This window comes from Paenibacillus sp. PvR133 (genome assembly GCF_017833155.1).
In the GTDB taxonomy this organism is placed as follows: Bacteria; Bacillota; Bacilli; order Paenibacillales; family Paenibacillaceae; genus Paenibacillus; species Paenibacillus polymyxa_B.
Map to the genome: position 1 here is coordinate 287,969 of NZ_JAFIBS010000001.1, position 57,671 is coordinate 345,639.

The following is a 57,671-nucleotide window of genomic DNA, read 5'->3' on the forward strand; positions in this document are numbered from 1 at the left end:
AGCCCTTGGCTGCCCGGCTCAATAGAGTTCACATCTGCCAACAGTGCATCAAAAGAATGCTCTGGTGCAAAGGTATCCTTAAACCAAGTCAAGCTGTATCCGGCCGCGAGCGTAACCCCCATAATATAATAAGCATCCTGCTCACTATGATTAAAAAAATGCGCCCGCCCCTGCACATCAATATCCTTGCGTTCCTCATAAGAAAGTACAACCCCTGAGGTGCCGATGCTGCACAGGGTGCGGCCTTCGCTCAAAATGCCGGCGCCAATCGCGCCACATGCGTTGTCCGCACCACCTGCAAAGACCTTCGTTTCAGGCGAAAGCCCGCTCTGCTCCGCAATCTCCGGCAGTAGCGTACCCGTCTGATCAAAGGATTCCACTAGCGGCGGGAACAGCGACAACGGTAGGTCAAACGCGGCAGCGATCTCTTCGCTCCACTGCTTGTTCGCAATATCCAGCAGCAGCGTGCCCGCCGCATCCGAATACTCCGTCGTCAGCTCTCCTGTCAGACAGTAGCGCACATAATCCTTGGGCAGCATAAAATGTGCCGCACGGGCCAGCACGTCTGGCTCATGCTCCTGCACCCACAGCAGCTTGGGCAGCGTGAAGCCTTCCAGCGCGCGATTACGTGCGATGTTCAGCAGCTCCGATCCGAGCTTTTCTTCAATACGACGGCATTGTGCTGTTGTACGCGTGTCATTCCACAGAATAGCCGGACGAAGCACTTGGCCTTCCTTGTCAGTCAGCACAAGCCCGTGCATCTGTCCCGAAAAGCTAATACCGTCCACGGCATCTGTGCCGCCGATTCCAGCCTTCTCCACAAGCTGTTTCAGTGATGCTAACGTGCCACTGACCCAGTCCTCAGGGTGCTGTTCGCTATACCCTGCCTTCGGCTGATGGAGCGGATAAGACTGAGAGGTTTCATAAGACACCTGTCCCTTGCGGTTAACCAGCACCGTTTTGACCGCGCTGGTACCCAAATCTACGCCGATGACATAGCGTTCCTGCTCCTGATTTAGCTTCTCCTGCATTGGAGTTCCTCCTTCCCTGTTATCGTACTGCCCTTATAAGTTCTGGCATTAGTCAGCTAAAATGTATTGATTTAATGTTGCTTTCAGATATTCCTGACGACCGGATACGTTTTTGCGTGGTGTTTCGTTCGCCAAAGCATATTCAGCAAGAGAAGCAAGCGTTGCTTTTCCGGATACGATGTCTGCTCCAATACCTTCTTTAAAGCTGCTGTAGCGCTTCTCAATAAAGTCTTCAAACACACGATCTTCGATCAGTTTGGCGGCTACCTTCAGTCCCTTCGCATACGTATCCATACCTGCGATGTGCGCAAGGAACAAGTCTTCTGGCTCAAATGATGCTCTGCGCACCTTGGCATCAAAGTTGATACCGCCACGGCCCAAGCCTTCATTTTGCAGCACTTCATACATGGTCAGTGTGGCATCATACAGATCAACTGGGAATTCGTCCGTATCCCAGCCCAGCAGCAAATCTCCCTGATTTGCATCCAGTGATCCCAGCATGCCGTTAATCCGTGCTACACGTACTTCATGATCAAAAGTATGCCCCGCCAAAGTTGCATGATTAGCTTCCAGATTAAGCTTGAAATGCTGATCCAGATCATATTTTTGCAGGAAGGCAATCGTCGTCGCCGCATCAAAATCATACTGATGCTTCGTTGGCTCCTTCGGTTTTGGCTCAATCAGGAACTGAGCGTCAAAGCCGATTTCACGCGCATAGTCTACGGCCATATGGAACATACGTCCCAAATTATCCTGCTCCAGCTTCAAATCCGTGTTCAGCAGTGTTTCGTAGCCTTCACGGCCTCCCCAGAAAACATAGTTATCTGCGCCCAGACGTTTGCCCACTTCCAACCCTTTTTTAATCTGAGCAGCTGCGTGTGCGTATACATCTGCATTGCAAGTCGACGCAGCTCCATGCAAATAACGTGGATGGCTAAACATGTTCGCCGTATTCCACAGCAGTTTTTTCCCCGTAGCTTTCATATGTTCCTCAATCAGATCCACGATGGTATCCAAATTGCTGTAAAATTCCTTCAATGACGCGCCTTCTGGTGCAATATCCACATCGTGGAAAGCAAAATAAGGTAAATTCAGCTTATCCAGTAGCTCAAAGGCAGCTTCTACACGTGCCTTCGCCAAATCCAGCCCGGTAAACTTGGACCATGGACGTTCCGCTGTTTCTACACCAAAAGGATCAGAGCCGCCTGCAACCAGTGTATGCCAATAGGCCATGCTAAAACGCAAATGCTCCTCCATCGTTTTTCCCGCTACAATTTCCTGTGGATTATAAAATTTGAACGCAAAAGGATTGTCGGATTGCTTGCCCTCAAAGTTAATTTTAGATACCTGTTCGAAATAAGCCATTATAAGTTCCTCCTTTATAGTAAACGTTTACAAAAACGATTCTAGCACAGCTAAAAGACTTTGTCTATTGCTTAAACTAAGTTTGTTTTTATGATATAATATCAGGAATTACACCAACAGGAAGTGAATTAACATGAATGTCACTGGCGATCAGGCGCTTGTCAAAAAGCTGAATAAATCCATTGTGCTGGAGCGTATTCGCCTTCATGCTCCGCTATCCCGCGCACAGTTATCCAGTCAAACTGGATTAAACAAGGCCACCGTTTCCAATCTGGTGGCAGAGCTCATCACCGATGGACTTGTGTATGAGACGGGATTAGGGGAATCCAGCGGCGGGCGTAAGCCTTTTATGCTACTGTTCAACAGCCGTGCAGGCTTTGTACTCGGTATTGAGGTGAGTGTACAGTACATCAAGGGCGCTCTGACCGATCTGGCAGGTACCATTGAAACCGAGCTTACCTTTTCCCTAACCCAGCATGATCCTGCCTTTGTTATGGAACAGATTCGAAAGCTCGTTCAGGAGCTCATGCAGGTCACTCCTCCCTCCCCTCATGGTATCGTCGGCATTGGGCTGGGGGTACCGGGTATGGTGGATGAAACCGGAACCGTTTTGTTCGCACCCAATCTGGGCTGGGAAGAGGTTCCGCTGCGGCGGCAGCTTGAGGCCGAGCTAGGTCTGCCCGTCGTAGTGGATAACGAAGCCAACGTCGGCGCACAGGGCGAGTTGTACTATGGTATGGACGGTGATCACCGACAGCTGGTGCGGGATCTGGTCTACATCAGTGCAGGGTCCGGGATCGGGGCCGGGATTATCATTGACGGCAAGCCGTATCAAGGAGCTTGGGGGTACGCCGGGGAGACGGGTCATATGACCATTGATTGGAACGGACGGCTCTGCTCTTGCGGTAGTCGCGGCTGCTGGGAGCTGTATGCTTCGGAGAAGGCGTACGCAGCATCCACATTGAAACTGCCTGCACATAATACAGCGGAATTACTGCCGTTTGCTCAGCAAGGTGAAGCGAGTACATTAAGCGTCCTTAGTGATATTGGGCGATATTTGGGTGTGGGTATTACCAACATTGTGAACAGCCTCAACCCCGGAATGCTTATCATCGGCGGTCCACTGGCGGAAGCCAGACCTTGGTTGGAGCAAAGTATGCGTGAAGTGATTGACGAACGTGCCCTGCCCTATCACCGTCGGCAACTACAGATTCGTTTCTCCACGCTTGGCAGCCGTTCGACGATGCTAGGTGCCGCCTATGCAGCAACAGCTCCTTTTCTCGGGCGTGTACGCGTATCTTTATAAGAAAAAAAGCGTACGGGAACACTCAAGTTCCTGTACGCCCACTTTTCTCGAGATTTTGCAAAATCCTCTTCTTACAACCCGTTATTGGAGATAACATCCTTATACCAGTAGAAGCTCTTTTTTCGTTTTCTTTCTAGTGTCCCGTTACCGTCATTGTCTTTGTCCACATATATAAATCCGTATCTTTTTTCCATTTCAGATGAGGAATAACTGACCAAGTCGATCGCTCCCCAGCTGGTGTAACCCATGAGTTCAACCCCGTCTAGAATCGCTTCATGCATTTGTTCAAAATGTGCACGGAAGTAATCAATACGGTAATCATCCTGAATACTACCATCTTCCTCTACCTTGTCGTATGCCCCCAAACCATTTTCTACAATGAACAATGGTACTTCATAGCGGCTGTACAGCTCATTCAGAGAGAGTCTCAAGCCGACTGGGTCCACCTGCCAGCCCCAATCACTCGTTTCCAGATAAGGATTTTTAACGCCGCCAATCGTATTCCCACTGACTTTTTCCATGCCTTCACTATCCGCACTAGCAACCAACGACATATAGTAACTAAAGGAAATGAAATCCACCGGATGCGTCTTCAAAATTTCATCGTCACCCTCGAGCTTTTCAAACACGATTTCCTTTTCACGGAAGAAGCGTTTCATATAATGGGGATACGCTCCGCGAACCTGTACATCCGTGAAAAAATAGTTGAACTGATTATCTTTAAATGCTGCCAGAATATCCTGCGGATTACAGGTGTGCGGATACGTCGTTAGCCGGGTTAACATACAGCCGATTTTAGAATCCGGAATGATTTCGTGGCAGTATTTTACGGCCAGAGCACTAGCTATAAATTGATGATGCAGACCCTGATAAACCGCTAGCTCTACATTTTCAAAGCGCTCTGGTAAAATACCACCGCTCGTAAACGGATGGCGCACGATACTATCTATTTCATTAAAAGTGATCCAGTGCTTTACTTTATTTTGGTATCTTTTAAATACAGTCTTACAAAAATGGATAAAGAAATCTACAACTTTCCGTTGGGTCCAGCCTCCGTAATGGTTTACAAGATACATTGGCATTTCGTAATGGGACAGGGTGACAAGTGGCTCTATCCCGTTTTTATGCATTTCATCAAACAGCCGATCATAAAATTGCAGTCCAGCCTCGTTGGGCTTGTCCTCATCTCCGTTGGGGAAAATACGCGTCCAAGCAATAGAAACTCGCAACGTTTTAAATCCCATTTCACCAAACAATGCTAAATCTTCGGGATAGCGGTGATAAAAATCAATTCCCTGACGTTTGGGATAATCATGATCTGACGTGTCCTGCATCGCCTTTTGGATATGTTCCTCAGTCATTGAATTGTGTTTTTTATAATCAGCTTTGCTCACATTCTTTTTGTAAATAGCCATATCTGCTGTAGATATCCCTTTACCATCGACATTCCAGGCGCCCTCCACCTGATTTGCGGCTATCGCTCCTCCCCATAAAAAGCCTTTCGGAAATGTTCTTTTTATTTCTGTCATCTCTAGCTCCTCCTCTTTAATTTCTACTTATGACTCGTTTTAAGTGAATGATCAGATACATAAGTTCTTCATCCGGGATCAAAAGTTCGAATTTGGCTTCAATATATTGTTGAATCGATAACGCACACTTCTCTTCTTCAGGGTACTTGTTCACAATTTGGCTCATTAATTCTGGATCTTGAGAATCCAACATTTTATGCTCAAGTAATCTCTGAACAAAAAATTGAAGGTGCGTTAGAAAACGCGAATAGTTGATGCTGTGGGTATCCAGTTCGATTTGGTAATGCAGTTTAATGATGTTCAAAATGTCTTTGACCGTATTGGTCATCAATAAAACCTGGTTCATATTGTTATCGGTTTGTTGAGCATTAACCAAATGAAAGGCGATATTCGCCGCTTCCTCTTCAGGCAGTTCTAGACCGATACGCTTTTCAATCAAGGAGAGCGCATACAAGCCAATACCGAACTCTTCCGGATAAAACTTTTTGACCTCCCACAGCATCCGATTCTGAATCTTCATATTTTCTTTAAATCGTTTGGTTGCCATATACAGATGGTCTGTCAGGGATACATATAAATGCTCGTTCAAGTGACTGGATAGTTTATTTTTGGCATAAGATATGATTTCGTCTGCCAGAATCAAATACTCTTTGGGTGTTTCCTTCATTAGCGCCGTCAGATCAGAAGACATGCTTTCATTTTCAAGAACATATATCTTTTCAATCTCGTTCTCATCGACGAAGTCACCAGGTTTGCTTTTAAAGCCGATCCCTTTACCCATCACGATAATTTCTTTGTGATCCTCACGTTTGGCAAGAACAATACTCGTATTGAGAACTTTAATTACTTTCATATCCAGCGACATCTCACTTTCCAGGCTTGATTCCCCCAACAAACACACTGTTAAAGTACAGTAATTAGAGGCTTCTCCGGCCCTGTCTTTTCTGAACTTTCATGACCCATGATTTCCAGATAGTCCGCCGTGTTGGTCACAATAATCGGAGTTATCGTATCATACCCCGCCCTTTGTATAGCTTCAAGTTCAAATTCAATTAGAAGTTGTCCATGCTTAATTTCGTCCCCTTCCTGTACATGCACAGTAAAATGCTGGCCTTTCAGCTTAACGGTATCCAAACCGATGTGAATGAGCAGTTCTACGCCTTCAACTGATTTTAAGGCTATGGAATGCTTGGTGCGGAATACATTTGCTACGATGCCGTCAAAAGGTGCGACCACTTTTCCGCTACTTGGTTGAATAGCCATCCCTTTACCCATTGCTTCCTGAGAGAATGCTTCATCTTTGACCAGCAGTAAGGGAATTACGGTGCCCTCCATAGGTGCGAAAATAACGGTTTTAGATTTGAAGCTTTTACTTATACTTTGTGCTTTAGCAGGCTCGGGACGAGCTTCTTTTTTAGCCGGTTCGGTAACCGTATCTTGAAAGCCGATCATATAAACTGCAATAAAAGTCACAATGATCGAAATAGCCATCGTAATAAGCGCATATACCAGGTTAGAGTGATTTTCACTGATAAACATCGGCAGTGATGCAAAACCTGGACCCACAGCTGCATAAGCTTTTAAATTCATAAGACCTGCAAACAATCCGGCAACCCCGGCTCCAATCATACAGGCGAACAGTGTTTTTTTCAGGCGTAAATGTACGCCATACAAAGCGGGTTCCGTAATGCCGAATACCCCTGAAATACCTGCGGACAAAGCAATTTGTTTGAACTTGGGATCTTTCGTTTTCAGCGAGACGGCAAATGCACCCGCGCCTTGGGCCATATTGGAAGCCAACATGGCAACCAGTACCAATGTTTCATATCCTGGTGAAGCCAGCGCAGCAAAAATAATAGGATAGAATACTTTGTGCATGCCGAACATGACGATTAGCGGCATCACGATAGACATCAATACGACTGTAAGCCAGCCGATTCGTTCCTGAATCCAGAATACACCGTTGGACATACCTAAGCCCAAATACGTACCTAGAGGTCCTAAGGCAATGAGAGAAACAGGTGCGACAATCAGAATGACGATTAATGGTTTTAGAAATATTTTCACAGGTCCGGGAGAGATTTTATCAGCAAATTTCTCAATGTATGACATGAGCCATATGGTCAAAATAATAGGAATAACGGAGGTAGCGTATTGTACCGATGCTACGGGCAGGCCCGCAAATGTGACAGCTTTCTCACCTCCTAGCAAACTGATTAAGTTCGGATGAAGTAGCACACCCCCTAGGAGTACGGATACGAATGGATTAGTCTTGAATTTCTGCGCGCTGGAGAAAGCCAGCAGCATAGGCAGAAAATAAAATGCCGCATCCGAGATTACACTTAGGATCATATACGTTTGGCTTTCCTTGCTCATGATTCCGGTTACTGTGCATAGCAAGAGCAGTGCTTTTAGCATCCCTGAAGCGGCAATGGCCGGAATAATGGGCTGGAAAATACCTGCAATCATGCTCGCAAAACTATTGAACAATCCCTTAAAGCTTCGATCCATCTTCACTTTTTCGGCTTCATCGGAAGACGATTGATTCGGGTCCAGCAATTTGACTAGCTCATTGTAGACATAGCCTACATCATTTCCTATAATGATCTGATATTGTCCACCGCTATTCACGGCTCCCATAACTCCGTCCAAAGCTTTAATTTCATCTGTTTGTGCCAATTCCGGCTTACGAAGCGTCATCCGTAATCGAGTAGAGCAATGAATAACACTGTTAATATTATCGTTCCCACCCACTTTGTTAAAAATGGCTTGTGCGATATCTTTGTAATTCATGAGTTACACCTACCTTCTTAAAATAAGGAACAAAAAAAGACCTAAAAAGGGTAGGGAAAAATATCCTACCCAATCTAGGTCTTGCCTGCCGAACAGTAACACGCCTTTATTGGATATTGTGCTATTTAGTTAATTAGAAGTCATAATTGATGGTGCATTGATGAATTGTTACATAGAAGCAACCCGGGTTTTAAGCGCTTACAATTAAAATATAGCACCGATTATCTACAGATGCAATACTTTTCGACAAAATTCTCTCTTTGTAAAAAGAAGTAAAAAGACCTCCATCGCAGCATGTAACTGCAATGGGGGCCTTATTTAAACCATATAACGATCATAGACCGTCATCTGCTGTTAGATTGGATTAAGCGTTCAACACTTTTTCAAACTTGGTTTTGTTCATACCGGAAATACGTTCTTCCCCGATCAAAGTCAATGGAACGGCACGAATGCCCATATCCCAAACCTCTTGAGCAAAAGCTTCATTGGTTTCAATGTTGCGTTCTTCGTACTCCACGCCTTTTTCACTCAAATAGCTTTTTACTTGACGGCAATGCGGGCAGTTTGTAGATGTGTATACAATTGCTTTTTCCATGAATATCACCTCATCATTTATTTTGTTACATCATATTTATTCAACCTTGCGAAGATCATTACAGGGCCAGTGCGCTGTGCTCCAAGCTTTCGATGTATTTCTCGCTGTCCATAGCAGCCATGCAGCCACTACCTGCTGCGGTAATTGCTTGTCTGTAGCGTGTATCCTGTACGTCGCCACAAGCGAATACGCCTGGCACGTTTGTTTCGGAAGTCCCCGGATTTACGACGATATAACCGTTGGCATCCGTTGTAATTTGCCCCTCGAGGAAGCCTGTATTCGGATGGTGACCAATCGCCACGAATACGCCGCTAACTGTAATGATCTCCTCTTCGCCTGTTGCATTATTCAGCACTTTCAAGCCAGTGACTCCGTTCTCGTCAGCGATCACTTCTACAGGAGTACGATTGAGCGCCCATTCAATTTTGTTGTTCGCACGAGCACGATCCTGCATAATTTTGGAGGCGCGCATTTCTTCACGACGATGCACCAACGTTACTTTGGAGGCAAAACGAGTCAGGAAATTGGCTTCCTCCAGTGCAGAGTCTCCACCGCCGATGACAACAATTTCTTTGCCACGGAAAAAGAAGCCGTCGCATGTTGCGCAAGTGCTTACGCCACGTCCGATATTATCCTGTTCACCGGGAATACCCAAATATTTGGCAGTCGCCCCTGTGGAAATAATCAGTGTATCGGTAACCAGTTCACCCAAACCTTCTACATCCAATGTAAATGGACGAGCAGTTGTGTCTACCTTGTTTACCCAACCTGTGCGGAATTCAGCGCCAAAACGCTCTGCTTGCTTACGCATATTATCCATCAAATCGGGCCCCATGATTCCTTCAGGAAAACCTGGGAAATTTTCGACTTCCGTAGTCGTGGTTAATTGTCCGCCTGGCTGTGGTCCTTCGATCACCAGTGGGCTCATGTTAGCGCGTGCCAGATAAATTGCAGCGGTCAAACCGGCAGGGCCGGTACCTATAATAATGGACTTGTACATATCTTGGTTCCTCCTAAAATATCATAAGTATTATATAACGAGTTTTCGGCACCGGGCGCTGGGCAGCTGCATATACTCTAAAAGTAATTCCACCAGAAGCTTATCCCAAAATGTGGACACCCGGATATTGCAAAAACGAATCACTTGTTTTGTAGGTTCTTATGACTTAGACTGATTCTAAATCCTAATTTCATTATGCGGAAATAGCTGTAAACAGTCAAATGAAGTTTTCATGAAGCGAAGCTTAAAGATAAATCAGGTATGGAGGGATTATCCCGATTATGAATGACGTTTTTGTAGGTAGCTTTATTTCTGCCCTGTCCACTGGACTCGGCGCCGTGCCCATACTATTTATGCATAAAATCACGCATCGGCTTCGCGATGTTTTGTTGGCTTATGCCGCAGGAATTATGACCTCTGCATCCGTGTATAACCTCATTCCCGAAGCGATCCAGCATTCCAATTGGTTCGTGCTGACTGCGGGAATCCTGCTCGGCTGTCTCGTATTACTGGTGATGGAAATGTACATTCCCCATGCGGATTTGGAGGACCCGGACTCCAAGACCTTTCATCTGGAGTCCAAATCTTTTCTCATTATCGCAGCTATTACATTGCACAATTTGCCAGAAGGGCTTTCCGTGGGAGTCAGCTATGCAAGTGAGACTCACAATCTCGGCAATCTGATCGCCTTCTCTATCGGCCTGCAAAATGCCCCGGAAGGCTTTATCGTAGCACTATTCCTTGTGAATCAAAACATCGGCCGTTTCAAGGCATTGGGCATTGCTACCCTCACTGGAGCCGTGGAAATCATAACGAGTTTGATCGGGTTTTATTTGAGTAGCTGGGTGAACGGACTGGTACCTTACGGGCTTGCTTTTGCCGCCGGAGCCATGATGTTTATCGTCTACAAGGAACTGATTCCCGAGAGTCACGGGGATGGCAACCAGCGGATCGCCACATTCTCTTTTATTCTCGGCTTGATTACAATGATTGGGCTAACCGAATGGCTATAGCCGAGCAACACAAAAAAGCTGCCTTCTGCCTGTAATCCAGACAGATAAGCAGCCTTTTTGGCATGTTCACATGAAGGTACCTCATTTTTTTTGGTTCATGGAGCGCAGTGCTTCACGGTACTGCTCATCCTCACTTTTGTGAGTCTCCTTCTCTCCATTAGATATTTGAGAACGTTCATCCTTTTCTTCGTCTTTTCCAGCAAAACCACGTAAAGCCGCACGATAATCCTGATCCCCGTAAGCACCTTTGATGTTCTCGCGATCCTTTTCCACCTTCTTATCCGTCTGGATATCCGGCATATTGCGATGCTCCTCGGCATGGTGTTCTTCGACGTCGAGATTTTTATGCTGCATCTCTCGCGTATGATCTGTCAATTCACGCACCTCGGGTTCCGCCTGCACAGGATAAGGACGTTTGCTTCTTTGCCGTGTATCCTCTTCGGTGGGGTGAGTCTTGGGAGAGGACTTGCGCGTCATCTTCGTATTAAATACCAGCAAAAAAATAAAGGCAACCGCAGCTACTACGATAAAAGCAATGGTCATCGGCGGCCTCCTATTCTCTTTCAGCGCTACGGTACCGTCCCGCTATCTCAGCGACCCGTTTGCCCAAAGAGCGACCTAGTGCAAGATCATCACCCGTTGGAAGATTAGGCGGTCCATTGGGGTCTGTCTCCACCGGACATGTTATCCCTACGCCGTAATAGGAGCCGTATAACGCATTTTCCGTAATATTAGCTGGCAGTCCTACAACAATCATGCCTTGATGAAGCATCGGAGTAATCAAATTCAGAAGTGTGGATTCTAATCCACCATGAACAGTAGCGGTTGTGCAAAACACAGCGCCGATTTTATCCACCAGCTTGCCCTGTGCCCACAGATACCCCAGCTTATCAATCCAGCTTTTCAGACCGCTACTAATGGTACCAAAATGGCCCGGGCAACCCCATATGATCGCGTCCACATTCACTAGCTCGTTCACGTCGGCCTCGTTCACATGCTTTAGCAACACTTCCGTGTGCTCAAGGCGCGCGCCTTCTGCGATGGAGCGAGCGAGACGTTCGGTATGCTCATTTTCACTGTCATATACAATCATGATTCTGGTCGTCATTATGCGCATCATCCTTTGTCAGCAAAATTATCCTTTTCGCATGCGCTCTTAACCTTGCCCAAAATCCATCTGAATATTATGAATCGTTTGACGCATACTTTGAAAATCCAAGAACTAGGGAGGCATGTTACACATGAATTCACGCGCCATATTAGTCAACCTGCTAGTTATTATCATTATTCTGGCAGGAGGTGGAGCCGCCGCCTATTACTATAATCAATCCGCCAACTACATAAAAACCGATAATGCCCAAGTGAGCGGACAAGCGGTTACCGTTGCCTCTCCAAGCGCGGGCAAGCTCACAGGCTGGAATGCTGAAGTTGGTAAAACCTACACCGCTGGAAGCACGCTTGGGAATATAGAAGGAGGCGGAAGCCGAATTACCGTTACGATTCCAACCGATGGTACCATCGTGCAGCAATCTGCGGTCAATAACTCGATTGTTGGGGCAGGCACGCCCTTAGCGAAGGCTTTTGATCTAAACAATTTATGGATTACCGCCAATATAGACGAAACGGCTGTACAGGATCTTCAAGTAGGACAGACCGTAGATGTATATATTGATGCTTACCCGGATACGTCCCTGAGCGGTAAACTCGAAAAGATCGGTCTGGCGACCGCATCAACTTTTTCACTACTGCCCACTTCCAATACCACTGCCAACTATACCAAGGTAACACAGGTCGTGCCTGTCAATATTTCCATTCAAGGTTACAAGGGGCTGGGTATTATCCCGGGAATGAGTGCGACCATCAGAGTTCACAAGTAGGAGGCTGTCATGGATCAAAAAATGTCCGTCGGACGTATTCTGTCCGTGCTGCTGCTAGGCGCCTTCATTTCTATTTTGAATCAAACGCTGCTTAACGTGGCCATTCCACACTTGATGAATGATTTCAATGTATCTGCAACGACCGTTCAATGGCTATCCACCGGATATATGCTAACCAACGGGATTTTGATTCCAATCACCGCTTTTCTGATTGAGTCATTCGGAACACGTGCGCTGTTCATATCCGCGATGGGGTTATTTACTGCCGGGTCTGTCGTCTGTGCTGCCAGTACCGGCTTTGCGCCTATGCTGGTTGGACGCGTTATCCAGGCCAGCGGAGCGGGCATCATCATGCCTGTGGTCATGAACGTGTTCCTGACTGTGTTTCCTCCGGAAAAACGGGGCGCTGCCATGGGTACCATGGGGATCGCCATGATGTTTGCCCCGGCGATTGGACCGACTTTATCCGGCTGGATTGTGGAGCATTACAGCTGGCGGCTGCTATTTTTGCTGGTTATTCCGCTGGCGATCATTGATATTCTGTTCGCCATACGCTGGCTCAAAAATGTATCCAAGCTAACAAAACCGAACTTTGACCTGTTGGGAACCATCTTTTCCACCCTTGGTTTTGGCTTTCTGCTGTATGGCTTTAGTTCAGCTGGAGACAAAGGCTGGAGTAGCAATACGGTAATACTTACACTCGCTGCCGGGATTGTGTTTATTGTAATGTTTATCGTACGTGAGCTGAACATGATACAACCGATGCTGGAGTTCCGTGTGTTTAAATATGATATTTTCACTGTATCGACCTTAGTCGGGGCTACCGTCAACATGACAATGTTCGGCGGGATGCTGCTGCTGCCGATCTATTTGCAAAATATACGCGGCTTTACACCGCTGCAATCCGGTCTGCTGCTGTTGCCGGGTGCACTGCTGATGGGTGTGATGTCACCGATATCAGGGGCAGTATTTGACCGTATCGGCGCGAGGCCGTTGGCGATCATTGGACTGATCATTACGGCAGTCACGACATGGGAATTCAGTCTGCTGACCGATGCCACCACCTACGGACATATTATGATCATCTATACGATTCGCAGCTTCGGAATGTCATTGCTGATGATGTCCGTCCAGACGGAAGGGCTAAACCAGCTACCTGCCCATCTCGGTAGCCACGGTACAGCCATGTCCAACACAGTACGGCAAATCGCTGGGTCTATCGGTACCGCTTGGCTCATTACTGTAATGAGCAGCCGGACCACGATTCATGTAGCGGATTATGCGAATGTCGCTACCACCGCCAATGTTCCTTTAACCGAAGGAGTAGCACAGTTGGGACAAACCCTCGCGCAAACAGCGGGCGTTTCAACAGAAAGTGGTTCAGCGTTGGCGCTACAACAGGTGTACCGCAGTGCTGTTACGGAATCGACGATCCATGGCATTAATGATGCCTTCATCATTGCTACAGGGATTGCGCTTGCAGGGCTATTGTTTTCCTTGTTCTTGCGACGGTCTACACCGCGACGAAGATAGACGTACAGCGTTAGCGAACTAGAGGTATGAGATGAACTTGCCTTTCAGACAGATAGGCTAGTACTGCAAAAGAAGGAGCATTCACCCCCTTGGATTTTAAGAGGTATGAATGCTCCTTCCTGTTTGTTATCTTGTAATTATTAGTCCTATGACCGCAATAAGCGCAGGCCATTCAAAATGACAAGTAATGTGCTGCCTTCATGCCCAATAACCCCAAATGGCAGGGCTATATCTTGCACAAAGTTGCTGATCACAAGCAGCAAAATGACACTTACCGCGAAGATCATATTTTGTTTGACCACCCGCTGCGCCTTGCGCGCCAGTGCTATCGTCGGAGCAATCTCCTCGATTCCATCGTTCATCAGTACCACGTCAGCGACCTCTAGCGCTGCTCCGCTGCCATGCATCCCCATGCCTAGTCCTACGGTTGCCGCAGTCAACGCTGGAGCGTCATTCACACCGTCGCCGACCATGACGACATGCCCGTACTGCTCCCGCAGCATGCGAATATGGCTGACTTTGTCCTCCGGCATTAAGCCAGCATATACGGCGTCGACTCCGGCCTGCCCCGCGATCACAGCAGCCGTTTCTGGACGGTCTCCGGTCAGCATGACGACCCAGATCCCCTGCGCTTGCAGGCGTTTCACGGACTCTTGGGCCTGCGGACGCAGCTCGTCGCGTAGTGCCAGCATCCCGGCAATCCGATCATCCGCGAGGATAATGGATACGGTTTTGCCCTCAGCTTCCAGCCGGGCCCGACTCTCCATCCACTGTGGCTCTGCCAGAGGACTAGGTCCATCCAGTACATTTGTACGACCGATTTTCCACTTCACCCCGCCTATGATGCCTTCCATCCCCCATCCGGTGAGTGCCTGCACTTGCTCGGTTGGGAGCAGCTCTCTCTGTCCCAATTCAGCTTCGGCTTTGGCTACAATCGCTCGCGCCAGCGGATGCAAAGAATAACTTTCGATTGTAGCGACAATGTGCAATAGCTCATCGGCATCGTATTCTGCGGCGGTAATCCAATCCGTGACGACAGGTGACCCCATCGTTAACGTGCCTGTTTTGTCAAAAGCAACAACAGAAGTCAATGCCATATTCTCCACATGTGCGCCACCTTTGAACAGGATGCCCCGCCGGGCACGGTTGGAAATGGCCGATAGCATCACTGGCATAATGGATGACACGAGCGCACAGGGTGAGGCCACGACGAGGAACACCATAGCCTTGTAGAACGCTGCTGCCCACGTCCAGCCTAATGCTATGGGTGCACCGGCAATGACGATCAGCGTGACAGCAACAACAATTCGAGCGTACACCGATTCGAACGTTTTAATAAACCGCTGGGAATCAGGAACTTCGGTCTGAGCCTCTTCCACCATACGAATGATTTTTGAAAATAAAGTGTCCTCCGAGGACTGACTAACCTCTACATATAGCACGCCTTCTCCATTAATGGTGCCGGCATATACTTCGTCACCTTCCACCTTATTTACCGGAACAGATTCACCGGTAATAGATGCCTGATTCACTGCCGAAACGCCCTTGGAGATTCGCCCGTCCGCCGGAATCAGTTCGCCCGGCTTCACCAGCAGCAGGTCGCCTGGCAACAGCTGCTCAATGCCGACCGTTTCCGTCCCCTCGCGAGACAAGCGCAAAGCCGTTTCCGGCTTCAACGCCATGAGCTCAGAAATATCCTTACTACTACGCTCGGTGGTATAGCTCTCCAGCGCACCACTGAGTGCAAAAATAAAGATCAGCATGGCTCCTTCATTCCAATAGCCAATGGCCGCAGCTCCTAGGGAGGCAGCGATCATGAGCAGATTAACATCCAGATCATGTTCTCGGATCAGTGTTTCGATCCCTTCTCTGGCTTTGGACCAGCCCCCAAGGGCGTAAGACACCACATACAGAATGACCGATAGCCATTGCCACCAATGTGAAATCCCCCATGCCATTAGCATCAGCAATCCACTACCTAGAGCAGCTTGCATCTCCTTGTTTTTCAGCATGCTTTTAAGCTGAAATTGCGGCTTGCGATTCGGACCGGGTCGTCCGCTGCCACTGTTTTTTGAAAGGGTTCGGTTAGAGGAAGACAATGTATCTTGTAATCGTTGAGCAGCTTGCATCATGTCACGTTCCTTTCATATTTTGTTCCTTGTACTAGCATCTCATTGAGAATGATATCCATTGTTAAGTGCCTTAAAATAGCACATGCTGCTTCGGGAAGCCCGAAGCAGCATGTTTGGCAATGAGAATGATAATCATTTTTGCATATATACAATTATTTTGGTTTAGTGAAACTTTTGTTTTATTATATACCTTTTCTTTTCCACTTGTAAATCAGTAATGGCCTAAATAAAAAAGATACCCGCGCAAACACCGCAGGTATCCTCCATATTTAAAGTATCCTATTCAGGATTTGCAAAATTCGATTCCAGTCGCTCCAAAGTGCAATATATAGACGAACTAGACCATTTCGATCTATATATTGTTCATTGAAAGTCGCTTATTGGATTTTTGCAAAATCCTCTATTACATGAATTCGGGTTATCTTCAGGCTAAAGGAAACTTCCACGCATGGTTGTGTGCAGTTCCTGAAGTGTGCTGACGATCTGCGGGCTGTTGCAGTTCCAAACGTGCAGCCGCAAGGCGTGCAGCGGGAACTGCTGTGTCCGGGCAAATGACCCCCGTCAGCTCATTCTCCCAGATCGAAATCCCATCCAGAGACTGGTGAATTTCATCTATTGCTACCCATAAAGGAAGCTCGGGCTTTACACGCCGAACAGCCTCCATTATGCATTTTATCGTATCACTAGTATTCTCATGACCATTGACATCGGATGGAATCAACTGATCCGCAGCCCTAATGCCATCGGATGAAGTTGGTATGACTTCTAAAATGACCGTATCGGCAAAACGTGCCAGATCTGCAGCTTGAGCCACCTGCTTGACCTGTCGCGCGCTCACTTCGGCCATGTGATTGGAATTGGCTGACTCCCCCGACCGTGCGGCTGGCCTGTTCCCTGTTTGGCTTACGTTAGGCACCAAAGAAGGATCAACTGTCAAAAGTACGCCTACCCGATATGGAATGCACCGAAGACGTTCGCATAAGGTCTGCTCCGCAACGCCGTCAATCCAGTCTCGGGTTGCCCGGAATTCGTCCACGTCAGCCGGATTGCGCACCATAATCTCCAGCTTGGGTTCTCCCCCCTGCCGCACGCTCCGTAACGCCGCACGCAGTAATGCCTCCAGCTGCATATCTTGCAGGCTTCCAAGACCCACTGCATTGTTCTGCTCAATTAGGGCTATAGTGAGTGGTGATCCGTTCAAAGACTCGAATAAGCCTTCATATTCTGTTTCCAGCAAACTGATAATTCGGCGGGACAAATGCTCACACAATCCAGGCAGGCCAGATACCTGGTTAAAGGTTTTGTACGTGTCAGATGCACGAGAACCGGGAATAAGGATGGGATCGGGCTCCCCGTCAGGGGCATGAATCATCTGTCCAGACTCAGCTACGTCCAGATAGGCATAGCATAATTCCCCCACGCGGCCAGATGCCTGTGACAAGGGACCATGCAGAAGACTATAACCGTCAAAACTGCCTATTTCTGATGCTGTCTCTGTACTGATGCGACTCAAACTTGCAGGAGCATCGGCATAAATCCGTATGGAGGTGCGCCTGTATTCATCGCTCCATTTTAGGAGTGTGCCCATTGCTTGCCCAATATCGTTGTCGTTATTCAGCATCGTTTTCCCAAGTAATTCCGGATTCGCAGCCACCAAAGCCTCCGCTCGACTGATTATGCCCTGCTCAGCTAAACCAACCAGCCAGCCCAACGGATCTTCCTCCTGCGTAGCAGATACTTCATGGCTGCCTGCCCTTAACGTCTCCATAGCCAACCTCTGTGCAGCAGCCTCCGTACCCGACTCTGGAACTTTGAGATCCCGGCTGTTTTTGCCACCCAACAGCTCTGCGAATACATGCATCAGTTTAGCCTCCATGCTATTAATCCATCCTTTCTTCCGTCAGCAAGTTGGCACACACGAATTCGAGTACCCCTCCAAACAAAGAAAACGCTTACTCATTATGGAGCAACCGAATCTTACATGGGCCTTACCTGTAAAGCCCCTACCTTAACGTATTAGGCACGCCACACATTTATACATCTGGGCACAACCACCCTACATCCCAAAATAAATCTCTATACTGCTGGCACAAGACCACTCGAAAAAGGAACCTATAAAATAAACACCCCCGGTCTTCACAGGATGCCTATACATCCAATGCTAACCCAGGGGTGTTTATTTTTATTCGTAAGAACGAACCTTCAATACACGCATCACATTCAATACGGCTAGCAATGTTACACCTACATCGGAAAATACAGCCTCCCACATAGTAGCAATACCGAATGCTCCCAGCGTAAGAAACACAGCTTTGACGCCTAGCGCAAATATAATGTTTTGCCATACGATACGACGTGTGCGCTTAGCGATATGGATCGCCGTAACCAGCCTTGAAGGCTCGTCGTTCATGATTACGATATCTGCCGCCTCAATCGCAGCATCCGATCCCAAACCGCCCATCGCTACACCGACATCTGCCAGCGCCAGTACGGGTGTATCATTAATCCCATCGCCTACAAACAAAATTTTGTCGCTCGTTTTTTTACTTGCAGACAACTGCTCGATGGCTTCAGCTTTATGCTGAGGTAACAGCTCTGCCCGTACTTCATCCAAGCCCAGCTGTCGTCCTACAGCCTCGGCAACTGTCCGATTGTCACCCGTCAGCATGATGGTTTTCACCACACCCAACTTTTTCAGTGAAGCAACCGTTTGGGCTGCGTCTTCCTTAACCTCATCTGAAATCAGAATGCACCCAGCATACGTTCCGTCTACAGCCACATGTACGACCGTTCCTTCATCCAGCGTCCCTGCTTGCTGCGCCGCGTTAAAAGCCACATGCTCCCGCTCCATCAGCTTGGCGTTCCCGGCCGATACCAGACGACCATCTATTTGTGCCTGAATCCCGTGACCCGATATTTCACTATATTGCTGAACCCGGTCTGCTCTGAGCTCTTTACCGTAGGATTCACGCAAAGACGCAGCAATAGGGTGTGTGGAATGCAGCTCCGCCAAAGCGGCGGTTTCGAGCAAGCTTTCGTTTGTAAAATCTCCGGCAGGATAAATCCCTGTTACACGGAAAACACCTTTGGTGAGTGTGCCCGTTTTATCGAAAACAGCGTATTTCACATGATTCAGAGCTTCAAGATAGTTCCCGCCCTTGATCAGAATACCTGAACGGGAGGCTGCCCCGATTCCCCCAAAGAAGCCCAGTGGAATGGATACTACCAGCGCACAAGGACAAGAAATAACGAGGAAAACAAGCGCACGGTATACCCAATCTGCAAATTGTGCACCTGGCACAACAAGCGGTGGAACAACCGCCAACAACAGCGCTACAATAACCACTACTGGAGTATAGTATCTGGAAAATTTCGTGATAAACTTTTCAGTCGGCGCTTTTTTGGCACTCGCATTTTGCACTAATTCCAAAATTTTAGAGACCGCGGATTCACTAAATTCTTTGCTAACCTCTACCGTTAGAAGTCCGTTCGTATTGATAAATCCACTCAACACACTGCTTCCTGGCTCTACAGTACGAGGCACCGATTCACCAGTCAACGCAGAGGTATCCACATGCGATTTACCATCTATAACCTTACCATCCAGCGGGATCTTCTCGCCCGGCTTAATTACAATCAAATCCCCAATGCGAACGTCTTCTGGGGACACTCTCCGTACGGACTCAGCCGTCTTCAGGTTGGCATAGTCCGGTCTAATATCCATCAGATCACTGATGGACTTACGTGAACGGTTAACTGCAATGCCTTGAAACAGCTCTCCGATTTGATAAAAGAACATGACAGCTACGCCTTCCGGGTATTCCCCAATCGCAAATGCACCCACAGTAGCCAGCGTCATCAGGAAGTATTCGTCAAAGGCCATTCCACGCACCAAACTGCGTGCAGCCTGCAAGACAACATCACCGCCAACGATGATATATGCCAGTAAAAATAGGGCCAGCTTGCCTACACCTTCGACAGGTAACCACCAGGCAACAGCCGCAACGACCGCACCAATAGCCAAACGCGCAATCATGCGGCGCATACCGTCCGTACCGTGATCATGCGTATGTCCAGCGTGGCCATCATCTCCATGCGAATGTGAATGAGCGTGGGTGGCTTCACCATGTTCGTGCTCTGCATGGTGGTTGTGATGCTCGTGTCCATGATCGCCGTGGTTGTCTCCATCGTGCGTATGGGCTTGCTTGCCATGTGCTCCATGATGATGACCAGCGTGGCTGTGAGCCGCATGTTGCCCGATCTCGTGTGTATGCCCTTCACTATGATGCTCATGACCGCATGCACAATCCTCTGTGCAGTCTGACTGTACTGCACCAGCATTGCTTCGACTATCTTCACGCAGGCGTCCACGAGCATTTTTTACAACCATTCGAACATGCGGCTCGAGTCTGTGAACCTTCCGTTCAGTCTGGCGAAAAACCTCTTCTTTTTGATCCGAACTTGTGGTCATCGTCAACGTTTTCGTAACAAAATTGACCGAGCAATCCAGGACCCCTTCTATTTTACTGACTCCATTTTCAATCTTTAGAGCACAGTTGGCGCAATCCAAACCTTCCAAAATCCATTCATGCCGTTCCGTTCTTTTTAGAGCATCCATAATCCATCGGCCTCCAATTAACTATATATGAGCAACTGTTCATATATTATTTGTTAAGGCCATTATATTCAGGATCAGGGTCAAAAGTCAATGACTCTAGCCCCTTTTTAACAAAAAAATCGACTTCAACGGACAAACGCCAAAAGAGCGCCAATCACTTGGCGCCCTACTGTTGTTTTATTCCAAAAAATCATTGATGTGATATGTGCTGATGGGTTTGCAAAAAGATCTGCTCCACATGATTATCATCCAGTGAATAAAACACCGTCTTGCCTTCCTTGCGTCGTTTGACAATACGCAGGTTGCGCAAATAGCGAAGCTGGTGGGATACCGCAGATTGTCCCATGTTCAACACCTGGGTCAGATCATGAACACACAATTCTTTTTGTGCCAGGGCATAAATCAGCTTAATCCGTGTCGGGTCACCCAGTGCTTTAAACAGCTCCGACATTTTGTATGCGATGGAATCCTCGACAAGGGAAGATTTTATGCGCTCGATTTCCTGATCTGAACCGTGACAAGCCGGCTCGCAATCCAAAGCTTCCGTTTCAGAATTCATCCTTTTCACCCCGTGTATTTCGACTTGATGCTTCTATTATAGCAAATTCGTAGAGTTTACGAATAGCTTATATTACAGCTTGCCCTGTAACAGAAAACTTCCAAGTTTCAATGCTTGCCTAACACTATAGCTTTACACGACATAAAGCTTAATTCAACGTCTTTAATACTTCATCACTGTAAGGAATAATTTCTTCTATTTGTTGATCACGTAACTTCACTGCAAACGCTGGATCAACCAACAAAGCACGCCCAACCGCAACCAGATCAGCTTCCTCTCGTTCTACTTGCCCCACGAGTTGTTCTAATCTTGCCTCTACACTACTGGATTGATCGGTTTGACGATTATTATTTTTTTCCAAATCACTCAAAAAGGCCTTCTCCAAACCAATCGAGCCCACAGTAATCACTGGCTTGCCTGTTATCTTTTTGGTCCAAGCTGCCAGGTTTAGATCAGACCCTTCAAATTCCGGTTCCCAAAAACGGCGGCTTGAGCAATGGAATATATCCACCCCGGCCTTCACTAATGGAGTGAGAAACTGTTCAAGTTCCTGTGGTGTCTGTGCCAGCTTTTCTTCATAGTGATACATCTTCCACTGGGAGAATCGCAGTACAATTGGGAAGTTCGGCCCCACTGCACGACGGCAAGCCTCAATGACCTCCACCGCAAACCGAGTACGCTGGACCAAATTGCCTCCGTATTGATCGGTGCGCTTATTCGTTTTGTCCCAGAAAAATTGATCGATTAAATAGCCATGTGCTCCATGAAGCTCAATACCGTCAAACCCCACTCGCTGGGCATCGGCAGCGGCCTGAGCATAAGCGGAGATAATATCCGCAATCTCAGCCTCCGTCAATGGCTCGACCACCTTTTCACCAGCGGGAGAAATACCGGACGGACCGACAGGCAATGCCTCGGGATTCGGTTGATTATCTGCACCTATTTTACGGGCCGTACCCACATGCCAGAGCTGCGGTATAATCTTGCCACCTACCGCATGAACCTCCTCAACTACCTTGGCCCATCCCTCTAATCCCTCTCCATAAAAATTAGGAATGCTTGTGTGCTCCACAGCTGCAGGATGATTAATAGCAGTGCCCTCCGTAATAATCAATCCAACTGCATTTTCCGCACGGCGACGATAATACGCGGCCACTTCAGGCCCTGGAATACCTTGAGGAGAAAAATTCCGTGTCATAGGCGCCATAACAATCCGATTGGGAAGAGATAAATTACCTGCCTTAAAAGGTTTAAACAGTAATTCTGTGTTCATTAATTTTTCCTCCGCTCTCCACTAGTATTATCGTTTTCACTCTACTGTTATACAATTCCATTTTACACATATGTAAACTTGAGTTCAAGAAGCCACAGTTTTATTTTTAATAAGCTACACAAAAAAAGAAGAAGCGGCTCTAAGTCCGCTTCTTCTTTCCTAATTCGTTTGTACTTGAGTGATTTTGCAAAAATCCTGACTTATTAGTGTGCTACCATGTTGTATTCCATAATCCATACAGAACCACCAACAATGGTCAACAGGATAACTACCCCGAAAATCAAAGTCATGACATTCCAGCGTGGTCCATTGCTTTCACGAATGTGCATGAAGAAGAAAAGCTGAACCAGAAATTGCAGCACTGCCGCGGCTAAAATAACAACCATGGTCGAAGTGCGGCTCAACATATGATTCATAACCACACCGAGAGGAATGATGGTCAGTACGATGGACAGAATAAACCCGATAACATAGGATTTCACTGAACCGTGAGAATCATCATGACCATGCGAACCCGCTCCTGTTTGATGCTGTGCCATCTACATCACCCCCATCAAATAGACGACTGTCAGCAAGAAGATCCAGACAGCGTCCAAAAAGTGCCAGTACAAGCTCAATGCCGAAACTTTGCCCTTCGTCTCTGGTGTAAGCCCGCGTTTCTTCAACTGGAACATGAGTCCAATCATCCAAACCAGACCTAACGAAACGTGAAGTCCATGCGTTCCGACTAAAGTGAAGAATGCCGACAAGAACGCGCTGGTTCCAAAATTGGCTCCTTCGTGTACCAACTCAACAAACTCGTAAACCTCAAAACCGATAAAACCAAGACCCAGGATCGCCGTCACGATTAACCAGTTAATTAATCCCTTCATGCTTCCTTTGTTCATGGCCAACACAGCCAGACCACTTGTGAAGCTGCTCGTGAGCAAGAGGAACGTTTCAATAATAACGCCCGTCATGTTAAACAGCTCTGCGCCACCCGGTCCTCCGGCTGTGTTGTTCCGAAGGACGACGAAGGTTGCGAACAAGGTACTGAACAGGATTACGTCCGTTACGAGGAAGATCCAAAAACCAAGCATCTTCAATTCTTGCGGATCGTGATGCCCGTGGTCATGATCATGGCTTTGGTGTGCTGCTGCTTGTGCCATTATACAGACCCCCTTATTGCCGCTTCCGTGCGTTTTACTTCATCCGCAGGGATATAGTAGTCGCCATCATAGGAGAAGAACGAACGGCAAATCATACAAATTGCCACACCGATCAACCCTGGAATATAGAAGAACGACCATCCGAATACGAACCCGAAACCTGCAATGAAAAAGAATACCGACATAATGAATGGAATCGCCGAGTTCTTCGGCATATGAATCGCTTCAATTGGCGGCTGCTTTCTGAAAATACCTTTTGCACGTTTATCTTTTTCTGCCCACCAGTCATCACGTTCTTCTACTTGTGGAATGGTAGCAAAATTGTACTCCGGTGCAGGTGAAGGAATCGACCATTCCAACGTATGGCCACCCCAAGGGTCGCCTGTTGTATCCTTCAGCTTGCGGTAATTCTTGATGCCCAGAAGAATTTGAAGAACCTGGAACAAGAAACCAATCCCCATCAAGAATGCCCCAACGGTCGAAACGAGGTTAAGCGGCTGCCAGCCGGTATCCCAGCCATAAGTGCTCAGACGACGCGTCATACCCATCAGACCGAGAGAATATTGCGGAATAAAACATACATAGAAACCGATGTTCCAGAACCAGAAAGCCCATTTACCAGGCGTTTCAGGTAATGTGAAACCGAACATTTTAGGCCACCAATAGTACAGACCTGCCAAGTAACCGAACACTACACCACCAATCAGAGCGGAGTGAAAGTGAGCGATCAGGAAGTAACTGTTATGGAACTGGAAGTCAGCAGGCGCTACAGACAACATGACGCCCGTCAAACCAGCAATCAAGAAGTTAGGAATAAAAGCAATTGACCACATCATAGGGGTCTTGAATGTAATCTTACCCCGATACATCGTGAACAACCAGTTAAATACTTTAACCCCTGTTGGTATTGCGATAACCATCGTCGAAATCGCAAAGAATGCATTAACATCTGCGCCTGATCCCATCGTGAAGAAGTGATGCGCCCAGGTGAAGAAGGACAAGATCGCAATAATGAACATGGCGTAAACCATGGACTTGTATCCAAACAATTTCTTTTTGGAGAATACACTGATGACCTCGGAATAAATACCGAAAGCCGGCAAAACTACAATGTATACCTCAGGGTGACCCCACATCCAGATCAAGTTGATATACATCATCGGATTACCGCCGAAATCAAGCGTAAAGAAGTGTCCTCCTCCAAAGCGGTCAAGGAATAGCAAGGCTAAAGTAACCGTCAGAATTGGAAACGCGAAAATGATAATAACACATGATGAAAATACGGACCACGTAAAGACAGGAATCTTCATCCAAGTCATACCAGGTGCACGCATTTTAATGATAGTAACAATAAAGTTGATCCCTGTAGCCAATGAACCTATACCCGAAATCTGAATACCCCAGATATAGAAGTTCTGACCAACGCCGGGACTAAATTGCATTTCTGAAAGCGGTGGATAACTCAACCAACCTGCATCTGGCGAACCGCCGATAACGAAGGACAGGTTGAACAACATCGCTCCCATAAAGAAAAGCCAGAAGCTCAATGCGTTCAGGAAAGGGAACGCAACGTCGCGCGCACCAATTTGAAGTGGTACGGCAATGTTAAACAAACCAAACATCAACGGCATCGCCATAAACAAGATCATGATCGTGCCATGTGTTGTGAAAATCTGGTTGTAATGCTCAGGATGCAGTAGTGTAACATCCGGTGTAGCAAGTTGAACACGCATCAATAATGCATCCACGCCTCCGCGGAATAACATCAAGATGGCCGCAAGAATATACATAATACCGACTTTTTTATGGTCAACGGTAGTCAACCAGTTTTTCCAAAGCCAGCCCCATTTTTTGAAATAAGTGAGCACAAACACGATCCCGATCGTTGCTAGTGCGATGGAAACGTCCGCTCCATAGATCATCGGGTCTCCAGTAACGAAGAAAGTGGATGCAAACTCTTTTATTTTGTCAAGCATTGGGGGCCTCCTTCCCTGTAATCATTTAATGGTGTCCGCTCATATTCATATGACTCATGTCCATTGCAGCTTCATCTTCTGTATCGGACTTGGAAGAACCTTCTGTGGATGTGTGTCCGCCATGTCCAGCATGCGGGTTAGAAGCACCATCCACTACATACTTGCTTACAATGTCTTGGAACAAGCCATCTGGAATTGAAGAATACTCATCAGGTTGGGACAAACCTGGTTTTGCAAGCGCCAAATAGCCGTCTTTCGTCAGCGGCTTAGACTGCTTCTTGATGTTAGCGACCCAGTTTTTGTACTCTTCATCCGACTGAACCTCTACATCAAAACGCATTTGTCCAAAATGCTCACCGCTAAAGTTTGCACCCGAACCAAAGTATGTTCCTTCGTGGTCGGCCTGCAAATGCAGTTTCATTGCCATGCCTGACATGGTGTAGATCTGACCGCCCAATTGCGGAATCCAGAACGAGTTCATCGGGGCGTCGGCAGTCAGTTCAAAACGGACTGGAACACCTTTAGGAATGTGAATTTCATTGACTGTAGCAATACCTTCTTCAGGGTACATAAAGAGCCATTTCCAGTCCAGTGAAGTCACTTGAATGGTTACTGGCTTTTGTGTACTTGCCAACGGCTTGGAAGGCTCCAGCAAATAGGTATATCTCGCAGTTATAACCGCAAGAATGCAGATAACGATGATTGGAATAGCCCACCATACGGTCTCCAGCTTTTTGCTGTCATCCCAATGAGGTTGGTACTTGGCTTTGTTATCCGGTGCGTCGCGATATCGCCAAATGATGAAAAAAGTCAAAATCATGACCGGTACAATCAGCAGTGCAGCCATAGACGTTGAAAGAATGATCAGCTCTTTTTGTGCTTGCCCAATAGGTCCTTTTGGATCGAAAACAACGTATTTTCCGCCAGCATAAAAACACGTCCAAATGAGCAATGCTACCGTGAGCACGGTCAAAACCAACGCAATAATCGCTTTTGGTTTTTTGTTCATGTTGTTCCCCTCTCCTTAAATAATAAATTACTCAAAACTTACGAACTCCTGTAATGTTGCCCTTATATAAGATAGCAGAAAAGCGGCCACTTTTTTTATTGTTAACAGAATTGTCGATTATTTGTCCGTTTTTTGTGAAAAACATCTCTAAAAATAAAATTTCTCTTGCAAATTCAAAATTTCTTATTAATACAAAGATGACATAATAAAAACGTTATTTGTGTATCTTAAAGAAGTTATATTAAAGAAAAAAGGGGACTCCTTACAGTTATCATCCTACACTGCTCGAAGCCCCACATTGTTGTTTTCGGTATATATTGCTTTAAATCATTTTTAAATTGTATTAACTGCGGCCGTTTTCCTGGTCTTCCTTCTTGCGTGCAATGACAAATGATTTCCCAACTAGAAAAATAAAAATCCCGGCAACAACGCAGCCAATACCTGTCATTAAATATATATTTCGATCAGTTAAATTACCTATATCAAGCAAAATAAGGATAATTCCTGCAATACAGGCGATCCAAGCGATAACAGATACCGTGCGGCTCATTTGGTTATCATTTGATCCTGATTTCCTAACATTCGAAGCCATACCCTCCACTCCCTCTGGTTTAAAATGGTTTAAAACGCCCTCGTCAGGTATTTTTTTCAGTATGCACACTTCTTATTTTTTTATTCCTGCTGTCTCTACATACTTGAAACAACCTGCATTCATCTTGGTTATTATTACCCCAGAGGGCCTCCTATTCAAACAAAAGGGAGCAGAGACAGGCGTAAATCTGCTTTATTTTCAAAACATCTCTTCGTTTAACGTCTGGTCTCCAACCAGTTATTACTTACTACATTTCGATACCAATAGTAACTTTCCTTCGGGGTGCGGACCTGTGTGCGGAAATCGACATGAATCATGCCAAATCTCATATTATATCCCTCTGCCCACTCAAAATTGTCCATAAGTGACCATGCCATATATCCTTTGACATGAAGGCCGTCATGAATAGCCCGGTGTACCTGCACCAAATGCTGCTGCATATACGAAATACGACGGTCATCCTGAACCTTGCCATTCACGACATCATCGTTGATGCAAGCCCCATTCTCTGTGATATAAATATCGAGGTTACCGTATTTTTGCAAATAATGCAGTACCTCGTACAGCCCACGCGACTCCACTGGCCAACCGATATCCGTTACAGGTAGCCCCATATTGATTTCTTCAGATTGAAGAAACCCGGCTTCAGGATTAAAACGATTAACTGACATAGCATAGTAATTGATACCGATCATATCAATAGGCTCGCCGATAATATCCATATCCCCATCCTGAATAGGCACGGTGGCTCCCTGCTCCGCAAACCAGTCTACCAAAAACTGAGGATACGAGCCTTGATAAATAGGTTGAAGAAACCAGTCACTGTGCAGGGAAATGGTGCGCGCACAAGCGGCTTTATCTTCCTCAGATGTGCTGTAAGGAACAGCCCAGGAGACATTGGGAGCGATACCGATCTGGCCACTGGTGCCCAGCTCGCGGAAGCGGCGCACAGAAAGACCATGCGCAACTAGCAAATGATGTCCTACATCAATGGCTGTCTGAAGATTGGTCAGACCCGGGGCATGAACACCCAGCATATTGGATAAAAAGGCGATGCACCACGGTTCATTGAATGTTAGCCAATGGTGTATTTTACCGTGAAACTCGCGGAACATCGTTTCTGCAAACTGGACAAATGCTTGAATCGTGCGACGATTCTCCCAGCCTCCAGCATCCTGAAGCGCTTGAGGCAGATCCCAATGGTACAGTGTACAAAACGGTTCAATCCCATTTTCGTTCAACAAATCGACTACGCGATGATAATAGTCCAATCCTTCTTGATTGACTTCACCGTCACCATTGGGAAATATACGCGGCCAGGACACTGAAAAACGGTATGTACGAATGCCCAGCTCCTTCATTAGGCGGATATCTTCCTCGTAGCGATGATAGCTGTCACAAGCTACATTGCCGTTATCACCGTTGAATACTTTGCCAGGCGTATGGGCTATCCCAGATCGACAAACCTCTCCCATCCTCCTCATATGCTCCCTCGATTTGATAGGCTGCCGTCGCGGTCCCCCACATGAAGTCCTGCGGAAATTGAAAAATGGTCATATTGTCTGTTCCTCTCCTTTAATTATAATCGTATGTCCGTTCGTTATTTCCTGCTCTTTGGTAAAAATCCATGACAAAATGAATCCTCCATGCTCAGGATCAGGCAGAGCCTGACGGGCATCAGCGCTAAACGGATGCGCACTGCGAATCGTGCAGCTTCCTGCCGAGATGGATGTGGCCAGTTCAGCGCAGACAAGCCGGGAACCGGACCATTCCATGCCGACCGTCATCCCGCCATGTCCCTTCAATCCACTGACCCGGCCCTCCGCCCATGCCGTTGGCAGGGCAGGCAGTAACGTCAGCTCTCCCGGACGGCTTTGTAGCAGCATTTCTGCGATCCCCGCCGCCGCACCAAAATTACCGTCGATCTGAAAAGGCGGGTGAGCGTCGAATAAATTAGGATAGGTCGATCGCGACAGCAACGTGCGAACATACCGATGTGCGGCATCGCCATCTTCCAGTCGAGCATACAGGTTAATCAACCAGGCACAGCTCCATCCGGTGTGCCCACCACCGTGATCAAGCCGTCGACGCAGCGATATACGGGCCGCCTCAGCCAGCTCCGGGGTATCACGGATGTGAATTTGTCGACCGGGGTACAACCCATATAGATGCGAGACATGCCGATGCCCAGGCTCCGCTTCCTCAAAATCGACAAACCATTCCTGTAACTGACCGTGACGGCCAATTTGATAGGGCATTAACCTGTCCCGTGTCTCCTCGCAGCGGTTGCGGAACTCATCGTCTAATTCCAGCAGGTCCGCAGCTTGAATGCAGTTACCCAACAGCTCCCGAATTAGCGTCATATCCATGGTGGAGCCCATAGATATACTGCATTCCTCGCCGTCCGGCGTTTTGAATTTATTTTCAGGTGATGTGGATGGGGATGTCACAAGCCAACCCTCCGGGCCTTCCACGAGCCAGTCCATGCAAAAGGCTGCCGCCCCCTTCATGAGTGGATAAGCTTGTTCTGCCAAATAGGCTGTATCCAGGGTAAACAGATAGCGCTCCCATAGATGGGCGGTCAGCCATACACCCCCAAGCGGCCAAAACGCCCAACTGGCATGGCCCCCTGAAGGTCCAGCGTATCTCCACACATCTACATTGTGATGAGCTGCCCACCCTTGAGCACCATAATGGATGGAGGCTACCCTCCGTCCCGTGCGGGCAACTTCTCCAATCATGTGCAGCAATGGTTCATGGCACTCGGCAAGATTGCATACCTCTGCGGGCCAATAGTTCATCTGAGTATTAATATTGGTTGTATAATTACTGCTCCATGGCGGCTGCACCCGGTCATTCCAGATGCCCTGAAGATTGGCAGGCTGACTCCCCGGACGCGAGCTGCCCATGAGCAAATAGCGGCCATACTGAAATAACAGCACCTCCAGCCCCGGGTCGTCCTGACCTTTCTGATAACGTTCTAATCGCAGATCGGTCGGTAGAACGGAGTCGTCGGTTAAAGTATCACCTCTCAGTTCTAATACAACGCGGTCAAACAGCTTTCGGTGATCCTGTTCATGGCGTTGCCGCACCTGCTCCCTTCCCAGCGAAATTGCTTCATCTAAAATGACTTGACATGCTTCTGCTGACTCAGTTGCATCACTATTCGGCATAGCGTGAAATCCCTGAAATCCGGTAGCTGCTGCCAAATACACCGTGATTTTATCCGCGCCTGAGATGATCAGTGCTCCATCAGCACCCTTCGTCAAGGTTCCTCCCTCGGGAATAACCCTCGCCTGAACTGCAAAAGCCATCCCCAAATCATTTTCATAAACAACAGACTGTGGATGATCGCCGTGATAATTAGATTCCACATGACTGGGCGCTCGTCCAGTCAACGTAATAAAGTCCCCGGACGGCTCCTCGGATGGAGCGTCCTCCTTATCGCTATCCCATTTGGATGAATCACCAAAATGTATATCCTCTCCAACCTCGTCTTCACAAGGATGGAGGGAAGTGATGCGCACGGATGCATGGATCTTCCCAAGCTTATTCGCAGTCAGTGACACCATCATGACTCCATCTGGCGCACTGGCGATAACTTCACGGGTATAGCAGACTCCAGCACTCTGAAAAGTGACCGCTGCCGTTCCGGTCAGCAAATCCAGTTCCCGTTCATAATGTGCAATTTCCCCTAGGCCCTCCTGCGTAATCCACAAATCTCCCAAAGGCTGATAGGCTTCCGTATCGCGACCTAGCATATTCGCATTAATCAGTTGTTCCGCTTCCTTGTATTTTCCATCTGCAATCAGCTTTCTGACAGGCTGCAAATATCGCAATGCATCATACTGAACGCCGTCTCTGGGAAATCCGGACCAGAGCGTATCCTCGTTTAATTGCAAATGCTCCTCTCTGATTCCGCCAAATACCATAGCTCCCAGCCTTCCGTTACCGACTGGCAATGCTTCCTCCCATACCTCAGCAGGCTGGCGATACCATAAACGCAGGGACTGTGGTCTTTCGCTTTTCGTCACATCAAACCCTCCCCTATCAAGATCAAACAGAGCGCTAATCCCGTATGGACCACAAGGACAAGCGCTCTGTCATTCCGGCATTCAAAATTTCGTTAAAAGCAGTCAGCTATTTAGAAGCCTTGCCACTCCATAACTCCACTCTGTCCTTCACCAGTTGCGTGTATTGCTGTTCCATTTGGACAGCTCCGGCGGCATCCAGTTCTTTAATCATGTTGTCGTATACCGTATCAAAATTGGAAGCCGGTGCTAAAATAGCTTCCGGTATACGTTTGCGGATAATGTCTGTCGTTTTTTTGAATGTAACGTTATAGCTGGATTCATTGTCTGTTGTCAGGTTATAGGCTGCGCCCCAAGGCTTTACATCAAATTCTTTCTTGTCCGGGAACAGATCTTTCCACGTTTTTACGCCATACGCTTTAAGTGATTCTTTCTCCGGCTTCGAATAAGCCGCGATAATTTGTTCCGGGAATTTGGCAGTATAGTAGTTACCTGTAGGGTCCTTCACGCCGTCACCATAGTGTCCGCTGATGAGCGTGTACAAATCTATACCCGTAGATTTATTGAAGTTGGTTGTATTGTTCGTTTTTTGTTCCAGTACATCAGCAGGAATGACGCGTTTGCCGTCTTTAATTTCATAATGCTTGCCTTCGATCCCCCAGTTCACTAGCACCTGTCCTTCATCGGAAGCTAAATAATCAAGAAATTTAATAGCCCGCACCGGGTCCTTGCAATTTTCTGTAATACCTACTCCATAACCGGACGTGAAGCCCGTATCCTGAAAGGAACGATCCTTGTATTCCTCCGAAAGTGTAACTGGAAAATGCGCGTAGCTGGATTCGGATTTACCTGACGCTTTTAACGCATTTTCGGCATCCTGATAACCCCACTCCTGGTCGATCAGACCGAGGACACGGCCGCTGGCAATTTTGGATTTGTATTGATCACTTTTTTGCACAAATGAATCTTTATCGAGCAGTCCTTCATTGTACATGTGGTTCAACCAACGGAAATATTCCTTTTCTTCCGGACGTTTGTAATGAAGCTTCGCTTCAAATGTTTTGGGATCAATAAAATATTCACCATCATCCGGCGCTCCAGTCGTCTGGAAGGCAGGATTTGTTACGGTAATCATAATTCTCCAGTCGTCTGCATCCAACGTGAGTGGGATCGTTTTTTTGCCATTGATCGTCGGATGTTTGGCTGCATAGGTTTTGAGTACGTTTTCATAATCCTGTAGCGTTCTTACCTTTGGATATCCTAGCTCCTTGAGCACCTTATGCTGAATTTCAAATCCCCCCGTCGCGTCAAAACTCTCCTGTCCCACACCTGCATACGTAGGAAGGACATAGATGGATTGATCTTTATTACTGTATTTCAAACGATCCATATAGGGTCCATATAGCTTTTTGAGATTGGGTGCATGATCGTTGATCAGATCTGTCAGATCAATCATGGCCCCCGCATCCACAAGCTTGTTAATATTCGCTTTAGGAGAAACCAAGTCCGGGTATTCTCCACTTGCTGCCATCAAAGCAATTCGGTCATCTCCACCTCCACCGCTGACATCAAATTCCGCATTCAAGGTTACACCTGTTTTCTTGGTGATTTCCTTGCCTATTTCATCCTTCATTCCATTCCATTGTGGGCTTGTATCTGCTCCGAAAAAGCTAAACGTAATCGGGTCTGTGCCGCTGGATGTGCCTTCCTTCGCTGCTTTATCGCTTCCCCCACAACCTGCGAGTGCGGTAAGGGACACCGCGAGCAAGGGAATCAGTGCAAATCTGGACCAGTGTTTTTTCATGTATAAATCCTCCTATATTCCTATGATGACTTCTCCTGCAAATAACTGCTATTTTACTACCGGAATCCTGTCTTTTATGATTTCACTGCCCCCAGTGTCATCCCGCCTACAAAATATTTTTGCAGGAACGGATATACCATCAGGATGGGGAGCGTAACCGTAATCGTGATTGCCATTTTAATCGACTCTGGTGAAATTTGAGCCATTTGCTTAGCCATATCGTTACTATTCGTCATACTGGAGCCGCCTTGCTGCGTACTTTGCAGTATCTTCATCAGCTCATACTGTAGCGTCGTCCATTGCGGCGCCCCACCATTATACAAATACGTATCAAACCAAGCATTCCACTGACCTACTGCCAGAAAAAGAGCAATCGTTGCCAATACTGGTTTGCACAGCGGCAAAATAATTCTCCAGTAAATCGTAAAATCATTCGCCCCATCGAGTTTGGCAGACTCCTGCAACGCATATGGCAAACCGTCCATAAAGGAACGAATGACAAACACGTTAAATGCGCTAATTAAGCCTGGAAAAATGTACACCCAAAACGAACCCAGCAGATGCAGATCACGCATCAAAATAAACACGGGCACCATCCCGCCAGAAAAATACATCGTCAACGCCAAAAACGTAGAAATAAACTTACGAGCGCGAAACTCGACCCGACTCAATGTAAAAGCAAGCATAGACGCGCAAATCAATCCGAGTACTGTTCCGACCAAAGTACGAAGAATAGATATTTGCAGTCCCTGAAGAAGGCCATCGTACTGGAAAATCGTTTTGTAATTTTCGAGCGTAAATTGGCGGGGCCATATATAAATTCCACCGCGAACCGTGTCCGTTGAATTGTTCAGGGAAATCGCAAGTACGTTCAGAAACGGGTACAGCGTCAACACCACGATCAGAGCCATGAGGATATAATTGAACAGGTCAAACAGCTTCTCAGACCGGGTAGCATTAAATGCCTTATTCGTCATTTCGCTTCTCCCTCCCTACATGATGCTTTCTTTGGTCAGTTTTTTGAATATACCGTTCGCCGTAAACAACAGCAAAATGCTAACCAGTGAGTTGAAAATACCAATTGCCGTCCCATAAGAGAAGCGACCCAAATTAATCCCGTAATTGAGCGCGTACAGATCCAACACCTCGGAATAATCCGTCACGAGACTATTGCCAAGCAAGAACTGCTTTTCAAAACCATTGCTCACCAGATGCCCAATCGCCATAATGAACAGAACGGCAATCGTCGAGCGGATACCCGGCAGTGTAATATGCCACATCTGTCTCCAGCGGCTCGCTCCATCCACGCGCGATGCTTCATACTGTTCTTGATCAATTCCGGTGATTGCAGCTAAATAAATAATCGTATTCCAGCCCGTCTCTTTCCATATGTCGGAAGCGGTTACAATGTACCAGAACCAGCTCCCCTTTGCCATGAACTGAATCGGCTCATCCACAATATGAAGCGCTACCAATATATCGTTGACAATGCCTCCGTCAATGGACAGCATTTTCGTGACCAATCCAGCCACAACTACCCAGGATACAAAATGCGGGAGGTAGGATATCGTCTGTACAAACCGTTTGAACAACATACCACGCAGCTCATTTAACAGAATTGCAAAGAAGATCGGTACGACAAAACCAAATATAATCCCCATCAGGCTCATCGCCAGTGTATTACGTAATACTAGATAAAATCGTTCGTCCTGAAATAACTCAATAAAGTTATTCAGCCCTACCCATTTCTGGTCCGTAAAGGATTTAGCTGGCTTATAATTTTGAAACGCCATCGTCCAGCCCCAAAGCGGAAGATAGCTGAAAACAAACACCCATATGACGAAAGGAATGGACATAAAATAAAGATACTTTTGCTGCTTCACACTGTCCCACAAGCCTTTTCTACCACGTTCAGGCTTCGGGCCGCGAGCCTTGCGTGGTCTTCCCCGATTGGATTCAGGAATCACAGCACTATTGTTGGAAGCGGTTTCAGTTGAAGATTCCATAACAAGCTCCTCCTCATCTCTAGATACTATTATCATACTTTGCTGGCTTGGAAGCGGGTACCCGACGAATTAGGAGAAAAATCAGTTCAAAATTAGATATATGGGATGAAAAAAATTACATTCGTGCCACTACGCATGCGGATGGTGCTTCCCTCGCTGTTGTCCCCGGATTTCTTGAATAAGCAACCAAAGGTAGAAATCCGGGGACAAAGGCGACCGCTTCGCTTGTCCAGCACCATTCCGCCTGCTCCGTTCTCATGTAAATTTTCTGAGAGAAGTCTTGTAAAAAACAAAAGATCAGCAATGTAAGCTGATCAGAGGTAAAGGATAATGCATATTGCACCACAGGTGGATGATGGTATATATACAGACTGTCGCAATTAACCTAATTGATTAAAGGAAAAAAATAGCTTTCTAGCATCAAAGTGCTAGAAAGCTATTTTGATTTATTTTACCGTGATCGTCCCGAAGTACATGTACATGCCACAATTATACTCATATACCCCTGGCTTCAAATCCTTGACGGTAAAATAATTATTTTCGTGATCCAGGTAAACGTCCATTCCGATCTTCAACGACTGCACTTCATCAATGCAAGTAAAGGATGTCATTTTCTTGAAATTGATTTTGGTTGGAACGCCGGATTTCACTTCAATATTTTTAGGATAGAAACCGTCCCCTTTTACACCCACTGTAACAATCTCATATTTGGTCTTGTCTGGCTCTTCCTGAGCTTGTTTAGGTTGACTCGCCGGAAACGACGACACGCTCCCCTGAAAATAAAACAAGACAAACCCGCCCATGCTCAGGGCTACAAAACCAATCAGCATCAAATGCCAATGCTTAGAGATAAGTGCTTTCATTCATATCAGCCCCTCCAGTTGAGTGTCTACAGTTGAGTGTCTACATGTGACGCATCAACTCTAACCAGTATATAAAAGTTAATCAAAATTTTATATACCTCATTTCACAGGCTCGGATGATCCAGCTCATACAGGTTGCGGTATCGGGGCTGCTCCTGCCAAAGCTTTTCATGACTGCCCCGCATGGAAATGACCCCTTTTTCCATAAAAATCACCTCGTCCATATGCTCCATTCCTGTCAGATGATGCGTGATCCAGATCAATGTTTTGCCTTTCAGCACACGAAACATCGTCTGCATGAGTTCATGCTCTGTCAGTGGGTCAAGTCCCACTGTTGGCTCATCCAGCAAAACAATCGGGTGATTTTGCAGCAAAATCCGCGCCAGTGCAATTCGCTGTTTTTCTCCACCGGAAAAACGAAGCCCCGTCTCCTGCATTCGGGTATCGTAGCCCTCCGGCAAAGAATCAATTAGAGTTCCAAGCCCTACCTGCTCTGTTACTGCACGAACCTCATCCAGCGTAGCATCGGGTCGTCCCAGCCGAATATTGTTCGCTACCGTTGTATCGAATAAATACGGCTGCTGGTTTAGCACCGCAAATAAACTGGAGTATGCTCCACCTGTATATACGGGAATCCCTGCGACAGTGACGCTACCTTCATCAGGCTGCAATGCTCCCTGAATCAGGTTCAGCAGCGTGGACTTGCCCGCACCACTGCGGCCAAGCAATGCAACCTTGCCCCCCTGCGGTACGTGCAGGGAGATATTACGCACGCTCCATTCCTGCGTTGCCGCATAGCGGTAGCTTACGTTGTTCAGCAGCAGGTCTCCTCCGAGGCCCAATCGCATAGCGGTAGCCTGTTCCTCTAGAATGTCTGCTGTTCCGCCTGCTCCCGGTGTAGGTGTGTCTTTCTCCGAATCCTTTAACCGTCGAAGTGAATCCTGATACTCCGGTGCATGAACCACCGCTTCTCCAGCGCGAACGAAGGCATCCAGCAATGGAAAAGCCACAAGGGCAAAGGATGCCAGCCATGTGGCTTCTATACGATTCTGTGCTACCAGTCCCCCGGCCCACACAGTCATAATCACAATCCCGCCGCCTACAACGCATTGTGCGATCCAATGAGAACGCCACTCGCTCCGGCGAAGTGAATTCTCCATCACGGCAGCCCTATTGTGCCGTTGTGTAAAGGTACTCAGGAAATGCCCAGTCCGTCCGCTCAGCACCAGGTCACTCATGCCGAACAGAGCATCCGTCAGCTCCTGATAGGCTTTACTCCGTTCCTGCTTGAACATTCGCCGTTTGGCGAGTGAGGTCCATAGTGAGATAGCTGGGGCAATAAAAAGCAAAAATCCGCCATATAGCGCCATGAGCAGGGCAAAGGTTCCGTCCATCCGTCCGAGCGCCAAGATGCCTGCTGCATAAATCAGCAAAGCCGATAGCGCAGGCAGAACTAGCTTCAGATAGATGTTTTGAAGCTGCTCAATATCCTCTGCCAGCAATCCCAATAGATCCCCTGTACGGAATTTGCTGCGAATCATCAGCGCCTGCGGTTCTACTGCCCGATATAAGCGTACCCGCATACGGGACACCAGACGCAGTGCGGCATCATGCCCTACCAAGCGCTCCAGGTACTGAATAACCGCTTTACTAAAGCCAAATGTTCGCACAAGCACAATTGGAACGTACACCATTAATATATTTTCCGGTTTTAAGGCCGAACGGGTAATCAGATGACCGGACGTAAAGAGCAACGCGCCCGCACATCCAATGGCCAGCGCGCCCAAAAGAGCAGCTATCAGAAAGGCCCAAAAATATTGTCTCAGATACGTCACAAACCAGCCTTGACTGCTATTGTCCGTTACTCTCATATCGTCCGTTCCCTCCTTCCCACATCCCCGTCAGCAATCGGTAATATGCCCCCTTACGGGCAATCAATTGCTGATGAGAGCCTACTTCTTCCAGACGCCCTTGATCCATCATCCAGACACAGTCCATATCTGACATCCAATGAAGCCGATGGGTGGCAAGAAACATTCTCTTATGTTTCAAAACCGATAAAATCGTCTGTTTTAGCTCCCATTCTGTCTCAATATCCAGATGGGCCGTAGGCTCATCCAATAAAACGACCGGACGATTACTGAGCAATGCCCGCGCCAACGCAATCCGCTGTGCCTGCCCTCCGCTCAGTGTCCGACCTGCTTCACCAATGGGCTCATTCAATCCACCCGGAAGACCGTCTACCAGTTCACGCAGTCCAACCGCGTCAATCGCCCATTCTACCTGCTGGTTGGATGCCTCGGGTTCATAAAAGCGGATATTATCTGCCAGAGAAGCGCTAAACAGGTATGGGTGCTGTGGAATATAGGCAATATGCCGTTGCCATTCAGCTTTGGCATCCCCAGCCAATCCGCATCCATTCAGGAGCAGCTCACCCGAAGTGGGATCAGCAAAGCCGCCAAGCAGACTAAGCAGCGTCGTTTTACCTGCACCGCTAGCGCCAACGATGCCGATCATGTTCATGTGCGGTTCAACATGTGCAGACACATGTTCAAGCCGAGCCGAACCGTCTTCATTCAGGAGGCACACATCAGATAGCTCGAGAATGTCCAGTCCCGTGATGTCCAATCCTTTATCGCTAGCTGCCTGTTTATTCGGCTCGGTCGCATTATCTTCTGTACTGAGAATGGAGCGTATTGCTCCCCAAGCCTCCTTACCATCCAGTGAAGCATGATAGTCTGATCCCAACTGGCGTATGGGCATAAAATATTCTGGTGCCAGAATAAGCACCGCAAGCGCTGCCTCCAAACCTACCGAGCCACTAATCAGGCGCAAACCCAAGCCTACCGCGACAAAAGCGACCGATAGCATACTAAAAAAATCGAGGGCAAATGAGGAAAGAAACGCTACCCGCAGCGTTCGCATCGTTGCCGTGCGGTATTGGTCGCTGACCTTCCCAACCGATTCCCCATGCTCTTGGCTACGCCCCAAAAACCTTAGTGTCTGAAGTCCACGCAGCGAATCCGTGAAATGGTGAGATAACAGACGATAGGAACGCCACTGCTTGTCTGCCTGCTTCCGCGCCGCCAAGCCGAGCAAAATAAAGAAGCCCACCAGTATCGGCATCGTAGTCGTCAAAATCACACCTGAAATGACATCCAATGTGAAAACATACACAAGCACAAGTATAGTTACAGCCATCATGTCAATCATTCGAGGAATGGACAGTTCCAAATACGTGCGAAAACGATCTATGCCGTCCAGCGCTAGCGTCACCAACTTGCCGCTGCCTTCCTGCGCTGCAAAACCCGGCCCCCGTTCGAACAAACGTGCAAGCAGACGCTCCCGTAAGGAAGCGCCTGAAGCTTCGGCAAAACGGCCGGCTGTCCGACGTTGCAGCCAGATCATCGTATGCCTCATTGCAAAAGCTGCGAAAAACAACGCCAGCGACGGCCAAGCCATCACCAGCGGATTTTTATCAAACAAAATCGTAACAGCCTTTGCCAAGAAGACTGCTTGTGCAATCACAGCAGCCCCCTGGAGCAGGGAAAGGGCAGCCAGTAGCAGCATTACTGGCCGAATGCCCTTTAATTCTAACCATGCCTTATCCATTAGTATTCCAAATGATCCTTCTCACTGAGACGCTTATGGAAAACAAAATAGCTCCACGCCTGATAAGCCAGCACAAAGGGTAAAAGCGTTGCTGCAACAATCGTCATGGCTTTCAGTGTGTAATGACTGGAGCTTGCATTATAAATCGTCAAATCAAAAGCACTGTTAATCGAGCTCACCATAAATCTTGGGAACAAACCAACGAATAACGAAACGAAGGTCAGCAAAATCAATGCACCTGTCATCCCGAAGGCCCATCCTTCGCGGCGCTGCTTCAGGAAGTACCACGTCAGCACATAGGCGACAATTCCCACTGCTACCGCAGCATACATAAAGGGACCGCGACGTGCAAATAAATCCGTTGCAAAATAAGTCCATACCACCATGCCAGCGAGTAAAATGCCCAATACCGGAAGAAATTTGGACGCAATCACGCGAGCACGATCCCGTACTTCTCCAATCGTCCGCAGGGAAATGAACGTCAGCCCATGCATTAGGCACATTCCGACCACTGTCAGTCCAATCCATACGGTGTATCCATTGAACACATCGGAAAATCCAGCTTTCAAATCCATGTTTTGCTGAATAGGTACACCTTTCACCAAAGCCGCAAAAGCCATACCGAACAGCATCGGCGGTAGAAAGCTACCAATCAGAATGCAGGCATCCCACGTTCCTGTCCACCATTTCCCTTCAGCCTTGCCGCGGAACTCAAAAGAAACTCCACGCAAGATCAAACCTAGCAAAATAAAGACAAATACCAGATAATATCCGCTGAACATAGTTGCATAAAAATGCGGGAAAGCGGCAAACATCGCACCTGCTGCTGTAATCAGCCACACTTCGTTGGCATCCCAAAATGGACCAATCGTATTGATCATCAAACGTTTTTGTTGGTCATTGCGCGGTACCAATCCCGTGGCCATCCCCACGCCAAAATCAAAGCCCTCCAGAAAAAAGAAACCGGTAAACAACACTGCGATCAATAAGAACCATAAATCATTTAGCGTCATTATTGTCACCCCCTTGGGCAAATGGATCATGAATTACCGTTTGCTGATGTGGCTCGATATCTGGACCTTTGCGAGCCGTACGGTAAAACAGAAATGCCAGCACACCTGTTAAAATTAAATATAATGTGGTAAATGAGATGAACGAGAACAGCACTTCTCCTGCCACAACCGTAGGCGAAACAGAATCTTTTGTTTGAAGCAAACCAAATACAGTCCACGGTTGGCGACCTATTTCGGTCATGATCCAACCAGCAGTATTCCCAATGAATGGAAGGGATATCCCCCATATCATAAGACGGAAGAACCAGCGATGTGAACCTTCCAGCTTTTTACGGAACGTCAGGTAAGCACCGTATAAAGCGAGTGCAATCATGCCACATCCCGCCGCAATCATAATACGGAAGCTCCAGAACGTGGTACGTACTGGCGGGATATAATCGCCCGGACCATAGGTTTTTTCATATTCTGCTTGAAGCTCATTCATACCAGGCACAGAGCCGGAAAATTTACTATAAGATAGAAAACTCAGAGCAAAAGGAACTTTAATTTCAAAGGTATTTTCCTTCTTTTCAGGATCAATACCCGCGATAACTGTCCAAGGAGCGGGGTCACCGCTGTTCTCCCATAAGCCCTCACTGGCAGCCATCTTCATCGGTTGTGTTTTCACTAAATATTGAGCCTGACCATGACCAAACAAAGGAATAGCAATGGCACTGATTAAGGCAACAATAACGCTCAATTTGAAAGAAGGTTTAAAAAAGTCCATATTCTTTTTGTGCATCAGCTTCCATGCACTGATACCCGCGATAAGAAATGCCCCCGTTGCAAAAGCAGCAAACAATGTATGCGGGAATTCCCATAACAGTTGTTCGTTCGTTAACAGTGCAGCAAAATCTCTCATTTCTGCACGTCCATTTTGAATCTCATATCCTACTGGACGCTGCATGAATGAATTAGCAGCTAGAATCCACAATGCCGATAGCATCGTACCGATAGATACCAACCACATACAAATTAAATGGACCGTTTTGGACAATCTTTCCCAACCGAATACCCATAATCCGATAAAGGTCGATTCCAGGAAAAATGCAAGCAGCGCTTCAATCGCCAGCGGCGTACCGAATACATCACCGACAAAACGGGAAAAGTCCGACCAATTCATCCCGAACTGGAATTCTTGCAAAATCCCGGTGACTACGCCCAATGCAAAGTTAATCAGCAGAAACGTTCCCCAGAATTGAGCCATTTTTTTGTACAAGTCATTTTTTTTGATAACATACATAGTCTCCATAATTGCCACCAATAACGACAATCCAATGGAGATCGGCACATAAACAAAGTGAAGAATCGTTGTGGTTGCAAACTGCAACCGTGCCAAATCCAATACGTCCATGATGTTGCTCCTCCCCCTGCACTTCTCTTAACATTGATTTATAGTGTCTGTAATCTGAAGTCTTCTACATTTGTGATAGTATTCACATTCTTACATATGCAGCGGTCACTTTTTAGAAAATGACTCACTCAACTACCTTCACCATGGTTGTCATGATCCGGCTTCAGATTATCCCCATTATATAGAATAAATTTAAATGAAATAGAATCGAAAATGTGAACATCGTGTCAAATATGTGTCATAACGATGGCGATTTGATGAAAACAGCCTAAACTTCATAATAAATGTGACATTTTCGATTGATCTATCCATTTATCCGCCATAAAAAAAGAGCCTCTCTTCGTTCGGAGGTCGTACCTCCGACATCTGTAAGAGAGACTTCATAGCGTTAAACCTAGGGATTCTATCAACAGCCATCTGTTCCTCCGTTCTTTTGAACCCGATTACGGTAGGAGGAAGGTGACATTCCAACATACTTTTTAAATTTACTATGAAAATAATCTGCATTCGCATATCCTACGCGTTCCGCCACCTGGTGCACCTTAATTCCTTGAGCAAGCAATTCTCTTGCTCGCTCAATCCTCACCTTATCCAGGTAGGCATTAAAGGCCTCGCCAGTATGACTTTTGAACAGTTTGCCCAAATAGCCACTATTGTAATTGAACATATCTGCCAGTAACTCCAGTCGCAAATTTTCATCATAATGACTATGTATAAAGTCAATCATTTGTTTCATGATGATGTCCTTGCCACTAGGATCAGTCTGGCCAATCCATTGCAACACATGCTCCAGCGAGTGATCCACCAGCTCGCCCAATGTGGAATAAGCATATACATCGGTTATAAAGCTGGAGTGCTCCTCCACCACGGTTCGGCTATGATCCTGTCCGGCTGCATACTTGTTCAACGCCAGTGTGAATGTTTGGGCGAACGCCGCCTTGATTGCAGATTCTGTGCGATAAATCCGTGGAAATTGCCCTTCCATTTCCTTAATGACACGGGTTGCAGCTTCACTATTAGCCATATCTAGCGCATAGTACAGCTTTTCTGCATAACGTATGGGATCATCTGTGGCACTATCAGACGCTCCACTCCTTTCAGTCTCGACTGTCTCCAATTCGTGTAGGTCTCCGGAAAGCATGACTCTTTCTGCCCGGAACAAAAACGTACGCTCCAATAATCGTAGTGCCTGCTCAAAAGATCTGGGAATGTCGTTAAGAATGGCTACAGAATCACCGGCAGCCACATAAATTTCCGTAGCCCACGGCTTTAGCTCCTGTCGCCAAGCAGCCAGTAACTGAACAGCATCTTTCTCCGTTTTTAACGTGGCGGGAAGCAAAAGACCCATATATATTCCAGCCTCAAACACGATACCTCTGCCCTGCTCATGGCACAATTCCGTTAGCCGCTGCTTTGCTGCCGACTGCCGAGCTTGCCGATCCCAGTCAGGAATACGTAAATCCAGCAGAATAACCTGATAGCTACTCCAGTCCAACGCTGGTAACGCAGGCTGTTGTCCATGTTTTCCGTTACCGCTTTGATGTTCAGCTTGCTCGGATGCTTTGTGCAGAGAATCGCTGCCTTCTACGGCATTACGAGCATGCTCTCGATGAACCGGAAACAATAATGCTTCGATCCAATTACGCTCATGGGAAGGCGTACTTCCCCATTTACCGTCTTCTTTCTCGTCCTCAATGTTTTGCCATACCCGTTTCAACTCTGTCGTCATTTCTTCCTCATCAACTGGCTTCAGTAGATAGCCATCTACCCCGAAGCCCAAGGCTTGCCGTGCATAATCAAAGTCTGCATATCCGCTTAATATGAGAAAATGAAACGGCTCTCCGTTCTTTTCACGTATGCTTCGTATGACCTCCAGTCCACTCATCCCGGGCATACGAATATCTACAATGACCAACTCCGGCCGATGCTCTCCGAACTTATCCAGAGCCTCGCGTCCGTTCCCTGCCGTATCGACAATACGGAAGCCACAATTCCCCCAGTCAATAATAGAGGACAATCCTTCACGAATCGCAGGCTCATCATCTACAATCATTGCTTTATACATTCGACTCTTCCTCCCTTGGTATGGAAAAGTATACGGTTGTTCCTACTTGTAATGCGCTTTCAATATGCAGTCCATTACGTTCGCCGTACATCAATGTCAGACGTTGGTGTACATTACGCAGGCCAATACTGCTCCCTTCCGGCTCATCCGCCCCCCTGATCCGATCTAGCAGACGGGTCAGTTGCCCAGCTTCCATGCCGATCCCGTCATCTTCTACTTTAATTTTCAACTCTCTTTGTTCTATTGTAATATCTACCTTCACGGTAACTGGCTCTTCCTTATTTTCCAGGCCATGAATGACTGCATTTTCCACCAGCGGTTGTATGATTAAGGGAGGAATCGACATGTCCGTCGCGCTTTCTTCCAAATTCACTTCATAGATCAAACGATTTCCAAATCTGAACTGCTGAATTTGCAAATAGGACCGCACCATATCCAGCTCCTGTAGTACCGTCGTTTTACCACTGCCAATCTCCAGATTCCGGCGCATCAGCCTGCCAAGCAAACGCACCGTCGTTGCAATTTCCGCTTCCCCATTCAGATGTGCTTTCATTCGAATGGACTCTAACGCATTAAACAGAAAGTGCGGATTAATTTGGCTGGCCATCATTTTTAGCTTGATATCCTTTTGTGCCAATTCCAGCCTGTTGTTGTGCTCACTCGTCTCATAGACCTGCGCCATGAGTTGGCGAATACTACTCACCATATAGTTGAAACGGCGGGATAAATCCCCGATCTCGTCCTTTCCCTCCACACTCGATACCACATGAAAATCGCCCGCGGCTACCTTACCCAGCTCATAGCTCAACCGCTGTAGTCGTTTGGTAATCAGCCAGGAAATGATGGTGATTAGAATCAGTGCCATAACCAGCACTGCAAGAACACATAAAGCACCAATCAGGCTGATTCGGTTGGCTCCCTGTACAATATGCTCCGTCGAAAACACTGAAATAATCGTAAATCCGCTCACACTGGAGGCGGGCAGCAGCTCATCCACGATGATGTTGGAGGACTTCCCGTTGATTTTCGCTTCATATATTCCCTTACCCGCACGCTGGACATCAAAGCCCAAATGTAAATTTCCCAACGTCTGACCCACCGACTGCGGACGAGTAGCTGCGACCACAATACCATTACGATCTGCAATCAATGTTTCAAAGGGCTCCTTGCTCAGCATATGATTCAACTCGGTCTGACTCAGCGATATCATCAGAACTCCCTTGGTATTGTATTCGGGAAATGGAATTTGCCGTACAAGGCTCAGGCGATTAACCGGGTTATCTTCCTTATCCTGAATGTAAAACCAGTTAATCGCCGTCCCCTTCAAAGCCGTTTGGAACCACTGCTGCCGCTCAATGTTAGAGTCCACTGGAATAAACTCCAGATTATTGACAAGCGTCGGATTGTACGAATAGAACCGGATGGTAGCAACTTCTCTATATTGCTGAGTATACTCATTAAAATCCTTGTATTGATGATACGCATTCATGAGCTCAAGCATGCCCGAATAGCGGCGGTTCGCCATCTCCCTCAGCCTTTTATCGAACATGAGCCCATTTGAAATATCCGTTGGCACACGCAGTAAATTTGCCGTCTGGCTCTTGATCTTTTCCACATTGTTTACCGTCTGGGCAATTGCACTATTCAATGCCTGCTCTCGCAAATAAAAAGTAACGCAGCCGCCCACCACCAGCACCGGGATCATGACAATCAGTACGTAGGAGAACAGCAGCTTATTCCGCATACGCATATTATTCATCAAAAGCCGTACTCCACGATTCATGCCATCCCTCCCATAAGATAAGCGCTTACATTTTTATGTATTTTCACATTCTCTATCACAATCTACACGTTTCCAGTTTAAAGCTTCGTAACCTCTATATCCATATTTTTTTGCAAAATTAAAAAAATGTGGCGAACGGAGTCACCACACTTTACGGATCATGAGCTATTTACGTACAAAAGGTTCGATATGCACTCCCTGCGGCAGCTTGTGCGGATCTTCCGGATTGATACGGTCATAGAACATAATACCGTCCAAATGGTCCATTTCATGCTGTACTACAATCGCTGCATAACCTTTGAAAGTCAATAGCTCCTGTGTTCCGTCTGGCAAATTGGCCTTAATACGAATTTTTTCATAACGAGGTACATATCCGGCTACGTACCGATCTACAGACAAGCACCCCTCACCTTGTTCCAAATAAATCATGGACGTGGAGTGGCTGACCAGCTTCGGATTAAACAACGCATACTCTACCGTTTTGTCCCCATCTTCATAATAAATAGCGCACATTCTTTTGTTCAAACCTATCTGGTTCGCAGATAATCCCACACCCGGGCGCAGCTCATAGCGGGTAGCCAGCTCTTCATTTTGGCTATTTTTCAGATAATCCAGCATCCATTGCATCTGTTGAAGATCCTCTTCAGACAGTGGCAAGCATACCGGATCCACCTTCGTACGCAAAATAGACTCCCCTTCACGCACGATATCCTTCGTGAGAAGCATGTCCATCGATTGATTACTCATTCGTCAGCCTCGATTCATTAAAATAAATATACTTTCATGTTATTCTGCAAAAGTTAGGGGAGTTCCCAATATTCCTACAAGTTTTATCCCATAAATTATATCTATTCATGAAATGGATTGTCAAAATGAAGCGGTATTTAAGCCATTAAATATTCATTGCCTTAATGGTTTATCTAATTAACAATTATACTGATGCTCTATATATCCTTAAACGAAAAACCCCCTTAACCAATGAAATGGTCAGGAGATTTTTTTGCCGTTATCATACCTTTGAAATTAATCTACGTATCTTTTCTTACTATTAAGATGGCTGCTCCAACGCACTTGGAGCTTCACTAAACAGCTGCGCCTTTGGATTCGGCTGTGTCCAGGTATTATAATATTGCGAGTTCTTGCCATAGGAATTGTCAATGACAACATGCGGCATATCAAGTAGACAGGCCAGAATGTGACCGTGCAGCCGTGAAGTGCGAACCTCTCGATAAGAGCTGAACAGCGTAACCGCCTTGTTCATGAGATGGTCTGTGTACTTGTACCAGAATGTTCGCGTAGGCAACGGGCCACCAATTTTCTTATCCAGTCGATAAAACTTCTGGAAATAGACAATTCCCTTCACTTCCAGCGGAGTGAACAAAGTATCCCAGTCCAGACGGTGAGCGGCATCTGCCTCGTCATCGAACTTCTTTTGTCCACCCACCGTTTCAATATCTGTGCGCAGGAAATACAATACATCCTTCACTGTTTCTGTAGTCGGCTTCAATGGCCAGAGCTGGTGTGCCATATCAGGACATAGTGTGATACTGCACTGGTTCAGCTTGTCCTTAGCCCACTGATAGGAGCGTGTATCCCGCACAAACATATGTAGATCTGGATGAGCATTGAACAAGGCAGCGACTTCATTAGCCTTCTGTTCAGATTGAAAGTGGATCGTCTGCGGCATAATCACAATTCGGTGGTTAGGGAAATCGCGAACGATGCGTTCTCGCAAATTTTGGTGATTTGAATAGAGATCGCCGAAGTTGCCGCCGCCGTGGCACACGATAATCCAGTCACCCGGAATTTGAAGCCGATCGGGAATATCCATAGCGCTATAACGGGCACGGACACGGATGCCATTATCCTTGAAGAACGCTTCGGTGCCTTTCATGATGAGTACATCCCCACCGTTATTATAGACGGGATAATCGACATAAATGATATTCGAACCTTGGGGGACTACGTCGAGAATGACGCTCAGCTTATTTTTCAGTTTAGCCATGGGATGCAAATTCGGCATCTTTCAGTTCTCCCTTCCTGCGCTTCTTTTGTATAGTCTGAATGACAAATGTAATATCACTTTTATCAAAAATGATCCGTGATAGCGGAACATTGAAAAACATGGGGAACGAGAACAGTGAGAATGCCAACCGTACACAAGCGCCTACAAGCAAAGCAATAGCAATGCCGTCCAGACCAAAGATCGGTGTACAAATAAAAAATAGACCGACGGTGATCGCATAGGCTACAATTTGCCGGAACAATACCAGTCCCGGACGTCCCAGCGCGTTAAAGGCCGAAGCCAGAATCCATGAGCCGCCACCAATGATACATTCCAGTGACAGCAGGTAGAACGTTAGCGATGCTTCCAGAAAAGCGGGGCCGTACAGCAAACCCAGCATATAGCGTCCAATGAAGAGAGCAGGCACAATGACGATTAGCATCGCAGCCATAGAGATGCGAAAAGCACGACCTACTGTTTCGACAATCTTGCTGTGCTCCATCCCCGTCACCTTAGGAAAAGTAACGTTAGTGACGGCATTTTGCACCACATTGAACACACGAGACAAGGCGTAGACGACAGAGTACAGACCGAACGCTTTGGGTGATAGCAGCGCCACAATAACGATTTTGTCCGTTTGTGTGGACAGCGTCCCCATCAGCTCCATCCCGTAAACCCTCGCTCCATAGCTATAATAAGGACGAAGCACTTGGCGGCTGGTAAATGGGCGGAAAGCACGCACATTCATATACTTGCGCAAACGGAGGAACGCCCATACTAGCGCAAGGAAACTCGCGGCAAAATTCACTGCTCCTGCCAGCTGCACATTGAGCAGGCCCATCAGCCACAGTGTCACCAGACCGATGAAATTCAGTAACGGGTAGTAAAACAACAGACCGTTATATACGCTAAATCGATCCAGCCCTTGCGACAATGCTGTCGTCAGCGCTGTAAGCACTGCCAGCGGTATGGCTGCCGCACAATAAAGCTGGGACAGCTGGATGATATCCGCACCATAACCATTCAGCCACAGCGGCATGCATATCCAGGCCACCGCTCCCGCCAACAAGCTGGCAGGCAACTGAATCCAGAGCGACAATGCCAGCAGTTCTTCCGTCGTGCCTGTTTTCTTCTTGATGTTATAAATTAACGACGTTGGTAATCCGAAGCTCAACACACTGCCGATCAGCGTAGGCCAGAACAGAACTGCCGCCAGTTCTCCTTTCCCCTCTACTCCGAGCATACGTGCGGTCAGGATGGAAGTCAGGGTCGTGACGATTAGCACAAAAAAATTGTTAAAGCTCGTGCGCATGATCGTTTTGGCGAGACTGTCACCCGTGAATACTTTCCTTGCTGCTGTCCATGTGCTCATGTTACGTCCAACTCCTGTTCCTTATTAAGCCTCTCGTCTCTATGCTCACATTGCGTCTTTTGACGCACCTCCATCAGCCTACCGTTTTTTTGGAATTGCGTTCAGGCAACTGTCCCCCGCCAACAGGCTCCTTTGGACTTGAAAAGATTGCTTTCAACGCTCTTCTATAGCCTTGAATGGCAGTATGATTTTTCTTGGGCTTTTCTCTCAAAATCTGATACAACGTCGTCCAGTATAGTGCTGCATAACCAATCGGCCCAGATCCCTCGTCACGCAGCAAATGAATATGATTCATCACCCGCATATAAGTAACCTGCTCCATATTGTCGCGCGAGGACGGCGATTCGTGATGAAGCAGCGTAAGCGCCGGGTTAATGTATAACGGACCACTTTTCATTGCGATGCGTGAAAGTAATAAATCCTCGCCTACGCTATAGCTTTGCAACCAAGGTACCGGCTCCAGACTACGAATCGCCTCACGGCGAAATGACATATTGCAGCCATGGAAAAACTGGGTTCTAAACGTCTTCTTGGCCTTATGCCAGTTATACATCGAGCCGGACTGACCGCTGAGGGACAACCTCCCTTTGGACAAAGACTGCTGGAATGACAGCAAGCATCGAATCGTTCCCATGAAGCTGTTACTCATTCCCTGTGCAATACCGCCAACACCAGCGGCCTGCGGATAAGCCTCATAGGTACGCATCAACTCATTCAAATAGTTGCTCGGCAGCTCAACATCATCGTCAAGGAACAAAATGATGTCACCCTGCGCAAGTTCAGCTGTCTTTACACGAGATAACCATAATCCCGGCTGCTCCTTGCGATGATATCGGTAGGTAATTCCCGCTCTGCCCAACTGACGCTCATAACGTTCCAGCACATGCTTTGGCAGTTCTCCGTCGTCAATAATCCATAGCTCGGTTTCACATGCCTCCGGTGCTCCCCCAATGGCAATTGAATTAATGCATCGGGTTAGATCATCAACCCGATTTCGGGTGCACAGAGCAATGGACAAGCTTAACATCATACTCCCCCTTTATCCTGTCAGTGTGTAAAGAAAACAGTTTACTGAACCGCCGGGCCTAAATATTCGTTATATTTTTGCTTGCGCGGGTTCAGAATGAACAACACCCCCTGCTTGTATCCATCTGCGGCATTAAAATTGCGACGCAGCGTTTCTTTGAGCATCAAGTAGGATAAGGTCCATAAAAGAGCTCCATACTGAATCACTCCAGCCTTTTTCAAAGCAAGAAAATAATAGTGGTTAATTGCTGTAGCCTTGGCTACTTTGCCCGCCTTATCGCGCGAGCTTGGAGATTCATGATGAATGATGGTTAAGTCAGGATTGATAACCAATTTGCCGTAACGGCTCGCCAACTGGCACATGTACAAATCGTCAGCCACGGCATAACTGGTCATCCACGGATACGGCTTCATGTCCCGAAGCGCATCCCTCCGAAATGACATATTGCAGCCATGGAAAAATTCTGTATCGAAAACCTCAGTCGCTTCGCCCCAACGCAGCAAAGAACCTGCCAGACTACTAGGCGAGAGCTTGCCGAGGGATGAAGACATCTGAAATGTCAAAACGCCCAGCAGCTTTCCTGCCCGGCTCGAATGTAATCCCTTTGCAATCCCTCCAACACCCACAATCGTTTCATCCTGATCATAGGTATCGAGCAAGCGCCGGATATAGAGTTTATCGTCCAGTTCTGCATCATCGTCAAAATACAGCACAATATCATACCGCACAAGAGACAAGGCCTCATAGCGGGACAACCAAACGCCGGGACGACTTTTTTTATAATATTTCAAAACGCTTTGAGGCAATCCGGATACCATGTGACGGTACTGCTCGATCTGTTGGTCGGAAATATCGCCGTCATCAACAATCAGCAGTTCTACAGCCGTATGCTCCAATTGCTGCTGTACTGCAATAGATTGTATACAGCGTGTCAGGTCTTCGATCCGGTTGCGGGTACAAATGATGATGGAGACATCGGACATGCCATTACCTCCTGTGTGTGTATCCAGATGCTTTGGAAGAGATATTCTAAGTTTTTCCAATTGCTGGATTATATATGTTTATTGTATCTTTGACAGCGTTTTAGTGTATATACCTCTTTTGTATACTTTTTCAGTCTCCAAAAGGGTAGACAATCCTCTAAAAAGAGCAAAAAAATAGGATTGGCTTCTAGTGCCAATCCTGATTTACCCCTGGAAGTCCAGAAACAACGTCGCATTCACATACCGACGTGCCATGGACAAAAAATAACTATTTTGCACCGCTACCGCTGCCACCAGCAAAGTATTACGCACTGCTTCACACTGGTTAGGGGTCAAATGCTGTAAACGGCTGGTGTATTGATCGGCCGCCTGAACCAGCAGCTCCTCTGTCGCAGCTTCCTGGCGCTGCTGTCCTGTAACGGAATTTCCGTTGTCCTTTGCATAGCCTGCTCCAGCAACATCGAGCAGTTGGTCTCCGTTCGCATCCAGCTCCTCAAACAAAGTTGAATAGGCGGCGTACAAATCGACCGGCTGAATCAGATCGTCCGTATCATCTTCGGGTTGTTGGAACAGGATATGAAATAGCTGACGAATGGATTCAAAATCAAGACATGATTTTAAATCTTCCACAATGAGCAATATAGCTGCCTGGTTGACCGAGTACTTTTTGCCGATCTTCGGAGCGCCGAGAAATTCCTTGAAGTCGCGTTTGACCCAATTTTGCATAGATGCCAGTGAGACATGGCTGTATTCGACCAGTTGACCCAGGGAAACGATCTCCTGCAGCGAAAAGGCTGCGCTGTGCTTACCCTTGATGATTTTATCTAGCACAGGTGTCACGTCGGTGTATAAAAATGTCGGCATCGTGCTCCCGGAACGGGCGAGATGGCTATGAGTGCGCCTCCAGGCGTCCTGTAGAACGGCCAAAGGCTGCAATTCGCGGCGACCTTCCATGGCCAGCAGCAAATGGGCCATATCACGACGAGTAAGGGTAAAAGACTCCATCTGCTTTCCTCCCTTTATTACATTTCAAGTTCATTTGAACTCATCATACGCCCTCAAACTAGGCTTGTAAAGTGAAGCAATGAGCCGTGCGGGTTCTATTATGCCTTATTTTCCGTGTAAATTGGAGGTAGGTGACCTGCTATGATTCCATATGAACCTTGTATATTTCCTTTTAAGTTCTTAAAATAAGTTCAAGTGAACTTAAAATGGAGTTCCTTAAAAAATTGAACGAAAAAGGGATGAGTGAAAATTATATGGGTATAGGTGTCAGTCTATTTTTGTTTGCGGTGTTGATTTTATTTAGTGCTTTTTTCGTGGCTACCGAGTTTGCGATTATTAAAATCCGTTCCAGCCGGGTCGATCAGCTGGTCGTGGAGAACCGTAAAAACGCACTGGCGCTACAAAAAGTCGTCAATAATCTGGACGGCTACCTGTCCGCCTGTCAGCTTGGTATTACGATTACAGCGTTGGGACTCGGCTGGCTCGGTGAACCGACCGTAGTCAAATTGCTGGAGCCTCTCTTTCAACAGCTCAACATCAATGGGGATTTTTCACATATCCTGGCCTTTATTATTTCATTCGTCATTGTAACTTACCTGCACGTGGTGATCGGCGAACTGGCTCCCAAAACATTGGCGATCCGCAAAGCGGAAGCTGTCAGTCTGTTAACCTCCCCAGTGATCGTGTGGTTTAATCGGATTATGTATCCGTTTATTTGGCTCCTTAACGGCTCGGCCAATCGTCTGGTTCGTCTGTTTGGTCTTCAACCGGCTAGTGAGCATGAAGAAGCGCACTCTCAGGAAGAAATTCAGATCATTTTGTCCGAAAGCGTGGAAAGTGGTAAGATCAATAACACCGAATATGGCTACGTAAATCGTATCTTTGCTTTTGACGAGACCGTTGCCAAAGAAATTATGGTACCACGTACAGATATGGTATGCTTGTTTACGAATCGCTCGCTACAAGAAAACATGCTGACTATTCACGAAGAGCAGTATACCCGTTTTCCGGTGGCGACAGACAGCAAGGATCAGATCATTGGTATGATTAATACCAAACAGCTATTCCTTGAGTATGATCGCAATCCAGAGCTTGTTTTCGACAGTCTGATTCAACCGATCTTGACCGTTCCGGAAGTTATCCCCGTCAACACACTGCTGAAACGTATGCAGAAGGAGCAGGTTCATATCGCTCTCCTGGTCGATGAATACGGTGGAACCTCCGGCCTCATTACCATTGAGGACATTTTGGAGGAGATTGTTGGCGAAATTCGGGACGAATTTGATAAGGATGAACGGAAGGAAATCGAGAAACTGACGGAGAACAGTTATTTGATGGATGGTAAAGTGATGCTTTCCGATCTGAGTGATCTGACGGGCTTGACATTGGACGATGAAGACGTGGATACTGTCGGAGGGTGGGTGTATAGCCGGGTTCCGGAACCTAGACAGGGCAAGGAATTCATAGAAGAGAATGTGAAATTTATCATTCGTGAAATGGGTAAAAATCGTATTCGTCGGGTGGAGATTATTTTACACCACACATCCCCCGCATCTGAATTGGAAGCAGAATCGGACACTTCTTCCCGGGAGTGAACCGTGTGACCTGAGCGTTTATCTTTGCACTTGACACTTGTGTTCACTCCTACTGAAATGACATATTCCCAGGGCAAACGGCTTAGGTCGTTTGCCCTGCACGCGTGTAAGGAGGAGCTAGTAAAGTGGATATTTTATCTTCTATTATTATGGGAATTATTGAAGGACTGACAGAGTTTTTGCCGGTCTCTTCGACGGGTCACATGATCCTTACGGCTAATCTTCTAGGATTAAACACAGAGAATGATACGGTCAAAACGTTTGAGGTTATCGTACAATTAGGTGCTGTGCTGGCAGTCGTCGTATTATACTGGCGCAGATTCCTGAGCCTGTTTGATTTCAGACGCAAAATCTCGAGTCAGCCACGTCTAAACCTGTTACATATTATTTTAGCCATGATCCCTGCAGGCTTGATTGGCGTACTGTTCCGTGATGTAATCAAGCAATACCTGTTTGGTCCTGAAACGGTTCTCTACAGTTTGGTCATCGGAGGCCTGTTGATGATTGCGGCTGAGAAATTCCATCCGCCCATTAGATCACATACGTTGGATGAGATCACGTACAAACAGGCTTTTACGATCGGTGTGTTCCAAGTCCTAGCTCTGTGGCCAGGCTTCTCCCGTTCAGGCTCAACCATGTCTGGGGGCCTATTCGCACGTGTAAGCCATACGGCAGCCGCGGAATTTACATTCCTCGTATCGGTTCCGGTCATGCTGGGTGCATCGGGTATTGATATGATCAAAAGTATGGATCATCTGTCTATGAGTGATTTCCCAGTGTTCGCGGCCGGCTTTATTACTGCCTTTATCGTCGGGATGCTGGCGATCAAAACATTCCTCGGTCTGCTCAAACGCTTGAGCCTGACTACGTTCGCCATTTACCGCTTCGTGCTGGCGGCTGTGTTCTTTTTCATTATTTTATAAGCCATCGTTTGGTACCAATAAATAAAAAAAGGGATATCCATAGGGTCTGAATGATCAGCCTTGGATATCCCTTTTACTATTTTGCTGAAAGGAAAGATAGTCTGGAACTATCCCTATCATGCGTTCTGATTATTGTTTGGATTCCAGCGTAGTCAAATATTCCGAGATTTGAGCTGGCGTTTTAGCGTATTTGCTGTGCAAATGAGCAATTTTTTCTCCATTACGGAACACGAGCAGACTCGGAATGCCGCGCACTTGATTTTCTTCGGCAATCGGCTGGAATTTCTCCGCATCAAGCGCAAAGAAACGCTTATCTGCGTTTTCTTCAATAATGCCGTCCATAAATTTATCCAGTGTCTTGCAATCCGGACACCAGGTTGTATCAAATTTCACGACAGTCAGACCGTCACCATTAATTAAATCCTGATATTGCTGCTGAGATTCGATGCGTTCCATTCGTTGGTCCCTCCTAGAGTGTATTTATAACGTCTCCATATTCACATATGAATTATAAACCGAGGCTTATTCCTATATTGTAATGATTCTTTTATAAATTGCAACTGGGACGGGTACATGTTTGACACTTGTCCTATACTTGCTCGGATTAGCGATATTGCGCATCATACCGATTGGCTCGGCTGATTTGCTGTAGCGTCTGCCGCTCTTGCCTGGTTAGCGGTGCAATATCCGCAGCAGAAATATTATGCTCCAATTGTCCCAAAGAGCTTGCACCCGGGATCACAGCAGCGACAGTCGGATGAGACAGGCTATAACGGATCGCTGTCTGACCCATACTACGGTCCGCCCCTGCAAATGCCTTTAATTGCTTACGCACGTCCAGCAGCTCTGCTTCATTGTAGTCCAGATATCCCTTGGCTATCTTCCCTTCCCCCTCTTCAGCCAATACACCACTGGCCACTGGCCCACGTGCAATCACGCTAATTCCCCGCTCCTGAAGCAAAGACAGTACCTCTTCCTCTGCACGCCGATCCAGTAAACTATACTGATTCATAACACTAACGATATTCGAACGTTCAACATATTCACGGATGACATGAGGGCGAATGGAGGAAATACCATAGTAACGAATAACGCCCTCCCGCTGTAGTTGCTCAAAAGCCTCTACGGTTTCGTCAATCGGATCGTCAATCGTCCCTCCGTGCAGCTGATACAGGTCGATGTAGTCCGTTCCAAGGCGGCGCAGGCTCTCTTTAACAGCAGACAGGATATATTCCTTGGACGGATCCCATCCCCAGCCCTCCTGTCCCGGTATACGCCGATTGCCGACCTTGGTCGCCAGGATGACCTCCTGCCGCCGTCCACGGATTGCTGTCCCCACAATTTCTTCATTGCGCCCGTGCTGGTACAAATCGGCTGTATCCAACAGGTTTACGCCCCTGTCTAGCGCTTCATGAATCAAGTAAACACCTTGCTGCTCCTCCGTACCGACCGACATACATCCCAAACCAATTTCACCTACCAGCAAATCCGATGATCCCAGGCGGTTTTTTTTCATTTATGCACCCCTCACTTCCAACAACGTATAACTTTAAACTTTTAATATTTCTCTATTGAATCAATTTCATAAATGATTAAACTAACGAAATGTATACCTCATATAGACAAATTAAACCATTTTGATCTATATGTACTCTTTATTAAAGCTACTGAAGGTATTATGAAATTGATTCTATTATACGAAAAAAAATATACAAAAAAAACAACCCCAAAGGCATAGAGACTCCACGCTCTCCAATCCTTTGAGGTTGTTGTATGAAATTCGTATTCCATTCATGCTATCCGAACAGCCATCGGACGGCCTTAGGAAATTGACGCTGAAAACAATCCACACGATGCACCGCATCCTGATCCAACTCAAGGAGCACATCTTTTGCATCCAGTCCCTGTGTCCGCAGCACCTCGTGTGCCTGGAGGGTCAGCGGAACCATATCTTTTTGTACATTCGTCTTCCCTTCACCTTCACGGGTCCCGACAGATATATAAAAGCGATGTATCCCATCCCTCACAGTTGCACAAGATGCAGATTGCATATAACCAATCATACCCGGATACCAATACGAGCCTGAGATGGAACCGACGCGTCCGAATATGTCCTTATACTTGAAGACGGCATACATGGAAATTAATCCGCCCAATGAGGCGCCGATGATTCCCGTATGCTCCGGTCCGGTTTTTACCGGATATCTCCCCTCGACGTACGGCATTACTTTTGTAACCACAAACGCCAGATAGGCATCTCCGCCACCGCCAAAAGCAGGTCTTCCTTCTACTAAAGCAGCTGCCTTCCAAGGCGTATAATCATCCAGCCGATTTACGGGCTGAATACCTACCAGCACGACACGGGGCAACTCTCCTGTAGAAAAACCTCTTTCCAGCTCATCCAACCCGCTTAGAAATAAAGAGCTACCATCCTGCACATACAGCACAGGATACAGCTCATTATGACTCACGAAGACGGGAGGTGTATAGACGTGCACAAGGTACCCATCTAATGGAATTTCATCTACATGACCTTTCATCCTACACAGTCCCCCATGATGTGAATGTATTCATTACAGTGCAGCATCCATTTCCTTGATCATTTCAGATACGGATTCCAGACCATTACCTGACAGGTACCAGTAGTTAGGATCAAGGTATACAATATGACCGTTTTTAAATGCATTGGTTTTCTTCACCAGTTCATTCTCAATGGTTTGTTTACCTGTAACCTGTTCCTTGCCTTCCTCGACCACCACAGCCCCACGGTCAACAACAAAAATATAATCCGGATTTTTTTGCTGCACATATTCAAAAGAAACCTTTTGTCCATGCGTGGATA

The 57,671-nt window shown here is 47.0% G+C and carries 46 protein-coding genes and 1 pseudogene (2 of these 47 running past the window's edge); 6 read left to right on the forward strand and 41 right to left on the reverse strand.

The window, feature by feature from the left end; translation table 11 throughout:
• Both xylB and xylA read right to left on the reverse strand, forming a co-directional pair.
• Positions 1-1,031, reverse strand: the 5' portion of a protein-coding gene (gene xylB / locus JOE49_RS01370) for a xylulokinase (RefSeq protein ID WP_209940444.1). It extends 493 nt beyond the left edge of the window; only the first 1,031 of its 1,524 coding nucleotides appear in the window; its start codon is at positions 1,029-1,031; its stop codon lies off the left edge, out of view.
• A 48-nt stretch (positions 1,032-1,079) separates the two neighbouring features.
• Positions 1,080-2,396: a xylose isomerase gene (gene xylA, locus JOE49_RS01375; protein ID WP_013311966.1), complete on the reverse strand. Its 1,317-nt coding sequence runs from the start codon at positions 2,394-2,396 to the stop codon at positions 1,080-1,082.
• A 133-nt stretch (positions 2,397-2,529) separates the two neighbouring features.
• On the opposite strand from xylA, the gene JOE49_RS01380 reads away from it, so the two are divergent.
• A complete protein-coding gene (locus JOE49_RS01380) occupies positions 2,530-3,702 on the forward strand; it encodes an ROK family transcriptional regulator (protein ID WP_160788948.1) in 1,173 nt (390 codons plus the stop codon).
• A 71-nt stretch (positions 3,703-3,773) separates the two neighbouring features.
• Here the strand turns inward: JOE49_RS01380 and JOE49_RS01385 are convergent, their stop codons facing one another.
• From JOE49_RS01385 to trxB, 5 genes are all read right to left on the reverse strand, one after another.
• Complete coding sequence (locus tag JOE49_RS01385) at positions 3,774-5,231, reverse strand: glycoside hydrolase family 1 protein (RefSeq protein ID WP_209940445.1); 1,458 nt, start codon at positions 5,229-5,231, stop codon at positions 3,774-3,776.
• A gap of 16 nt (positions 5,232-5,247) precedes the next feature.
• Positions 5,248-6,084, reverse strand: coding sequence for a BglG family transcription antiterminator LicT (licT, locus tag JOE49_RS01390; RefSeq protein ID WP_023990314.1), 837 nt, complete (start codon positions 6,082-6,084; stop codon positions 5,248-5,250).
• A gap of 50 nt (positions 6,085-6,134) precedes the next feature.
• Positions 6,135-8,024 carry a beta-glucoside-specific PTS transporter subunit IIABC gene (locus tag JOE49_RS01395; RefSeq protein WP_209940446.1) on the reverse strand — a complete coding sequence of 630 codons (1,890 nt, stop codon included), beginning with the start codon at positions 8,022-8,024 and terminating at the stop codon, positions 6,135-6,137.
• Positions 8,025-8,388: 364 nt separating this feature from the next.
• A complete protein-coding gene (locus tag JOE49_RS01400; RefSeq protein ID WP_007432162.1) occupies positions 8,389-8,619 on the reverse strand; it encodes a glutaredoxin family protein in 231 nt (76 codons plus the stop codon).
• Positions 8,620-8,677: 58 nt separating this feature from the next.
• Positions 8,678-9,619: a thioredoxin-disulfide reductase gene (gene trxB / locus JOE49_RS01405; protein ID WP_023990316.1), complete on the reverse strand. Its 942-nt coding sequence runs from the start codon at positions 9,617-9,619 to the stop codon at positions 8,678-8,680.
• Between the two features lie 281 nt (positions 9,620-9,900).
• Between trxB and JOE49_RS01410 the strand changes: the two genes are divergently transcribed.
• Entirely contained in the window at positions 9,901-10,632 is a 732-nt protein-coding gene (locus JOE49_RS01410; RefSeq protein ID WP_209940447.1) for a ZIP family metal transporter, read from the forward strand.
• Positions 10,633-10,713: 81 nt separating this feature from the next.
• Here the strand turns inward: JOE49_RS01410 and JOE49_RS01415 are convergent, their stop codons facing one another.
• On the reverse strand, positions 10,714-11,175 hold the full coding sequence (locus JOE49_RS01415) for a hypothetical protein (protein WP_160788945.1): 462 nt from the start codon (positions 11,173-11,175) through the stop codon (positions 10,714-10,716).
• Positions 11,176-11,185: 10 nt separating this feature from the next.
• Positions 11,186-11,740: an NAD(P)H-dependent oxidoreductase gene (locus JOE49_RS01420; RefSeq protein ID WP_023990319.1), complete on the reverse strand. Its 555-nt coding sequence runs from the start codon at positions 11,738-11,740 to the stop codon at positions 11,186-11,188.
• Positions 11,741-11,873: 133 nt separating this feature from the next.
• Here JOE49_RS01420 and JOE49_RS01425 point away from each other — a divergent pair, with 133 nt between their 5' ends.
• On the forward strand, positions 11,874-12,509 hold the full coding sequence (locus JOE49_RS01425; protein WP_071558241.1) for an HlyD family efflux transporter periplasmic adaptor subunit: 636 nt from the start codon (positions 11,874-11,876) through the stop codon (positions 12,507-12,509).
• Between the two features lie 9 nt (positions 12,510-12,518).
• Positions 12,519-14,042: a DHA2 family efflux MFS transporter permease subunit gene (locus tag JOE49_RS01430; protein ID WP_023990320.1), complete on the forward strand. Its 1,524-nt coding sequence runs from the start codon at positions 12,519-12,521 to the stop codon at positions 14,040-14,042.
• A gap of 146 nt (positions 14,043-14,188) precedes the next feature.
• Here JOE49_RS01430 and JOE49_RS01435 read toward each other — a convergent pair whose 3' ends face one another.
• The 28 genes and pseudogenes from JOE49_RS01435 to JOE49_RS01570 form a co-directional block, all read right to left on the reverse strand.
• The gene (locus JOE49_RS01435) at positions 14,189-16,171 is read right to left on the reverse strand and encodes a heavy metal translocating P-type ATPase (protein WP_245248516.1); all 1,983 of its coding nucleotides are present in this window, start codon (positions 16,169-16,171) and stop codon (positions 14,189-14,191) included.
• Between the two features lie 427 nt (positions 16,172-16,598).
• Positions 16,599-18,050, reverse strand: coding sequence for an aldolase/citrate lyase/malate synthase family protein (locus JOE49_RS01440; RefSeq protein WP_209940449.1), 1,452 nt, complete (start codon positions 18,048-18,050; stop codon positions 16,599-16,601).
• A gap of 306 nt (positions 18,051-18,356) precedes the next feature.
• Positions 18,357-20,792, reverse strand: coding sequence for a heavy metal translocating P-type ATPase (locus JOE49_RS01445; RefSeq protein ID WP_209940450.1), 2,436 nt, complete (start codon positions 20,790-20,792; stop codon positions 18,357-18,359).
• 190 nt (positions 20,793-20,982) lie between these two features.
• The gene (locus JOE49_RS01450; RefSeq protein WP_007432172.1) at positions 20,983-21,351 is read right to left on the reverse strand and encodes an ArsR/SmtB family transcription factor; all 369 of its coding nucleotides are present in this window, start codon (positions 21,349-21,351) and stop codon (positions 20,983-20,985) included.
• A gap of 148 nt (positions 21,352-21,499) precedes the next feature.
• Positions 21,500-22,624: an NADH:flavin oxidoreductase gene (locus JOE49_RS01455; RefSeq protein ID WP_023990325.1), complete on the reverse strand. Its 1,125-nt coding sequence runs from the start codon at positions 22,622-22,624 to the stop codon at positions 21,500-21,502.
• Between the two features lie 203 nt (positions 22,625-22,827).
• Positions 22,828-23,163, reverse strand: a complete 336-nt coding sequence (cyoD, locus tag JOE49_RS01460; protein ID WP_023990326.1) for a cytochrome o ubiquinol oxidase subunit IV — start codon at positions 23,161-23,163, stop codon at positions 22,828-22,830.
• The gene (cyoC, locus tag JOE49_RS01465; RefSeq protein ID WP_023990327.1) at positions 23,164-23,772 is read right to left on the reverse strand and encodes a cytochrome o ubiquinol oxidase subunit III; all 609 of its coding nucleotides are present in this window, start codon (positions 23,770-23,772) and stop codon (positions 23,164-23,166) included.
• Positions 23,772-25,748, reverse strand: a complete 1,977-nt coding sequence (locus JOE49_RS01470; RefSeq protein WP_023990328.1) for a cbb3-type cytochrome c oxidase subunit I — start codon at positions 25,746-25,748, stop codon at positions 23,772-23,774. Before JOE49_RS01470 ends, cyoC begins: the two co-directional genes overlap by 1 nt.
• Before the next feature lie 25 nt (positions 25,749-25,773).
• Positions 25,774-26,757, reverse strand: a complete 984-nt coding sequence (cyoA, locus tag JOE49_RS01475) for a ubiquinol oxidase subunit II (protein WP_023990329.1) — start codon at positions 26,755-26,757, stop codon at positions 25,774-25,776.
• A gap of 343 nt (positions 26,758-27,100) precedes the next feature.
• A complete protein-coding gene (locus tag JOE49_RS01480; RefSeq protein ID WP_013311984.1) occupies positions 27,101-27,349 on the reverse strand; it encodes a hypothetical protein in 249 nt (82 codons plus the stop codon).
• Between the two features lie 215 nt (positions 27,350-27,564).
• Positions 27,565-28,906 (reverse strand): annotated as a pseudogene (locus tag JOE49_RS01485) (GH1 family beta-glucosidase).
• Positions 28,903-31,383, reverse strand: coding sequence for a glycoside hydrolase family 95 protein (locus JOE49_RS01490; RefSeq protein ID WP_209940451.1), 2,481 nt, complete (start codon positions 31,381-31,383; stop codon positions 28,903-28,905). The pseudogene JOE49_RS01485 and the gene JOE49_RS01490 overlap by 4 nt, the downstream one beginning before the upstream one ends.
• 106 nt (positions 31,384-31,489) lie before the next feature.
• Positions 31,490-33,184, reverse strand: coding sequence for an ABC transporter substrate-binding protein (locus JOE49_RS01495; protein WP_023990332.1), 1,695 nt, complete (start codon positions 33,182-33,184; stop codon positions 31,490-31,492).
• Positions 33,185-33,258: 74 nt separating this feature from the next.
• Positions 33,259-34,161 carry a carbohydrate ABC transporter permease gene (locus tag JOE49_RS01500; protein WP_023990333.1) on the reverse strand — a complete coding sequence of 301 codons (903 nt, stop codon included), beginning with the start codon at positions 34,159-34,161 and terminating at the stop codon, positions 33,259-33,261.
• Between the two features lie 15 nt (positions 34,162-34,176).
• Positions 34,177-35,190 carry an ABC transporter permease gene (locus JOE49_RS01505; RefSeq protein WP_076295644.1) on the reverse strand — a complete coding sequence of 338 codons (1,014 nt, stop codon included), beginning with the start codon at positions 35,188-35,190 and terminating at the stop codon, positions 34,177-34,179.
• 446 nt (positions 35,191-35,636) lie between these two features.
• Positions 35,637-36,053 carry a cupredoxin domain-containing protein gene (locus JOE49_RS01510; protein ID WP_160789927.1) on the reverse strand — a complete coding sequence of 139 codons (417 nt, stop codon included), beginning with the start codon at positions 36,051-36,053 and terminating at the stop codon, positions 35,637-35,639.
• A 104-nt stretch (positions 36,054-36,157) separates the two neighbouring features.
• Positions 36,158-37,924, reverse strand: coding sequence for a thiol reductant ABC exporter subunit CydC (gene cydC, locus JOE49_RS01515; protein WP_209940452.1), 1,767 nt, complete (start codon positions 37,922-37,924; stop codon positions 36,158-36,160).
• A complete protein-coding gene (gene cydD / locus JOE49_RS01520) occupies positions 37,905-39,665 on the reverse strand; it encodes a thiol reductant ABC exporter subunit CydD (protein ID WP_209940453.1) in 1,761 nt (586 codons plus the stop codon). The genes cydC and cydD overlap by 20 nt, the downstream gene beginning before the upstream one ends.
• Positions 39,665-40,678, reverse strand: coding sequence for a cytochrome d ubiquinol oxidase subunit II (cydB, locus tag JOE49_RS01525; protein WP_068938260.1), 1,014 nt, complete (start codon positions 40,676-40,678; stop codon positions 39,665-39,667). The genes cydD and cydB overlap by 1 nt, the downstream gene beginning before the upstream one ends.
• Positions 40,665-42,071: a cytochrome ubiquinol oxidase subunit I gene (locus JOE49_RS01530; RefSeq protein WP_160789446.1), complete on the reverse strand. Its 1,407-nt coding sequence runs from the start codon at positions 42,069-42,071 to the stop codon at positions 40,665-40,667. The genes cydB and JOE49_RS01530 overlap by 14 nt, the downstream gene beginning before the upstream one ends.
• 406 nt (positions 42,072-42,477) lie before the next feature.
• Positions 42,478-44,136, reverse strand: a complete 1,659-nt coding sequence (locus JOE49_RS01535; RefSeq protein ID WP_209940454.1) for a response regulator transcription factor — start codon at positions 44,134-44,136, stop codon at positions 42,478-42,480.
• Entirely contained in the window at positions 44,129-45,919 is a 1,791-nt protein-coding gene (locus tag JOE49_RS01540) for a cache domain-containing sensor histidine kinase (protein ID WP_209940455.1), read from the reverse strand. The genes JOE49_RS01535 and JOE49_RS01540 overlap by 8 nt, the downstream gene beginning before the upstream one ends.
• 165 nt (positions 45,920-46,084) lie before the next feature.
• Positions 46,085-46,666: a peptide deformylase gene (gene def, locus JOE49_RS01545; protein WP_160789443.1), complete on the reverse strand. Its 582-nt coding sequence runs from the start codon at positions 46,664-46,666 to the stop codon at positions 46,085-46,087.
• A gap of 301 nt (positions 46,667-46,967) precedes the next feature.
• Positions 46,968-47,942: a polysaccharide pyruvyl transferase family protein gene (locus JOE49_RS01550; protein WP_023990345.1), complete on the reverse strand. Its 975-nt coding sequence runs from the start codon at positions 47,940-47,942 to the stop codon at positions 46,968-46,970.
• Positions 47,917-49,296, reverse strand: coding sequence for a lipopolysaccharide biosynthesis protein (locus JOE49_RS01555; RefSeq protein WP_023990346.1), 1,380 nt, complete (start codon positions 49,294-49,296; stop codon positions 47,917-47,919). The genes JOE49_RS01550 and JOE49_RS01555 overlap by 26 nt, the downstream gene beginning before the upstream one ends.
• Before the next feature lie 73 nt (positions 49,297-49,369).
• Positions 49,370-50,323, reverse strand: a complete 954-nt coding sequence (locus tag JOE49_RS01560) for a glycosyltransferase family 2 protein (RefSeq protein WP_053326118.1) — start codon at positions 50,321-50,323, stop codon at positions 49,370-49,372.
• A gap of 41 nt (positions 50,324-50,364) precedes the next feature.
• On the reverse strand, positions 50,365-51,306 hold the full coding sequence (locus JOE49_RS01565) for a glycosyltransferase family 2 protein (protein WP_023990348.1): 942 nt from the start codon (positions 51,304-51,306) through the stop codon (positions 50,365-50,367).
• A gap of 204 nt (positions 51,307-51,510) precedes the next feature.
• A complete protein-coding gene (locus JOE49_RS01570) occupies positions 51,511-52,311 on the reverse strand; it encodes a DUF1836 domain-containing protein (RefSeq protein ID WP_068938264.1) in 801 nt (266 codons plus the stop codon).
• 224 nt (positions 52,312-52,535) lie between these two features.
• Here JOE49_RS01570 and JOE49_RS01575 point away from each other — a divergent pair, with 224 nt between their 5' ends.
• Together JOE49_RS01575 and bacA are read left to right on the forward strand one after the other, a co-directional pair.
• Positions 52,536-53,906 (forward strand): hemolysin family protein, encoded by a 1,371-nt coding sequence (locus JOE49_RS01575; RefSeq protein WP_028541809.1) that lies wholly within the window; start codon positions 52,536-52,538, stop codon positions 53,904-53,906.
• 125 nt (positions 53,907-54,031) lie between these two features.
• A complete protein-coding gene (bacA, locus tag JOE49_RS01580; protein WP_028541808.1) occupies positions 54,032-54,829 on the forward strand; it encodes an undecaprenyl-diphosphate phosphatase in 798 nt (265 codons plus the stop codon).
• Positions 54,830-54,958: 129 nt separating this feature from the next.
• Here bacA and JOE49_RS01585 read toward each other — a convergent pair whose 3' ends face one another.
• From JOE49_RS01585 to JOE49_RS01600, 4 genes are all read right to left on the reverse strand, one after another.
• Positions 54,959-55,285 carry a thioredoxin family protein gene (locus tag JOE49_RS01585; protein ID WP_013312008.1) on the reverse strand — a complete coding sequence of 109 codons (327 nt, stop codon included), beginning with the start codon at positions 55,283-55,285 and terminating at the stop codon, positions 54,959-54,961.
• A gap of 148 nt (positions 55,286-55,433) precedes the next feature.
• On the reverse strand, positions 55,434-56,345 hold the full coding sequence (locus JOE49_RS01590) for an aldo/keto reductase (protein ID WP_160789153.1): 912 nt from the start codon (positions 56,343-56,345) through the stop codon (positions 55,434-55,436).
• A 280-nt stretch (positions 56,346-56,625) separates the two neighbouring features.
• Positions 56,626-57,369 carry an alpha/beta hydrolase gene (locus JOE49_RS01595; RefSeq protein ID WP_209940456.1) on the reverse strand — a complete coding sequence of 248 codons (744 nt, stop codon included), beginning with the start codon at positions 57,367-57,369 and terminating at the stop codon, positions 56,626-56,628.
• A 33-nt stretch (positions 57,370-57,402) separates the two neighbouring features.
• On the reverse strand, positions 57,403-57,671 hold the final stretch of the coding sequence (locus tag JOE49_RS01600; RefSeq protein WP_209940457.1) for a siderophore ABC transporter substrate-binding protein. The gene runs 712 nt beyond the window's last position; only the last 269 of its 981 coding nucleotides appear in the window; the start codon falls outside the window, past its right edge; the stop codon is at positions 57,403-57,405.

Coding starts and splice junctions, on each gene's coding strand:
- licT (WP_023990314.1), bottom strand. CDS start 6,084: ATGAAAGTAATTAAAGTTCTCAATACGAGTATTGTTCTTGCCAAACGT.
- JOE49_RS01535 (WP_209940454.1), bottom strand. CDS start 44,136: ATGTATAAAGCAATGATTGTAGATGATGAGCCTGCGATTCGTGAAGGA.
- JOE49_RS01435 (WP_245248516.1), bottom strand. CDS start 16,171: ATGCAAGCTGCTCAACGATTACAAGATACATTGTCTTCCTCTAACCGA.
- JOE49_RS01395 (WP_209940446.1), bottom strand. CDS start 8,024: ATGAATTACAAAGATATCGCACAAGCCATTTTTAACAAAGTGGGTGGG.
- JOE49_RS01550 (WP_023990345.1), bottom strand. CDS start 47,942: ATGCCGAATTTGCATCCCATGGCTAAACTGAAAAATAAGCTGAGCGTC.
- JOE49_RS01530 (WP_160789446.1), bottom strand. CDS start 42,071: ATGGACGTATTGGATTTGGCACGGTTGCAGTTTGCAACCACAACGATT.
- JOE49_RS01410 (WP_209940447.1), top strand. CDS start 9,901: ATGAATGACGTTTTTGTAGGTAGCTTTATTTCTGCCCTGTCCACTGGA.
- cydD (WP_209940453.1), bottom strand. CDS start 39,665: ATGGATAAGGCATGGTTAGAATTAAAGGGCATTCGGCCAGTAATGCTG.
- JOE49_RS01570 (WP_068938264.1), bottom strand. CDS start 52,311: ATGGAGTCTTTTACCCTTACTCGTCGTGATATGGCCCATTTGCTGCTG.
- def (WP_160789443.1), bottom strand. CDS start 46,666: ATGAGTAATCAATCGATGGACATGCTTCTCACGAAGGATATCGTGCGT.
- JOE49_RS01505 (WP_076295644.1), bottom strand. CDS start 35,190: ATGGAATCTTCAACTGAAACCGCTTCCAACAATAGTGCTGTGATTCCT.
- JOE49_RS01380 (WP_160788948.1), top strand. CDS start 2,530: ATGAATGTCACTGGCGATCAGGCGCTTGTCAAAAAGCTGAATAAATCC.
- JOE49_RS01585 (WP_013312008.1), bottom strand. CDS start 55,285: ATGGAACGCATCGAATCTCAGCAGCAATATCAGGATTTAATTAATGGT.
- cydC (WP_209940452.1), bottom strand. CDS start 37,924: ATGAGAGTAACGGACAATAGCAGTCAAGGCTGGTTTGTGACGTATCTG.
- JOE49_RS01590 (WP_160789153.1), bottom strand. CDS start 56,345: ATGAAAAAAAACCGCCTGGGATCATCGGATTTGCTGGTAGGTGAAATT.
- JOE49_RS01430 (WP_023990320.1), top strand. CDS start 12,519: ATGGATCAAAAAATGTCCGTCGGACGTATTCTGTCCGTGCTGCTGCTA.
- JOE49_RS01540 (WP_209940455.1), bottom strand. CDS start 45,919: ATGAATCGTGGAGTACGGCTTTTGATGAATAATATGCGTATGCGGAAT.
- cyoD (WP_023990326.1), bottom strand. CDS start 23,163: ATGGCACAGCATCAAACAGGAGCGGGTTCGCATGGTCATGATGATTCT.
- JOE49_RS01425 (WP_071558241.1), top strand. CDS start 11,874: ATGAATTCACGCGCCATATTAGTCAACCTGCTAGTTATTATCATTATT.
- JOE49_RS01420 (WP_023990319.1), bottom strand. CDS start 11,740: ATGACGACCAGAATCATGATTGTATATGACAGTGAAAATGAGCATACC.
- JOE49_RS01560 (WP_053326118.1), bottom strand. CDS start 50,323: ATGTTAAGCTTGTCCATTGCTCTGTGCACCCGAAATCGGGTTGATGAT.
- cyoC (WP_023990327.1), bottom strand. CDS start 23,772: ATGGCACAAGCAGCAGCACACCAAAGCCATGATCATGACCACGGGCAT.
- JOE49_RS01480 (WP_013311984.1), bottom strand. CDS start 27,349: ATGGCTTCGAATGTTAGGAAATCAGGATCAAATGATAACCAAATGAGC.
- xylA (WP_013311966.1), bottom strand. CDS start 2,396: ATGGCTTATTTCGAACAGGTATCTAAAATTAACTTTGAGGGCAAGCAA.
- JOE49_RS01415 (WP_160788945.1), bottom strand. CDS start 11,175: ATGACCATTGCTTTTATCGTAGTAGCTGCGGTTGCCTTTATTTTTTTG.
- JOE49_RS01470 (WP_023990328.1), bottom strand. CDS start 25,748: ATGCTTGACAAAATAAAAGAGTTTGCATCCACTTTCTTCGTTACTGGA.
- JOE49_RS01385 (WP_209940445.1), bottom strand. CDS start 5,231: ATGACAGAAATAAAAAGAACATTTCCGAAAGGCTTTTTATGGGGAGGA.
- cyoA (WP_023990329.1), bottom strand. CDS start 26,757: ATGAACAAAAAACCAAAAGCGATTATTGCGTTGGTTTTGACCGTGCTC.
- JOE49_RS01445 (WP_209940450.1), bottom strand. CDS start 20,792: ATGGATGCTCTAAAAAGAACGGAACGGCATGAATGGATTTTGGAAGGT.
- JOE49_RS01500 (WP_023990333.1), bottom strand. CDS start 34,161: ATGACGAATAAGGCATTTAATGCTACCCGGTCTGAGAAGCTGTTTGAC.
- JOE49_RS01495 (WP_023990332.1), bottom strand. CDS start 33,184: ATGAAAAAACACTGGTCCAGATTTGCACTGATTCCCTTGCTCGCGGTG.
- JOE49_RS01510 (WP_160789927.1), bottom strand. CDS start 36,053: ATGAAAGCACTTATCTCTAAGCATTGGCATTTGATGCTGATTGGTTTT.
- trxB (WP_023990316.1), bottom strand. CDS start 9,619: ATGTACAAGTCCATTATTATAGGTACCGGCCCTGCCGGTTTGACCGCT.
- JOE49_RS01455 (WP_023990325.1), bottom strand. CDS start 22,624: ATGAACACAGAATTACTGTTTAAACCTTTTAAGGCAGGTAATTTATCT.
- JOE49_RS01565 (WP_023990348.1), bottom strand. CDS start 51,306: ATGTCCGATGTCTCCATCATCATTTGTACCCGCAACCGGATCGAAGAC.
- JOE49_RS01595 (WP_209940456.1), bottom strand. CDS start 57,369: ATGAAAGGTCATGTAGATGAAATTCCATTAGATGGGTACCTTGTGCAC.
- JOE49_RS01450 (WP_007432172.1), bottom strand. CDS start 21,351: ATGAATTCTGAAACGGAAGCTTTGGATTGCGAGCCGGCTTGTCACGGT.
- cydB (WP_068938260.1), bottom strand. CDS start 40,678: ATGACGCTAAATGATTTATGGTTCTTATTGATCGCAGTGTTGTTTACC.
- JOE49_RS01440 (WP_209940449.1), bottom strand. CDS start 18,050: ATGGAGGCTAAACTGATGCATGTATTCGCAGAGCTGTTGGGTGGCAAA.
- JOE49_RS01400 (WP_007432162.1), bottom strand. CDS start 8,619: ATGGAAAAAGCAATTGTATACACATCTACAAACTGCCCGCATTGCCGT.
- JOE49_RS01555 (WP_023990346.1), bottom strand. CDS start 49,296: ATGAGCACATGGACAGCAGCAAGGAAAGTATTCACGGGTGACAGTCTC.